Annotated in this window: 44 protein-coding genes, 3 tRNA genes, 1 rRNA gene and 1 pseudogene (2 of these 49 cut by a window edge); 33 read left to right on the forward strand and 16 right to left on the reverse strand. The window is 26.8% G+C overall.

From position 1 onward, the window contains the following. Positions 1-43 (forward strand): 5S ribosomal RNA (gene rrf / locus DM780_RS01475) (it extends 69 nt beyond the left edge of the window). Positions 44-73: 30 nt separating this feature from the next. Here rrf and DM780_RS01480 read toward each other — a convergent pair. Continuing rightward, on the reverse strand, positions 74-1,759 hold the full coding sequence (locus tag DM780_RS01480) for a ribonucleoside-diphosphate reductase subunit alpha (RefSeq protein WP_110548700.1): 1,686 nt from the start codon (positions 1,757-1,759) through the stop codon (positions 74-76). A 25-nt stretch (positions 1,760-1,784) separates the two neighbouring features. Then, positions 1,785-3,602, reverse strand: a complete 1,818-nt coding sequence (rpsA, locus tag DM780_RS01485) for a 30S ribosomal protein S1 (protein ID WP_110548701.1) — start codon at positions 3,600-3,602, stop codon at positions 1,785-1,787. A 328-nt stretch (positions 3,603-3,930) separates the two neighbouring features. On the opposite strand from rpsA, the gene dnaE reads away from it, so the two are divergent. From dnaE to DM780_RS01540, 11 genes are all read left to right on the forward strand, one after another. Further along, the gene (dnaE, locus tag DM780_RS01490; protein WP_110548702.1) at positions 3,931-8,217 is read left to right on the forward strand and encodes a DNA polymerase III subunit alpha; all 4,287 of its coding nucleotides are present in this window, start codon (positions 3,931-3,933) and stop codon (positions 8,215-8,217) included. A gap of 121 nt (positions 8,218-8,338) precedes the next feature. Further along, positions 8,339-10,108: an argininosuccinate synthase domain-containing protein gene (locus DM780_RS01495; protein ID WP_110548703.1), complete on the forward strand. Its 1,770-nt coding sequence runs from the start codon at positions 8,339-8,341 to the stop codon at positions 10,106-10,108. Beyond that, complete coding sequence (gene argC, locus DM780_RS01500) at positions 10,108-11,082, forward strand: N-acetyl-gamma-glutamyl-phosphate reductase (protein ID WP_110548704.1); 975 nt, start codon at positions 10,108-10,110, stop codon at positions 11,080-11,082. Before DM780_RS01495 ends, argC begins: the two co-directional genes overlap by 1 nt. 11 nt (positions 11,083-11,093) lie before the next feature. Further along, the gene (locus DM780_RS01505; RefSeq protein ID WP_110548705.1) at positions 11,094-12,227 is read left to right on the forward strand and encodes an aspartate aminotransferase family protein; all 1,134 of its coding nucleotides are present in this window, start codon (positions 11,094-11,096) and stop codon (positions 12,225-12,227) included. Positions 12,228-12,230: 3 nt separating this feature from the next. Beyond that, positions 12,231-13,337 (forward strand): glutamine-hydrolyzing carbamoyl-phosphate synthase small subunit, encoded by a 1,107-nt coding sequence (gene carA / locus DM780_RS01510; protein ID WP_110548706.1) that lies wholly within the window; start codon positions 12,231-12,233, stop codon positions 13,335-13,337. Positions 13,338-13,347: 10 nt separating this feature from the next. Beyond that, positions 13,348-16,572 carry a carbamoyl-phosphate synthase (glutamine-hydrolyzing) large subunit gene (gene carB, locus DM780_RS01515; RefSeq protein WP_110548707.1) on the forward strand — a complete coding sequence of 1,075 codons (3,225 nt, stop codon included), beginning with the start codon at positions 13,348-13,350 and terminating at the stop codon, positions 16,570-16,572. A 4-nt stretch (positions 16,573-16,576) separates the two neighbouring features. Then, the gene (locus DM780_RS01520) at positions 16,577-17,536 is read left to right on the forward strand and encodes an N-acetylornithine carbamoyltransferase (protein ID WP_110548958.1); all 960 of its coding nucleotides are present in this window, start codon (positions 16,577-16,579) and stop codon (positions 17,534-17,536) included. After that, entirely contained in the window at positions 17,533-18,324 is a 792-nt protein-coding gene (gene argB, locus DM780_RS01525) for an acetylglutamate kinase (protein ID WP_110548708.1), read from the forward strand. Before DM780_RS01520 ends, argB begins: the two co-directional genes overlap by 4 nt. Next, a complete protein-coding gene (locus DM780_RS01530) occupies positions 18,315-19,394 on the forward strand; it encodes a M20 family metallo-hydrolase (RefSeq protein ID WP_110548709.1) in 1,080 nt (359 codons plus the stop codon). Before argB ends, DM780_RS01530 begins: the two co-directional genes overlap by 10 nt. A gap of 52 nt (positions 19,395-19,446) precedes the next feature. Continuing rightward, positions 19,447-19,776 carry a thioredoxin gene (trxA, locus tag DM780_RS01535; protein WP_110495842.1) on the forward strand — a complete coding sequence of 110 codons (330 nt, stop codon included), beginning with the start codon at positions 19,447-19,449 and terminating at the stop codon, positions 19,774-19,776. A gap of 5 nt (positions 19,777-19,781) precedes the next feature. Beyond that, positions 19,782-19,855 (forward strand) — tRNA-Asp (locus DM780_RS01540). 22 nt (positions 19,856-19,877) lie between these two features. Here DM780_RS01540 and ribB read toward each other — a convergent pair. The 3 genes from ribB to DM780_RS01555 are packed head-to-tail and all read right to left on the reverse strand — an operon-like array spanning position 19,878 to position 23,846. Then, positions 19,878-20,525: a 3,4-dihydroxy-2-butanone-4-phosphate synthase gene (gene ribB, locus DM780_RS01545; RefSeq protein ID WP_110548710.1), complete on the reverse strand. Its 648-nt coding sequence runs from the start codon at positions 20,523-20,525 to the stop codon at positions 19,878-19,880. Between the two features lie 33 nt (positions 20,526-20,558). Next, positions 20,559-21,866: an LptF/LptG family permease gene (locus DM780_RS01550; RefSeq protein WP_110548959.1), complete on the reverse strand. Its 1,308-nt coding sequence runs from the start codon at positions 21,864-21,866 to the stop codon at positions 20,559-20,561. A 57-nt stretch (positions 21,867-21,923) separates the two neighbouring features. Beyond that, positions 21,924-23,846 (reverse strand): DNA translocase FtsK 4TM domain-containing protein, encoded by a 1,923-nt coding sequence (locus DM780_RS01555; RefSeq protein ID WP_235611967.1) that lies wholly within the window; start codon positions 23,844-23,846, stop codon positions 21,924-21,926. A 58-nt stretch (positions 23,847-23,904) separates the two neighbouring features. Between DM780_RS01555 and DM780_RS01560 the strand changes: the two genes are divergently transcribed. Together DM780_RS01560 and nadD are read left to right on the forward strand one after the other, a co-directional pair. Beyond that, complete coding sequence (locus DM780_RS01560) at positions 23,905-25,032, forward strand: porin (protein WP_110548711.1); 1,128 nt, start codon at positions 23,905-23,907, stop codon at positions 25,030-25,032. 68 nt (positions 25,033-25,100) lie between these two features. Next, positions 25,101-25,693 (forward strand): annotated as a pseudogene (nadD, locus tag DM780_RS01565) (nicotinate (nicotinamide) nucleotide adenylyltransferase). A gap of 12 nt (positions 25,694-25,705) precedes the next feature. Here the strand turns inward: nadD and DM780_RS01570 are convergent. Then, a complete protein-coding gene (locus DM780_RS01570; RefSeq protein ID WP_110548712.1) occupies positions 25,706-26,605 on the reverse strand; it encodes a 5'-3' exonuclease in 900 nt (299 codons plus the stop codon). A 78-nt stretch (positions 26,606-26,683) separates the two neighbouring features. Here DM780_RS01570 and metG point away from each other — a divergent pair, with 78 nt between their 5' ends. Continuing rightward, complete coding sequence (metG, locus tag DM780_RS01575) at positions 26,684-28,369, forward strand: methionine--tRNA ligase (RefSeq protein WP_110548713.1); 1,686 nt, start codon at positions 26,684-26,686, stop codon at positions 28,367-28,369. A gap of 455 nt (positions 28,370-28,824) precedes the next feature. Here metG and DM780_RS01580 read toward each other — a convergent pair. Then, positions 28,825-28,910 (reverse strand) — tRNA-Ser (locus tag DM780_RS01580). Between the two features lie 820 nt (positions 28,911-29,730). On the opposite strand from DM780_RS01580, the gene DM780_RS03080 reads away from it, so the two are divergent. Beyond that, complete coding sequence (locus tag DM780_RS03080; RefSeq protein ID WP_394336182.1) at positions 29,731-29,940, forward strand: hypothetical protein; 210 nt, start codon at positions 29,731-29,733, stop codon at positions 29,938-29,940. Positions 29,941-30,194: 254 nt separating this feature from the next. Here DM780_RS03080 and lon read toward each other — a convergent pair whose 3' ends face one another. The 3 genes from lon to DM780_RS01600 all read right to left on the reverse strand — a co-directional run bounded on the left by lon (position 30,195) and on the right by DM780_RS01600 (position 35,700). Next, a complete protein-coding gene (lon, locus tag DM780_RS01590; RefSeq protein WP_110548714.1) occupies positions 30,195-32,597 on the reverse strand; it encodes an endopeptidase La in 2,403 nt (800 codons plus the stop codon). 162 nt (positions 32,598-32,759) lie between these two features. Beyond that, entirely contained in the window at positions 32,760-34,802 is a 2,043-nt protein-coding gene (ligA, locus tag DM780_RS01595) for an NAD-dependent DNA ligase LigA (RefSeq protein WP_110548961.1), read from the reverse strand. Positions 34,803-34,815: 13 nt separating this feature from the next. Next, positions 34,816-35,700 (reverse strand): N5-glutamine methyltransferase family protein, encoded by an 885-nt coding sequence (locus DM780_RS01600; RefSeq protein WP_110548715.1) that lies wholly within the window; start codon positions 35,698-35,700, stop codon positions 34,816-34,818. A gap of 72 nt (positions 35,701-35,772) precedes the next feature. Between DM780_RS01600 and mnmE the strand changes: the two genes are divergently transcribed. Genes mnmE through rplI form a run of 5 tightly spaced genes read left to right on the forward strand, consistent with a single transcriptional unit; the run spans position 35,773 to position 39,893 of the window. After that, positions 35,773-37,194, forward strand: a complete 1,422-nt coding sequence (mnmE, locus tag DM780_RS01605) for a tRNA uridine-5-carboxymethylaminomethyl(34) synthesis GTPase MnmE (protein WP_110548716.1) — start codon at positions 35,773-35,775, stop codon at positions 37,192-37,194. A 15-nt stretch (positions 37,195-37,209) separates the two neighbouring features. Further along, on the forward strand, positions 37,210-38,742 hold the full coding sequence (gene gltX, locus DM780_RS01610; RefSeq protein WP_110548717.1) for a glutamate--tRNA ligase: 1,533 nt from the start codon (positions 37,210-37,212) through the stop codon (positions 38,740-38,742). 39 nt (positions 38,743-38,781) lie between these two features. Continuing rightward, the gene (gene rpsF / locus DM780_RS01615; protein ID WP_110548718.1) at positions 38,782-39,129 is read left to right on the forward strand and encodes a 30S ribosomal protein S6; all 348 of its coding nucleotides are present in this window, start codon (positions 38,782-38,784) and stop codon (positions 39,127-39,129) included. Between the two features lie 4 nt (positions 39,130-39,133). Next, on the forward strand, positions 39,134-39,442 hold the full coding sequence (rpsR, locus tag DM780_RS01620) for a 30S ribosomal protein S18 (protein ID WP_110548719.1): 309 nt from the start codon (positions 39,134-39,136) through the stop codon (positions 39,440-39,442). Position 39,443: 1 nt separating this feature from the next. Next, positions 39,444-39,893, forward strand: a complete 450-nt coding sequence (rplI, locus tag DM780_RS01625) for a 50S ribosomal protein L9 (protein ID WP_110548720.1) — start codon at positions 39,444-39,446, stop codon at positions 39,891-39,893. Positions 39,894-39,910: 17 nt separating this feature from the next. On the opposite strand, the gene DM780_RS01630 is transcribed toward rplI, so the two are convergent. Further along, positions 39,911-41,245 carry an Nramp family divalent metal transporter gene (locus DM780_RS01630; protein WP_110548721.1) on the reverse strand — a complete coding sequence of 445 codons (1,335 nt, stop codon included), beginning with the start codon at positions 41,243-41,245 and terminating at the stop codon, positions 39,911-39,913. A gap of 273 nt (positions 41,246-41,518) precedes the next feature. Here DM780_RS01630 and DM780_RS01635 point away from each other — a divergent pair, with 273 nt between their 5' ends. From DM780_RS01635 to mtaB, 10 genes are all read left to right on the forward strand, one after another. Next, on the forward strand, positions 41,519-42,352 hold the full coding sequence (locus tag DM780_RS01635; protein ID WP_110548722.1) for a prephenate dehydratase: 834 nt from the start codon (positions 41,519-41,521) through the stop codon (positions 42,350-42,352). Beyond that, complete coding sequence (locus DM780_RS01640; protein ID WP_110548723.1) at positions 42,352-43,509, forward strand: pyridoxal phosphate-dependent aminotransferase; 1,158 nt, start codon at positions 42,352-42,354, stop codon at positions 43,507-43,509. Before DM780_RS01635 ends, DM780_RS01640 begins: the two co-directional genes overlap by 1 nt. Beyond that, complete coding sequence (locus tag DM780_RS01645) at positions 43,506-44,339, forward strand: prephenate dehydrogenase (RefSeq protein WP_110548724.1); 834 nt, start codon at positions 43,506-43,508, stop codon at positions 44,337-44,339. The genes DM780_RS01640 and DM780_RS01645 overlap by 4 nt, the downstream gene beginning before the upstream one ends. Positions 44,340-44,372: 33 nt before the next feature. Further along, positions 44,373-45,452, forward strand: a complete 1,080-nt coding sequence (locus tag DM780_RS01650) for a bifunctional 3-deoxy-7-phosphoheptulonate synthase/chorismate mutase type II (protein WP_110548725.1) — start codon at positions 44,373-44,375, stop codon at positions 45,450-45,452. 46 nt (positions 45,453-45,498) lie between these two features. Further along, positions 45,499-46,755: a methionine adenosyltransferase gene (gene metK / locus DM780_RS01655; protein WP_110548726.1), complete on the forward strand. Its 1,257-nt coding sequence runs from the start codon at positions 45,499-45,501 to the stop codon at positions 46,753-46,755. A 39-nt stretch (positions 46,756-46,794) separates the two neighbouring features. Beyond that, positions 46,795-47,595, forward strand: a complete 801-nt coding sequence (locus DM780_RS01660) for an enoyl-ACP reductase FabI (RefSeq protein WP_110548727.1) — start codon at positions 46,795-46,797, stop codon at positions 47,593-47,595. A 42-nt stretch (positions 47,596-47,637) separates the two neighbouring features. Continuing rightward, positions 47,638-48,294: a ribulose-phosphate 3-epimerase gene (rpe, locus tag DM780_RS01665; protein ID WP_110548728.1), complete on the forward strand. Its 657-nt coding sequence runs from the start codon at positions 47,638-47,640 to the stop codon at positions 48,292-48,294. A gap of 38 nt (positions 48,295-48,332) precedes the next feature. Then, positions 48,333-50,171 (forward strand): DNA primase, encoded by a 1,839-nt coding sequence (dnaG, locus tag DM780_RS01670; RefSeq protein ID WP_110548729.1) that lies wholly within the window; start codon positions 48,333-48,335, stop codon positions 50,169-50,171. Between the two features lie 109 nt (positions 50,172-50,280). Further along, positions 50,281-50,907 (forward strand): peroxiredoxin, encoded by a 627-nt coding sequence (locus DM780_RS01675; protein ID WP_110548730.1) that lies wholly within the window; start codon positions 50,281-50,283, stop codon positions 50,905-50,907. Positions 50,908-50,964: 57 nt separating this feature from the next. Beyond that, positions 50,965-52,284: a tRNA (N(6)-L-threonylcarbamoyladenosine(37)-C(2))-methylthiotransferase MtaB gene (gene mtaB / locus DM780_RS01680; RefSeq protein ID WP_110548731.1), complete on the forward strand. Its 1,320-nt coding sequence runs from the start codon at positions 50,965-50,967 to the stop codon at positions 52,282-52,284. On the opposite strand, the gene lipB is transcribed toward mtaB, so the two are convergent. Next, on the reverse strand, positions 52,277-53,002 hold the full coding sequence (gene lipB, locus DM780_RS01685) for a lipoyl(octanoyl) transferase LipB (RefSeq protein ID WP_110548732.1): 726 nt from the start codon (positions 53,000-53,002) through the stop codon (positions 52,277-52,279). The genes mtaB and lipB overlap by 8 nt on opposite strands. Before the next feature lie 97 nt (positions 53,003-53,099). On the opposite strand from lipB, the gene lysS reads away from it, so the two are divergent. Next, entirely contained in the window at positions 53,100-54,617 is a 1,518-nt protein-coding gene (lysS, locus tag DM780_RS01690; RefSeq protein WP_110548733.1) for a lysine--tRNA ligase, read from the forward strand. 11 nt (positions 54,618-54,628) lie between these two features. On the opposite strand, the gene DM780_RS01695 is transcribed toward lysS, so the two are convergent. Continuing rightward, positions 54,629-55,591, reverse strand: coding sequence for an amidohydrolase family protein (locus DM780_RS01695; protein WP_110548962.1), 963 nt, complete (start codon positions 55,589-55,591; stop codon positions 54,629-54,631). Positions 55,592-55,618: 27 nt separating this feature from the next. After that, complete coding sequence (gene rsmG, locus DM780_RS01700) at positions 55,619-56,239, reverse strand: 16S rRNA (guanine(527)-N(7))-methyltransferase RsmG (protein ID WP_110478108.1); 621 nt, start codon at positions 56,237-56,239, stop codon at positions 55,619-55,621. Between the two features lie 76 nt (positions 56,240-56,315). Between rsmG and DM780_RS01705 the strand changes: the two genes are divergently transcribed. Then, positions 56,316-57,518: a pyridoxal phosphate-dependent aminotransferase gene (locus DM780_RS01705; RefSeq protein WP_110548734.1), complete on the forward strand. Its 1,203-nt coding sequence runs from the start codon at positions 56,316-56,318 to the stop codon at positions 57,516-57,518. A gap of 4 nt (positions 57,519-57,522) precedes the next feature. Here DM780_RS01705 and DM780_RS01710 read toward each other — a convergent pair. Further along, positions 57,523-57,599: transfer RNA gene (locus DM780_RS01710), tRNA-His, on the reverse strand. A 53-nt stretch (positions 57,600-57,652) separates the two neighbouring features. Further along, positions 57,653-57,671: the 3' end of a diphosphomevalonate/mevalonate 3,5-bisphosphate decarboxylase family protein gene (locus DM780_RS01715; protein ID WP_110548735.1), read on the reverse strand. The gene runs 1,046 nt beyond the window's last position; the window shows 19 of its 1,065 coding nt (coding positions 1,047-1,065); the start codon falls outside the window, past its right edge; its stop codon occupies positions 57,653-57,655.

Raw genomic sequence — 57,671 nt, forward strand, 5'->3', positions numbered from 1 at the left:
TGATGGTACTGGTTTTTTCTGGGAGAGTAAGTCTCCGCCCTTTTTTTTTATATATATTTATTTTTTATTCGTATCACCTACAACATTCTGCACGTAGTATGCTTTCACTTCTATAATAATAGAGACTTTTTAATCCAATTTTCCACGCATCAATATGAACTTTATTAATAAATTTTGCTGGTGTTTTTTGATGAAAAGCAAGATTTATACTTTGACCTTGATCAAGATATTTTTGTCGTATACCTGCTTGTTTTATTAATTCCAATTGATTAATTTCTTTAAAACATAAAAATACATTTTTTTCTTTTTCACTAAGAGCCGTTAAATTAAGACAAGACCCCTTTTCATTAGCAATTTTTTCCCAAATTTCTGGAATATTATATCCATTTTTTTTAAGAATTTTTTCCAAATAAGGATTTTTACGAATATGCATACCTTTTGAATCATCATCTACATATATATTTGCAGCTAAAGGTTCTATCCCTTGAGATAATCCACCCGCTAATTTAGCAGAACTTCTATTGGGAGCTATTGCCATCAAAGTTAAATTTCTTCTTCCTGTTCCTATATTCCATTCGGATTCTCCGTATTCTTTTGCCAAATATTGAGTTGCTTTTTGAGATTCTACTTGTATTTTTCTAAATATTTTATGAGTTAATATTTCAGATTTTACGGAAATAAAAGGAATCATTCTAGATTGTAAATAAGAATGCCAACCTAAAGCCCCTAATCCTAAGGCTCTACTTTTTTCTGCAAAACGAACAGAATCTTCTATCCCCCGAATATTTTTTCCTTTATCAATAAATTCTTGTAAAACAGAATCAAGAAATAAAATTGCATAAAAAACGGTATTAGTGTTTTTCCATTCTACATATTTATATAAGTTTAATGAAGATAGACAACATACAAGAGTATGACTTTCATCTGTAGGTAACATAATTTCTGAACAAAGATTGCTATGATGGATTTTTAATCCATATTTTTTCCAATTATCCGGTATATTTTTATTAGCATTATCTTTAAAAAAAAGATATGGTTCTCCAGTTTTTACACGTTCTTTAAGAGTATTGATCCATAATGATCTTTCTTGTCCATTTTTTTTTAAAACTTTATCCATAAAAGAATTAGAAATAATCGCCCCCTGATGAAGATTATGACATTGTCGATTAATATCCCCTTTAGGTTCTCTTATTTTTAAAAATTCTGGATATTCTTTGTGTTCTATGTTTAAATAAATAGCTACAGCTCCTCTTCTTGTACTTCCTTGTTTACTAGCAATAATAGTACTATCATATGATTTAATAAAAGGAATAATCCCATCCGAATAACCTAATGCTCCATTTTTTATAGGACTTCCAATAGGTCTAACTATACTAAAATCATAAGAAGTTCCTCCTCCATGTTTACTTAAAATAGCCATTTCTAAATTTTTTCTATATATCTCATACATACTATCACCAATTCGTCCAGAAAAACAACTAATAGGCAATCCTTTTTTTGTTCCTAAATTAACCATAACTGGAGTGGAAGGAATGAGCCATCCTCTCCATAAAATTTTAAAAAATTTTTCTTCCATATTTGGTTTTTTAAGAATTTTTGCAGCATTGATAGACAATCTTTTATATCCTTCAAAAGGAGTTTCTCCATCTAATAAATATCCACCTTTAATTGTAGTTAAATACAGTTCATTATTCGCCCATACTGGTAAATCTTTTTCTACTTTCCATCCTTTTTTTTCTGCAATAGGGTGTGTTTCCATTTTTAATATTGAAATTTCCTTTTTTTTACTTTTTTTCTTTTTCTATTTTTTCTTTTAATTTAGCTAATCCGGCAATATCTCCAAGAGTAGATTTTTCTAATTTTCTATTTCTCATACGTTGTTCTTTTTTTTGATCTCTATCACGATAAATTGCTGTATGAGAAACTACAATTTTTTTAGTTTCTTTATTAAGATCGACAACTTTAAAATTAATTTTTTCTCCTTTTTTAAGAATACTTCCATCTTTTTTTTCTAATGAACGAAACGGTGCAAATGCTTCTATTTCTTGATCTCTAAATTGAATAGAGGCTCCTTTATCCAATAAATTTTCTATCATTCCATTATGAATACTCCCTACATAATAAATTTTTTCATATTTATCCCATGGATTTTCCGTTAATTGTTTATGGCCTAAATTTAATTTTCTGGTTTGAAAATCTAAAAAAAGAATAATTACTTCTAATTGATCATTAATATTGCAAAATTCAGAAGGATGTTTTATTTTTTTAATCCATGAAAGATCTTTTGTATAAATAATTCCAGATATTCCTTTTTCCAATTCTAAAAAAACTCCAAAATTAGTAAATTTTCGTATTAATCCCATATGTTTTGATCCTATAGGATATTTTTTATGAATATCGATCCAAGGATCTGAAGTAAGTTGTTTTATGCTCAAAGACATTTTTCTTTCTTGACGATCTATAGTCAATATAATAGCTTCTAATTCATCTCCTATTTGTACAAAATCTTGTGTAGAAGACAAATCGGAAGACCAAGACATTTCACTAATATGCAATAAAGCTTCTACACCTGGAATAATTTCTACAAAAGCACCATAATCAGCTAAAACACTAACTTTACCTTTTACTTTACTTCCTACTTTTAATTTTTCATCCAAAGAATTCCAAGGATGAGGGAGCAATTGTTTTAACCCTAGTTGTACACGATTTTTATCTTTATCTACACCTAAAACAACAAATTTTAATTCCTGTTCTAATTGAACTACTTCTGTAGGATGATTAATATGATGCCAGCTCATATCGGTAATATGCAATAAAGCATCGACTCCACCTAGATCTACAAAAGCACCATAAGGAAGAATATTTTTTATTTTTCCTTCTAAAACTTGACCTTTATCTAATTTAGAAATCATTTCTTTTCTTTGCTCTTCAATATCTCTTTCTATTAAAACTTTATGGGATACGACAACATTTTTTGTTTTTTGATTAATTTTAACTACTTTAACCTCCATTGTTTTCCCAACATAAGTATCATAATCTCGAACAGGTTTCACATTAATATGCGATCCTGGTAAAAAACATTCAATATCAAAAATTTCTACGATTAAGCCACCTTTAGTTCTAGCAGCTACATAACCTAAAATAACTTCTTCTTTTGTATATGCTTCATTAATTTTCTGCCAATTTCTTAACGTTTTTGCTTTTTGATAGGAAAGAATACATTGCCCTTTATAATCCATTTTAACAACCATAACTTCCATATTACTTCCTACTTCAAAATTCAAATTTTCTTTAAATTCTCTAATTGGAATCGAACCTTCCGCTTTAAATCCTATATCTACAATAACATTGTGATCCATAATATTTGTAACAATTCCCTTATATATTTCCAATTCGTGGATATCTGGCAAAGTTTCTTCGTATATTTTTTCCCACTTTTTTCTTTCTTTTTTTATCTCATTATTTAAATGAGTTTCGTATTTTGTCCAATCGAAACTTTTTTCTTTTTCTTGATATTTCAATTTTATGTTTCTATCACTACTATTGATCCTATCAGATGAATGAGTAGTTTCTTTTTTAGTTTCTTCTGTTTGATTAGACATATATTTTTATATTTTTTAGAAAAAACCTAACTAGTTGATTTTTAATTATTATACTAGAAATAATATACATTCCAAATATCCACTATGATTAGGCCTATTGTTTAGGTCGTTTAGGAATACAAAACTAATAATTTTTCAGAACATTTTTCAGAACATAAAATTTTTGATTTTTTCTTTTATTTTGATAGATTATAAAAAAACTTTTTACAAAAATTCATTGTGATAGTGTAATAGTGTAAATTGATTTATTTTATATATATAAACTAATAAACTAATAAACTAATAAACTAATAAACTAATAAACTAATAAATAGTAAAATAAAAAATAATGTATCTTATTGTTGATACCGAAACTACCGGTTTACCTAATTCCTATAATCTTCCTATTACCAATTCCGATAATTGGCCAAGAGTAGTACAAATAGCATGGCAATGTCATGCTATTTCAGGAAAAATAATAGAATTTAAAAATTTTATTATAAAACCGGATGGTTATGATATTCCTTATAATGCTTTTAAAATTCATGGAATTACTAATGAAAAAGCAGAAAAAGAAGGAAAACATTTAGATTTTGTGCTGAATAAATTTAAGAAATCATTTGAAAAATCTAAATGTTTAATTGGACATAATTTGGATTTTGATAGAAAAGTTATTGAATGTGAGTTTTTTAGAATGAAAAAAGAAATTTCTTTTCAAGAAAAGAAATTTTTAGATACTAAAGAAGTTTCTGTTAATTATTGCAAATTACCTGGTATTAGAAAAAAATTTAAATGGCCTACATTAACCGAATTATACTATAAATTATTTGGAATAGATTTATCTAATTTTCATCATCATGCTGAAAATGATGTAAAAGCAACCTCTCGTTGTTTTTTAGAACTTTTACGGATGGGAATTATATCCTATAATGATATTGGAATAGATGAATCAATCATCAAAAATTTTCGAGAATCTTTTCCAACTATTATCTCTTCCTCTATAGTTTCTTTCAATCCCCATAATCCAAAAAAGAATACAGAAAAAAAAATAGAAAATAAAATAATTAATAATAATAAGGAAAAATTAAAAAAAAAAAAATATTCTCATATTCATAATCATACTTCTTTTTCTATTCTTTTTTCAACTATGGATCTTTTTTCAATGATAAATAGAGCTATATCCTGTAATATGCCAGCTATTGGAATAACAGATTATGGAAATATGATGGGGAGTTTTCATTTTTTAAATACCATTCATTCTGTCAACAAAAAATATGCTTCATTGAAAAAATCCATAAAAGGAATTATTGGTTGTGAGGTGTTTATTTCCGAAAATTATTTACAGAAAAAGTTTACTAAAGAAACACCGGATAAACGTTATCATCAAGTTTTATTATCTAAAAATAAAACAGGATATCATAACTTATCCAAACTTTGTTCTTATGGATTTTTAGAAGGACTTTATGGTGGAATTCCTAGAATAGGAAAAAACTTGATTGAAAAATATAAAGAAAATTTAATCGCTCTTACTGGAGATCTCAATGCAGAGATTCCACAAGTTATTCTTAATCAAGGAGAAAGAAAAGCAGAAAAGGTTTTTCTATGGTGGAAAGAACTTTTCGAAGAAGATTTTTACATAGAATTATTACGTCATGGATTAAAAGAAGAAGACTATGTTAATAGGATACTACTGAAATTTTCAAAAAAATATCATGTCAAGTACATTATACAAAATAATACTTTTTATTTAGATCAAAAAGATGCTGATGTTCATGATATTTTGCTTTGCGTAAAAAATGGAGAAAAAAAATCAACTCCTATAGGTAGAGGAAGAGGGTATAGATTTGGATTTCCAAATCAAGAATTTTATTTCAAAAGTCCAGAAGAGATGAAAGAAATATTTTCGGATATTCCAGAATCTTTTGATTTCTTAGATGAATTAGTCAGTAAAATTGAATTTTACAGTCTATCACAAAAAATATTACTTCCAAAATTTCAGATACCAAAACATTTTGAAATTCCTTTAGATAAAAAAGATGGAGTGTATATAGGGGAAAATTCTTTTTTAAGAAGTATTACATATGAAGGGGCTAAAAAACGTTATAAAAATATAACTAAGGAAATAAAAGAAAGAATTCACTTCGAATTAAAAACAATTGAAAAAATTGGATATCCTGGTTATTTTCTGATTGTTCATAATTTAGTTTCTCAAGCTAGAAAAATGAATATTTCAGTAGGACCTGGAAGAGGTTCTGTTGCTGGATCTGTAGTTGCCTATTGTATAGGTATTACTGAAATAGATCCCCTAAAATATCATCTTCTGTTTGAACGATTTTTAAATCCGGACAGAATATCTTTACCAGATATTGATATCGATTTTGATGATCGAGGACGTGAAAATATTATTGAATGGGTAGTCCAAAAATATGGAAAAAATAAAGTTGCACAAATCATTACATATTCCAAAATGGGGGCAAAATCTTCTATTCGAGATACGGCTCGGGTATTAAATTTATCTTTAAAAGATACAGATCGTATTGCAAAAATGGTACCTAATTTACTATCATTAAAAGTTATTTTATCTTCGGAGGTATTAGAAAATAGAAATAAGGAAGAAATGGAAAATATCCAAAAATTGAGAAAAATTGCAGAGAATGAAGAAACTTTAGAGGGAAAAATTTTGCAAAAAGCAAAAAAATTAGAAGGATCTATAAGAAGTACTGGTATACATGCTTGTGGGATCATTATCAGTCCATACGATATAAAAGAATATATTCCAGTTTCTATTTCCAAAGAATCCGATTTATTGTTAACACAATTTGATAACAATGTAGTAGAACATGCTGGATTATTAAAAATGGATTTTTTAGGATTAAAAACTCTTACTATTATTAAAGATTCCTTGAATCTTATCAAAAAAAACATCAATGTTACAGAAATTTCATTTTCTATAGAAGATTTAAAGACTTATTCTCTTTTTCAAAAAGGAGAAACCGTAGCTATTTTTCAATATGAATCTACAGGAATGCAGAAATATTTACGCCAACTTAAACCTGATAAATTTGATGATTTAATTGCAATGAATGCATTATATCGACCTGGACCATTACAATACATTCCTAACTTTATTTCCAGAAAACAGGGAAAAGAAGAAATTACCTATGATTTACCAGAAATGGAAGAATTCTTAAAAGAAACTTATGGGATAACTATATATCAAGAACAGGTGATGTTAATATCCCAGAGAATAGCAGGTTTTAGCAAAGGAGAAGCCGATTTACTTAGAAAATCTATGGGTAAAAAACAAAAAGAGGAACTAAATAAATTGAAAAATAAGTTTCTTAATCAAGCTATAAAAAAAGGATATCCCAAAAATATATTAGAAAAAATATGGAAAGATTGGGAGTATTTTTCTTGCTATGCTTTTAACAAATCTCATGCTACCTGTTATGCTTATATAGCATTTCAGACTGCTTATCTTAAAACGCATTTTCCCTGTGAATATATGGCTTCTGTATTAAGTAATCACATGGACAATATTAAACAGATCACTTACTTTATAAAAGAATGTAAGCGTATGGATCTATCGATTGTAGGTCCCAATATTAATGAAAGTGATGATATTTTTAAAGTAAAAGATAAAAATTGTATTCAATTCGGTCTTAGAGGAATAAAAGGTGTAGGAGAAAATTCTGTAAAAATGATTGTTCAGGAAAGAAAAAAAAATGGACCATTCACTTCTATTTTTAATCTGGTAAAACGTATTAATTTACGTATAGTGAATAAGAAAACTTTAGAAAGTTTAGTTTTATCTGGAGGATTAGATAAATTCCATTTACGTAGAGAACAGTATTTCCACTTTGAAGAAAAAAGTAAGTTAAGTATTCTAGAAAAGATCATTCAATTTGGATCTAAATACAAAAAAATAAATAATATTTCCAAAAACAATATGGAAATAGAAAAACCCATGATTATTGAATGCCAACCATGGAGCAATCTATATAAATTATATAAAGAAAAAGAAGTATTGGGGATTTATGCTACTTCACATCCTTTAGATGATTATTTTTATGAAAGAAAATATTTTACAAATCTATCTTTAGACCAATTAAATAAAAATGAACAAAAACTTATAGGAAAAAAAATATATATATGTGGAATTCTATCTAAAATTGAAAAAAAAATATATATCAAAAGTGGAAAAAAATATGGAATTTTCTTATTAGAAGATGATTATTCTTCTAAATTATTTCGTATTTATGGACAACAATATTTAAAGTATGAACATTTACTATTTAGTAATAGCCTATTATATTTATATATTTTTATTGAACCCTCTAAAGAACGAAAAATACATATATTTCATATCGAAAGTCTACAAAATGTTTTAAAAAAATTTTCCCATAAACTGGTAATTAGGATAAATATAAAAGACTTAGATAGCCTAATTATTGATGATCTAGAAAAATTATTTTCTGAACAACCAATAGGATATAAAAAGCTGAATATTCTTCTTTATGATAAGGAAAATCATATTTCTTTAAATTTTGAATCAAAAAAGTATGGAGTTGACATTAATTCCAGTTTTTTAAAAAAATTGGAAAAAATAAAAGGGTTAGATTTTGTTTTGAATTAAAACTTAATTAATAAGACTTTCTTAAATTTACACTTAAAATAATAAAGTAAATATTATGAATTCACTTTTTTATAAATCAATAAATTACATTTTTTTTTAGTAGTTATTGGTTTTTTTTAAGATGAAAATAAAAGTTAGAGTATCTCATGAAGAGGATACAAAATATGCTTCCTTAATTTGCAAAAAAATCCAGGAATCCGCAAAAATTAGAGGAACTGGTATTGCTAAAAAAGATCCAGAATATATTAAATCAAAAATGATTAATGGAAATGCCGTAATGGCTTTCTATAATGGAAAAATTGCAGGTTTTATTTACCTTGAAGTTTATCAAAATAAAGAATTTGTTGTTAATTCTGGTTTAATTGTTTTTCCTGAATTTAGAAAAAAAGGATTAGCAAATATTATAAAAATTGAAATATTTAAACTTTCTAGAAAAAAATTTCCCAATTCTAAAATTTTTAGCATTACCACCAGCCATTCCGTGATTAAAATGAATACAAAATTGGGTTTTAATCCTGTTTCTTTTAGTGAATTAACTCAATCAGAAGAATTTTGGAAAGGATGTAAAAGTTGTGCTAACTTCGATATATTAACCAGAAATAAAAGAAATATGTGTCTTTGTACAGGTCTTTTATATAAACCATCTGAATCTTATGAAGATAAAACCGTTCAAAAAAAAAACATAGATAATTTAATTCGTGGGGATAAAATTATTTTAGCCTATAGTGGTGGTTTAGACACCTCTTATTGTTTAAAATATCTTATCCAAAAAGGATACGATGTGCATACGGTTATTATTAATACAGGAGGATTTAAAGAAGAAGAATTGAAAAAAATTGAAGAAAGAGCTTTAAATATTGGATCTAAATCCCACAAAACAATCGATGCTATAGAATATTATTATCAAAATTGCATAAAATATCTGATATTTGGAAACATTCTTAAAAACAATACCTATCCACTTTCAGTAAGCTCCGAAAGAATTTTTCATGCTATTAAAATTGCACAATATGCGACTTTTATTAAGGCAAAAGCAATTGCTCATGGAAGTACAGGAGCCGGAAATGATCAAATTAGATTTGATATAGCTTTTCAAATTATTTGTCCAGATAAAATTACTTTATCCCCAATAAGAGATTTAAGAATTTCCCGAACTGAAGAAATTGAATATTTACGAAATTGGGGGATATCCATTTGTTGGAATGAGGCAGAATATTCTATTAATAAAGGAATTTGGGGAACTAGTATAGGAGGAAAAGAAACTTTAACTTCTTATCAAGATTTTCCAGATGAGGCATATCCAACTAAATTAAGTAGAAAAAAAAGTGAAAATCTAGAATTAGAATTTGAAAAAGGAGAATTAGTAAGTGTTAATAAAGAAAAGGGAAAAGCAATAAAAAATATCCTAAAAATTGAAAAAATTGCCTCTCAATTTGCTATAGGAAGGGGAATACATATAGGAGATACTATTTTAGGTATTAAGGGAAGAGTAGCATTTGAAGCTTCTGCAGCTATCATTATTATTAAAGCACATCATTTATTGGAAAAGCATATTCTTACAAAATGGCAACTTCATTGGAAAGAACAATTATCCAATTGGTATGGAATATTACTTCATGAAGCTCAATATTTAGATCCTGTCATGCGGGATATAGAAATGTTTTTAACAAGTACCCAAAAAAGACTTACTGGAACCGTATATATAATTTTACATCCTTATAGATTTCACTTAGTTGGAATTAAATCTGAATTTGATTTAATGGAATCTAATATGGCTAAATACGGAGAAATGAATTATTCTTGGACTGCAGAGGATGTTAAAGGATTTACAAAAATATTGAGTAATCAAATGAAAATGTATCATAATTTAAATAAAAATAAAAAAAAATAATGATTGAAATAGGAATTATAGGAGGGACTGGATATACTTCGGGAGAATTAATTAGATTAATAATTAATCATTCAAAAGCAAGGATTCATAGTGTAGTTAGCAGAAGTAAACCAGGAAAGTTAATTCATTCAGTCCATCAAGATTTATTAGGAGAAATAGATGATTTGAAGTTTACTGATTCCTTAAGCAAAGAAATTGATGTAGTATTTATATGTTCCGGCCATGGAAAATCTAGAAAAGAATTAAAAAATATATCCGAAAGTATAAAAGTAATTGATCTTAATCAAGATTTTAGAATTATCAATTATTCAGTTTTCAGAGATAGAAATTTTATTTATGGATTACCAGAATTACAGAAAGATATCATTAAAAAATCTAGTAATATTTCTAATCCCGGATGTTTTTCTACAGCTATTCTTTTAGCTATTTTACCTTTAGCTAAAGAAAAATTATTAAAAAATGATATTCATATAAGTGCGATAACTGGTTCCACAGGATCTGGGAAAAGGAATCTCGATACGAATCATTTTAGCTGGAGAAATAATAATATTTCTTCTTATAAAATATTTAAACATCAGCATTTACAAGAAGTAAAACAAACTATTCTTCAAATGCAAAATAATTTCCATTCGGAAATTTATCTTATTCCTTATAGAGGAAATTTCTCTAGAGGAATTATAGTTACTTTATATACTTATTCTAGTTTTTCTTTAGAAAAGAATAAGGAAATATATAAGGAATATTATAAAAATCATCCTTTTGTAGAAATATCGAACATAAACGTTGATGTAAAACAAGTGGTAAATACCAATAAGTGTATTTTGCATCTTATTAAAGAAAAAGATCAACTGATTGTTATAAGTGTTATAGATAATCTTATAAAAGGAGCTTCTGGACAAGCTATACAGAATATGAACCTTTTATTTAATTTAGATGAAACTTGTGGTTTGAAATTAAAATCCATTCGTTTTTAATATAAAAAAAAATGGACCTATTTGACGTTTATCCAGTTTTAGATATAGAATTAACCAAGAGTAAAGGAATCTATGTTTTTGATAAAAAAGGACATATGTATTTAGATTTTTATGGAGGACATGCAGTCATTTCCATTGGTCATTCTCATCCATATTATGTAAGATCCTTAACAGAACAAATTCATAAGATATCCTATTATTCAAATAGTGTTTTTATTTCTCAAAAAAAAGAATTGGCCTATTTACTTGGCGGTATTTCAGGATATGAAAACTATTCGTTATTTCTTTGCAATTCCGGTTCTGAATCTAATGAAAATGCATTAAAAATAGCTTCTTTTCATACAGGAAAGAAAAAAATTATTGCTTTTAAAGGGGCATTTCATGGAAGAACGAGCGGTAGTTTATCCGTAACGGATAATCATAAAATTATATCTCCTTTTAATACGCAACATAAAACTATATTTGTAGATTATAAAGATCTTAATTCCTTAGAAAGGGAATTAAAAAATGGTGATATTTGTGCCTTAATAACGGAAGGAATACAAGGGTTATCTGGAATTATAGATCCTGGTTTAAATTATTTTCGTAAATATTGGGAACTTTGTATAAAATATGACACAATTTTTATTATTGATGAGATTCAAAGTGGATATGGAAGAACTGGATCTTTTTTTTCTCACCAATTATATTCTATAAAACCAGATTTAATTACGATTGCTAAAGGTATGGGAAACGGATTCCCCATAGGAGGGGTTCTTATCCATCCTAAATTTAAACCATATTACGGAATGTTAGGAACTACATTTGGTGGAAATCATTTAGCTTGTGTAGCTGGTATTGCTGTATTAAAAATTATTCTCAAAGAAAATTTAATTGAAAATGCAAAAAAAATGGGAGAAATACTATTAAACGAATTGCGTAGGATTCCTAAAATAAAAAAAATTAGTGGTCGAGGACTTATGTTAGGGTTAGAATTTGATTTTCCTATTGATGATTTAAAAAATATTTTAATTTACAATGAAAAAGTATTTGTAGGAACATCCAATAACTCATATATATTACGATTGCTACCTCCACTGAGTATCAACCTCAGTCATATAAAATTATTTATTAAAAAACTAAAGAAGGCCTTATCATATATATAAAAAATGAAAAAAAATAATAGGAGTAAAAAGGCTATGCTTATACTGGAAGATGGAACTAAGTATGAAGCTTATCATTTTGGAGCCCCCGTTTCCTCTTCCGGAGAAGTAGTATTTAATACTGCTATGACCGGATATACGGAAAGTATGACGGATCCATCTTACAAAGGTCAAATTTTGACTTATACTTATCCTGTAATAGGAAATTATGGAATTCCTTCTCCATCTTCTAAAGAATCTATCCATGAATTTTACGAATCTGATAAGGTTCAAGTATCCGGCCTAATTATTTCATATTATTCCAACCGTCCGTATCATTGGAATATGTATACGACTTTATCTGATTGGTTAAAAGAAAATAAAATTCCGGGATTATATGGGATAGATACTAGATTTATTGCAAAAAAACTTATAAATAAAGGAGGATCCATGTTAGGTAAAATTTTAATAATGGAACAAGAAAATATTCCCTTTTACGATCCTAATAAAGAGAATCTTTCTAAAAAAGTTTCTACCTCTAAAAAAATCATATATGGAAATGGAACATATAAAATATTACTTGTAGATTTTGGATTAAAAAATAATATTTTACGTTGTTTATTGCGAAGAAATTGTACCATAATAAGGGTCCCATGGGATTATGATTTTACGAAGGAAGAATATGATGGACTGGTCCTTTCTAATGGACCTGGAAATCCCCATATTTATGAAAAACCTATATCCTATATTCGGATTGCTATGAAAAAAGAACGACCTATATTTGGGATATGTTTAGGAAATCAACTTTTGGGTATTGCTGCAGGAGGATATACTTATAAACTTAAGTATGCACATAGAGGACATAATCAACCGGTTGTATTTATAGAAACAGGACAAAATTTTATTACATCCCAAAATCATGGATATGTTTTAGACACTACCAATATTTCTAGAGAATGGAAGATATTCTTTAAAAATTTAAATGATAACACTTGCGAAGGAATCATTCATGATTTTAAACCTTTTTTTTCGGTTCAATTTCATCCAGAAGCATCCAGTGGACCGACAGATACCGAATTTTTATTCGATTTTTTTATTAATTTGATTGGATCTTCAAGAAGATTACAAAAATAGATAGTATGAAATGAAAATAGATAAAATACTTATACTTGGATCAGGGGCATTAAAAATAGGAGAAGCTGGTGAATTTGATTATTCTGGAACACAAGCTTTAAAAGCTCTTAAAGAGGAGGGAATTTATACTATATTGATTAATCCAAATATCGCAACTGTTCAAACTTCGAAAGAAGTTGCTGACAAAGTTTATTTTCTCCCTCTCACCTTTTTTTTTATAAAAAACGTCATTGAAAAGGAAAAACCGAAAGGAATTTTTCTTTCTTTTGGAGGACAAACTGCATTAAATTGTGGAATAAAACTTTTTAAAGAAGGAATTATAGAAAAATATAAAATTCAAGTTTTAGGAACATCTATTGAATCTATAATGAACAGTGAAGATAGAAATCTATTTCGAAATCGGTTAAGTCGTATTAATATAAAAACGGCCAAAAGCTTTGTAGTCCATTCCATGGATCATGCCATATCCTATTCTTTAAAGATTGGTTTTCCTATTATAATTAGGTCTTCTTATACACTTGGAGGTTTAGGTAGTGGGTTTGCCAAAGATATTCATGATTTAAAGAAAATCGTCCGTAAAGCTTTCTATTACTCTTCTCAAGTTGTTGTAGAAGAATATTTAGAAGGATGGAAAGAAATTGAATATGAAATAGTTAGAGATAAATATAATAATTGTATTGCAGTATGCAATATGGAAAACTTTGATCCTATAGGAATTCATACTGGGGAAAGTATTGTGGTATCTCCTTCGCAGACTTTAACAAATTCAGAATATTATGGTTTAAGAAATTTAGCTATCCATATAGCTAGGGATTTAGAGATAGTTGGAGAATGTAATGTTCAATTTGCATTAGATCCTAGATCGGAAGATTATCGTGTTATTGAAGTGAATGCACGTCTTTCTCGTTCTAGTGCTCTTGCTTCTAAAGCAACTGGTTATCCATTAGCTTTTGTTTCTGCAAAATTATCTATAGGATATGGATTGCATGAATTAAAGAATTCGAATAAAAAAAATTATGCGTTTTTTGAACCCGCATTGGATTATGTAGTCTGTAAAATCCCCAGGTGGGATCTAAATAAATTTTATGGTATTTCCAATAGAATTGGAAGTAGTATGAAAAGTATAGGAGAAGTTATGGCTATTGGAGGTTCGTTTGAAGAAGCCTTACAAAAAGGAATTAGAATGTTAGATATTGGAATGCTAGGATTCATAAATTCTAAAAAAAAAATTGGATCTACTCTTTTACTTAAGGAATTTTTGAAAAAACCAACGGATCAAAGAATTCTATTTTTAGAAGAAGCTTTCGAAAAAGGAATTTCTATAAAAGAAATACATGATCTTACAAAGATAGATCTATGGTTTTTATACCAGTTGGATAACATATTTCAAACAAAAAAAGAGATTTCTTCTTATAACGATTGGAGGGATATCCCAGATGAATTATTACGTAAAGCTAAGAAAGAAGGATTTTCTGATATGCAAATTGCTAACCTTTTTATTATTGATAAGGATCAAGATAATATGGATGCGATGGAAGAAAAAATAAGAAAATATAGAAAAGAAAAAGGAATTATTCCATATGTTCGAAAAATTGATACTTTGGGTTATGAATATCCATCAGATACAAATTATTTGTATTTAACCTACCATTCAATTCAACATGACGTTATTTATGAAAAAGATTATAAATCTGTAATTACTTTAGGATCTGGTGTTTATAGAATTGGAAGTAGTGTAGAATTTGATTGGTGTTGTGTAAATACATTAAATACTATTAATAAAGAATCTTATAGATCAATAATGATTAATTACAATCCAGAAACAGTTAGCACAGATTTTGATGTTTGTGATCGTTTATATTTTGAAGAAATTACTTTAGAACGTGTATTAGATATTATTGATTTAGAAAACCCAAAAGGAACAATAGTATCTATGGGAGGACAAATACCCAATAACTTAGTTTTAAAACTTTATAAAAAAGGAGTAAAAATTCTAGGTACCTCTCCTATTTCTATAGATAAAGTGGAAAATAGATATAAATTTTCTAACGCTATGGATGTTTTAGGTATTGGACAACCTAGATGGAAAGAATTATCAGATTTTGATAGTATTTATCAGTTTGTAGAAGAAGTAGATTATCCTATCTTAGTTAGACCCTCTTATGTTCTTTCAGGTTCGTATATGAATGTAATTTCCAATTATGAAGAACTACAGCACTATCTTATTCGTAATAAAGAATCGGTTTCTATGGATCATCCATTGGTGATCACAGAGTTTATTAGAAATGCCAAAGAAATGGAATTAGATGCTGTTGCTCAAAATGGAGAGATATTGTATTATGCTATATCAGAACATGTAGAATTTGCTGGAGTTCATTCAGGAGATGCTACTTTGGTATATCCTCCACATAATTTATATTTATCTACATTAAAGGAAATCATACGTATATCTAATCAAATCGCAAAATATTTTAATATATCTGGACCTTTTAATATTCAATTTTTATCTAAAGAAAATGAAGTAAAAGTAATTGAATGTAATTTGAGAGCTTCTAGGAGTTTTCCTTTTGTATCAAAAATATCTAAGTTCAATATGATAGAACTAGCGACTCAAGTACTTCTTGGAAAGAAAAAAAAGAAAAAGGATCCTAATTTTTTTACTACTAATTTTTTAGGGATAAAAGCCTCTCAATTTTCTTTTTCCAGGTTACAAGATGCAGATCCTATATTAGGTGTAGATATGACTTCAACGGGAGAAGTAGGATGTTTAGGATATTCATTTGATGAAGCTCTTCTAAAATCCATGCTTTCTGTTGGTTATACTATTCCAAAAAAGAATATTCTTATATCTAGTGGTCCGATGGATTCTAAATTAGATTTGTTAAATATGGTTAAACTTTTGCATAAAAAAAGATATATATTATTTGCTACAGAAGGAACAAATAATTTTTTATCCGATTGTGGAGTCCCATCAATAAGAGTTCATTGGCCAAATGAAAGAAAATATCCTAATGTAATTGACTTGATCAAAGATAGAAAATTCGATCTTATTATCAATATTCCTAAAAATTTAAGTAAATTCGAGTTAGATAATGATTATGCAATAAGACGTTTTTCCGTAGATTTTAATATTCCTCTACTAACTAATACGCGCTTGGCAAAAGCTTTTATACAAGCTTTTTGTAATTTATCTATGGATAAACTATCCATAAATTCTTGGGATGAATATCAATAAATTTATGAAAAGATTTTTTAGCGTTGAAGATGTTATAAACGTATATGATATCATTAAAGAAGCCATAAATTTGAAGAAAAATCCATATTGTTTTCAACATATTGGGAAGAATAAAACAATTGGATTGGTATTTTTTAATCCTAGTTTACGTACAAGAATTAGTTGTCAAAAAGCTGCTTTTAACTTAGGAAGTAATACTTGGGTGTTAAATATTCATCGGGATTCCTGGAATATCGAAATGAAAGATGGAAATGTGATGAAAGATACTCAAGAACATCTAAAGGAGGCTATTTCTGTAATGAGTTTATATTGTGACATTCTTGCAGTAAGAACTTTTCCTTATCTTAGAGACAGAGATTATGATTATAATGAAGTTCTTTTTAATAAAATATTGAGCTATTCTAAAGTCCCCGTAGTTAACATGGAAAGTGCGACTTTGCATCCTTTGCAGTCTTTAGCGGATGTAATGACCATTGCAGAATTTATACCTTTTTTTTCTAAAAAAAAATGTAAAGTGGTGTTAAGTTGGGCTCCTCATGTAAAGCCATTGCCACATTCTGTGGCAAATTCCTTTTCCCAATGGATATCCAAAATAGAAGAAATAGATTTAACCATTACTTGTCCAGAACAGTATGATTTATATGAAGAATTTTCTAATGGAGTTTATACTACATATAACCAAAATGAAGCATTTTTAAATGCAGATTTTATTTATGCTAAAAATTGGAGTAGTTATATAAATTATGGAAAAATACTCTGTAATAATAATGATTGGATGATTACCGAAAGAAAAATGAAAATAACCAATAAAGCAAAATTTATGCACTGTTTACCTGTAAGGAGAAATATGGTAGTGGAAGATTCAGTTTTGGATAGTCCAAATTCCATTGTTTTGCAACAAGCAGAAAATAGAATTTATGCTTCGCAAATAATTTTCTTGAAAATTTTACAATCTTTATCATGAAAATACATATAGTAAAAATTGGAGGAAATTTAATTAGTGATCAAAAATGGCTTAATTTTTCTTTAAAAGAATTTGTAAAACTACAAGGAAATAAGATATTAATTCATGGTGGAGGAAAAAAGGCTACCCTTATTTCTGATCAAATGGGGATTACTCCAAAATTTATACAAGGAAGAAGGATTACGGATAAAGAAACGATTGACCTAGTTGTCATGACCTATGCTGGTCTTATAAATAAAAATATTGTCGCAATATTACAATCTTATTACTGTAATGCTTTGGGATTATGTGGTGCAGATGGAAATTGTCTTAAGTCATGCTACCGTTTTAAAAAAAAAAATACCGATATTGATTATGGATATGTAGGGGATATCACCAATAAAAGTGTTAATACTTATTTTATAAAATTTCTTTTGAAAAATAATATTGTTCCTGTATTATGTTCTATCACTCATAATGGTAAAGGGAATCTTCTAAATACGAATGCAGATACTATAGCTGCATGGATTGCCATATCATTGAAAAAGGATTTTAAGGATGAAATAGAGTTACATTTTTGTTTCGAAAAAAAGGGGGTATTACGAGATTTACATGATGAAGAATCCTATTTAAAAAGAATAGATTTTACTTTATTTCAAATAATAAGAAAAAATCATACTATTAAAAATGGGATGATCCCAAAATTAGAAAATGCCTTTCTTGCATTAAAAAATGGAGTATCTAAGGTAAGTATTGGTCACCCATATTATTTAAATGATCTTAATAATAAGACCATTATATGTCTGTAGTGAAATTGAAAGTTTTAAAGGAAGAAGCTATAAAACTTCTTATACGAATAATTAATACTCCATCTCTATCTAAAAAAGAAAAAAAGGTCTCTTATCTGATAGAAAACTATATTTCTAAATATGGATTTTACATCAAAAGAAAATTTAACAATATATGGACAGAAAATACTAATTATAATAAAAAAAAAAATATTCGTACTATCCTATTGAATTCTCATCATGATACAGTAAAACCAGGAAAAAATTGGGAAACTGATCCTTTTACTGCAATAAAAAAAGAGGATAAGTTAATAGGATTAGGAAGTAACGATGCTGGAGCTTCCGTGGTTTCCTTAATTTCTACCTTTATCTATTTAAGTAATTTATGTGTATTACCTTACAAATTGGTACTTTCTATTACTGCAGAAGAAGAAATTTCGGGATCATTAGGCGTAAGATCCATTTTACCTGAATTAGGATATATTGACTTAGGAATAATAGGAGAACCAACAAAAATGAAAGTGGCAATAGCTGAAAAAGGATTGATCATATTAGATGGAATTTCAGAAGGAAAAACTGGACATTCTGCAAGAAATCAAGGGGTTAATGCCATCTATATTGCTACAAAAGACATAGAATGTTTAAGAAATTTTCAATTTGATCGAAAATCTAAATTACTAGGATTTCCAATATTAACGGTTACTCAAATAAAAGGGGGGATACAGCATAATGTTATTCCTGATTTATGCTCTTTTGTCATTGACATTAGAAATAATGAATTATATTCCAATGAGGAATTAATGGAAATAATACAAAAAAAAATTCGTTCTAAAATAAAACCACGTTCTTTACATTTCCATTCTTCTTTCATAAATCCAATACATCCCATTGTATTAAAAGCAAAATTAATAGGTCTAAAAACTTATGGATCTCCTACCCTATCTGACCAAAGTATTATGCCATTTTCAACCATTAAAATTGGTGTAGGAGACAGCATCCGTTCTCATACTCCTAATGAGTATGTTCTTATTTCAGAAATTCTAGATGGAATAGATATTTACATACGTTTGTTAAAAGACTTTCAATTTTAAAACAAAAAAGGTAAATTTGTCTTGTTCTTATTTTATTTAAATGGAAAAAAGTATGATACAAGAAATAAACGATGATAACTTTGAAAAAGTTGTTCTTGAATCGGATAAACCTATTTTAGTAGATTTTTGGGCTCCATGGTGTGCTCCATGTAGAACTTTATCTGCTATATTAAAAGATCTATACATAGAGTATAAAGAAAAAGCTATTGTTTTCCAGTTAAATGTAGATAAAAATCCAAAAACTTCTTCTAAATATGGAATCCGAAGTATTCCTACCATGTTTTTTTTTAAAAACGGAGAAAAAAAAGATATGCATATTGGAGTTGCCTCTAAAGAGGAGATAAGAAAAAAATTAGATTCTTTAATAATAAGAATTCAATAAATTTTGGTCTGGTAGTTCAGTTGGTTAGAATACATGCCTGTCACGCATGGGGTCGCGGGTTCAAATCCCGTCCAGACCGCATTTAAAAAAAATAAACTACTCTATGATGCTTTTTTATGATATTGGATGAGATTTTCTATGGAAATAATTTTCATATGAAATTTTTTAGCCATTTGAATTAATTGTGGAAGACGTGCCATAGATCCGTTTTTATTAAGAATTTCCACTAAAACACCTCCTGGAATACATCCTGATAATCTAGTTATATCAATAGCAGCTTCTGTATGTCCGGGTCTTTCTAGGACCCCACCTTTTTTTGCTCGAAGAGGAAAAATATGACCTGGTTTATTAAAAGATTCTGGGGTTTCTTCATGTACTAGTGCTAGGATTGTCTTTGCTCTATCGAAAACAGATATTCCTGTTCGAACTCCATAACCTCGTACATCTACAGATACCGTAAAAGCCGTTTTTCTAGGATCTGTGTTCTTTTTTACCATCATTGTAAGTTCTAATTGATCACATTTTTCCTCGGTTAAAGAAACACAAACTAATCCTCTTCCATGAGTGATCAAAAAATTAACAATTTTAGGAGTTATTTTTTCTGCTGAAACAATAAAATCCCCTTCATTTTCACGATTTTCATCATCAACCACAATAATTATTTTTCCATTTTGGATATCCTGTAATGATTCTTCAATACCATTTAGATTAAACAATTTTTTGTTTTTATCAGAAAAATAAAAAGCCATCTAAATCCTCTATTTTTATTTTCTTAGTATGATTTAAAAATCATCCATTACAGTTTTATAAGTAATCCATATACTGATAGGAAAAAAAGTAAAATTTGGGATCCAAGCACTTATCCATGGATAAATATCAGCTTTCTCTCCTTGATTTTGTGTAATGGTAAGTAAAGTATGATAAATGATGAATATAGTTATTGCCATAATAGTTGGAAAACCAATTCCCCCTTTTCGTATAAGAGCTCCTATTGGAGCACCCGTAAGAAACATTATAATGCATGTTACTGGAAATATAAATTTTTTTTGCAATTCTAATTGATACTTTGCTAAATTTATTTTTCTTTTTTTTAGAATTTTTTTTTGATATTTAAGTTTTTCTATCAAAAAGGATAAACGATCTATCATTTTCTTATATAGGATAATAGATCTATTATTTGAAATTTTTTCCAATTTTTTTTTTAAAAAAAGAAAATCGTAATTTTTTTTCTTAAATTCAGAATCAAATTGATTTTTTTCTTTTTTTAAAAAATTTATTTTTTCGATCAATTTGATTGTATCAAAAGTTTGATAAGAATCATAATCCTCTAAGTTTTTTATTTTATCTTCTATCAAAGGTATTTTAAAATATTGAATTAAAGTATCAAATTGAACGATTTGATAAGATGGTATTTTTTTTTCATCATGGTGGTCACTATAAAAAAAACCATTAATGAGTTTGATCCGAAAGGACCCATCTTCTCTATTTGGTATCAAAATTCCTTCTTTAGCAAGAATAGTATTGATAAATAAATTTTTTTCATAAAAAAAAATGAATATCCCATTCATATGATTTTTATCTTTTCCTGATTGTTTATCTATCTTTATGAAAAAATCGGGAAAAATGTTAACAAACATTCCTTCCTTTAACTTTAAAGATGGATGGGCTACTGAAATTTGATAACCTAATTCTTTCGCTTTTTTTTTTGCTTTTGGAATGGCATAATCAGAGAAAAAATATAAACCTAAGGAAAGGAGGAATGTTAAACCTAAAATAGGTTTCATAATCCTAAAAAGGGAAATTCCAGAAGATTTAATTGATATCAGTTCTTGGGTTTCTGATATTTCTCCATAAGTCATGATAGAAGTTAACAATATAGAAATTGGAGTTACTAAAGGAACTATCGTAATACCAAAATAAAATATAAATTTTAGGATGATGAAAATATTAATATCTTTTCCTGTTAATTCATCAATTTTACTCCAAAAAAATTGAACGATAAATACAAAAATTACCGAAAAAAAAATAACTAAAAAAGGAACTATAAATAAACGAATCATATATAGATCCAGTTTTTTTAGTTTTAACATTATGTTATTTTTATTAATTGATTGATTATTAAGATAATAAAAAGTATTTTTTATCAATTATTCATCCGGATACGGTAAAAAAAAGTATTCGTTTTTTTTTAAGTTTTTTTTTCCATAAAAAGAAATAATCTTTTGAATATCTGATAGATCTATGAAAGGACATTGTAACCGGATTAATTCATTTTTATTGGAAAATAACAGGTCTCCTCTTCCAATGAGTTGTTCCGCTCCTGTGCAATCTAGTATAGTTCTAGAATCTATTTTAGAACTAACTCTAAAGGCAATTCTTGCAGTAAAATTAGATTTAATTAATCCAGTAATCACATCTACCGATGGACGTTGTGTAGAAATAATTAAATGAATACCTACTGCACGGGATAACTGTGCTAAACGAGTAATATATATTTCTATTTTTTTTTGTTGAAAAGAAAAACTTAAATCTGCAAATTCATCAATAATTAGGATAATATAAGGAAAATGATATTTTTTTTCATATTTTATATTGTATTCTTTGATATTTCTTACCATAGATTTTTCCAAAATATCATATCGTTTATCCATTTCTTTGCATAAAGAATTTAATATATTTTTTACTTCATATATGTTTGTAATGATAGGTTCTTTGGAATTAGGCAACATAGCAAAATAAGATTTTGAAATTTTTTTGTAAATAGATAATTCTACTTTTTTTGGATCAATCAAAATAAATTTAATATCTTCTGTATTTTTTTGACATAATAAGAATACAATTATAGAATTTAATCCTACTGATTTTCCTTGTCCAGTGGATCCTGCTATCAGCAAATGAGGCATTTTTGTTAGATCTACAATAAAAGTTTCATTAAATACTGTTTTTCCTAAGGCAATGGGAAGTTCCATATTGGTACTTTTCTTGAAAATTTCTTCTGAATAAAGGATGTTTTTCATATATACGGTAGTAGTTGGATTATTTGGAACTTCTATTCCAATAGAACCTTTTCCAGGTATTGGAGCTATAATTCTTATACTTAAAGAAGATAAATTTAAAGCTATCTCATTTTCTAAGTTTTTTATTTTTGAAATTCGTACACCTACCTTAGGAAATATTTCGTACAAAGTGATATTAGGTCCTATAGTGCACTTTATTTGATCGATTCCTATTTTATAATAGTTAAGTATTTGTAGTATTTTTTTTTTATTATCTTTTTCTAGATATTTTTCTTTTTTCTCTTCATGAATAGAAATAGAAGAAGATAAAATAGGGATATCTATCCTACTTTTTTTTTCTTTAAAATTAATAAAAAATGGATGATTATCAATAGCATATTCCTTTTTTTCATATTTTTTATAATTGAAAAAATTTTTTTTAAAATTATGGAATAGTTTGAGTAATAGACCCTTATTGTCTTTGCAATTTTTTTCCTTTTCTTTTTTTAATTTTTTAGTATTTTTTATATGACGAAATATGATTACGTAATAAAGTAAAAAGCTAGTCAATACTAGAATTCCTAATCCTACTTTTCCCAATAAACTTATCAAAAAATTTCCGATTTCAAACCCAAAAACACCACTTAATATTCCATAATTAGGAAAAATAAGATAAAATGTGATTGGGATCCATATACTAAAAAATAAAAATTTATATGTTATGAATTTATAAATATTCAATATAAGGATTCCTCTAAAAAGTATTTTTAACCCTATTAAAAAAAAGAATATTGGAAAAAAAAAGGAACTAATTCCTATTCCACAGTGTATAAAATAGTGAGATAGAGTTGCTCCTATTTTTCCAAGTAAATTTTCTGCTACTATATCTTTATCAAATAGTTGGTTAATTTGACTTTGATCATTTTTCCAATGAAAAATAAAAGAAAAAAAGCTTAAAAATAAGAATAGGCTATTCCCTAATAAAAAAACACCAAGAATAGTTTCCATAATATTTTTTTCTTTTTTTTTCGTAAAATTTTTGTACATTCTTTTATTCTGAATTTTATTATCCATAATTAATTATGTATAAAGGAATTTAATTATTATATTATATAAAAAAATATTGAAAAAAATGAAAAAAATAAAAACTATCTTTTTTCTTCTTCTTTTAGTTTTTTTCTATCCTTTTTATGGTATACATAGCAAAACAAAAAAAGAAGAAATATTAAAAAAAAACATAGAAAAACATGAAGATAGGAATTTGAACATGTATATAGATTTTATTAGTAGTATTTCTTCTAAAGTTGAAAAAGATGTTTTTGATGGAGGAATTTTTTCGGAAGACTTTTTGAAATTAGACTTGATAGGAAAGGCCAATGAAAATATTGATTATCGTTTTGTACAAAAAATTAATCTGTATCCTGAATCTTATCATATTGATACAAAAATGGATATAGCTTATTTGAAATGCAAACTCAATGATCAACTATCTTTTTTGATAGGAAAACAACCAATTTCTTTTGGAAGTATGGAATATAATTCAAAATCTCTTCAGGTATATAAGTATCCAGATCTATACAAAAATGAGGAGAATCCTATTGGGATAAATTTTATTTATACTCCAAAAAAAAATCAGGAATTTCGATTTCAAATTGTAAATCATTTGAATAAGGGAAATAATTCAATTCAAAATGAAAGTAATCCTATGGGATATTCTTTGAATTGGAATTGGAATTTATTACATAAAAAAATACAAAATAGATGGTCATATTCTATTTTTCAAGAGATGGTAAAGGATCACTTTTGGAAAGTTTTAGCATTGGGAAGTAAATTAGATTTCAAACCTATTTCTCTGGAATCAGATTATATATTGAGTGATGAAGATATAGAAAAAAATAGACATTTTACACAAATTTTTCGTTTTCTTACCAAGGAGGTATCCTCTATAAAATATGGAACATATTTCCTTAAATTTAAATACAACTTTATTCCAAGATGGAACTTATTTGCGAAAGGAGTGTATGAACTAGGAAGATCTAAAAAAGAAATTAATAAAATTATTGGAAAAAATCAATTATTCAAAAAGGGATATACTTATTATGGTGGTATAGAATATCAACCTATTAAACATAATGAGGATCTAAATTTATATTTTGTATATCAAAGAAAAAATATAAAATATATGGATATAGTTAAACAAGAAAATAAAAATAATCATTTTATTTCTTTAGGATTGAGTTATCGTGTGAAGTTACTTTAAAAGATAACACAAAAAAATATCGAGTCTGCAATGCAGATCGGTATTTTTTTTTATTTTTTTTCGGTATTATGAAAATAGGACTTTATTTTGGATCCTTTAACCCTATTCATTTAGGACATATTATTCTTTCTAACCATATAGTAGAATTTTTAGATATAGATCATATTTGGTTCGTAGTATCTCCACAAAATCCCCTAAAAAAAAAACGAATCTTTTAGATTATGTTCATAGAGTTAAAATGCTTCGTATAGCCGTTTCCGGTTATAAAAAAATGAGTGTTCTAGATATAGAATCTGGATGTTACCCTTCTTATACTATTAATACACTTTATGTTATAGAAAAAAAATATCCTAAAGATAAATTTACTATCATTATAGGAATAGATACTTTATATTCTATCAAAAAATGGAAAAATTATAAAATAATTTTAAATAAATATGATATTTTAGTATACCCTCGTATTGGGCCTTTCTCTAACTATAATCATTTTTTTATCCCTATTCAACATAATAAAATATTTTTTTTGAAAGCGCCAATTATTGAAATATCTTCTTCTTTCATTCGAAATTCTATTCAAAAAGGAAAGAATATGAACCATTTACTTCAAACAGAAGTTTGGAAGTATATAAAAAAACATAAGTTTTATAGAACAAAAAATTAGATTTTATTTTTTTTATTTCATTCTAAAAAGAAAATATTGATAGGCCTTTTTTAATAATATTCGAAATTCTAATTCCAAAAATATTTTTTCTATGGAATTCCAATTTGGTTTTTTTATATAAAATTTTTCATCATGAAAATAAAAAAGAGGAATATTAGTAATAATTGTTGCTAATCTTTTAGATAAAAAACCTAATTCTTTATTTTCTTCAATATTTTTTTTAATTTTTCCACTAAGATCATGAGTGGAATTTAAAAAATTTTCAAGAGTTCCATACTTTTGAATAAATTTTCTAGCATTTTTTTCTCCTATTCCTGGTAGTCCTGGAATATTATCCGAATTATCCCCCATCATACTCCATAAATCTATAACTTGTTTTGGGTTTTTTACCCCAAATTTTTCTTTTATTTCTTCAATACCTAATATTTTTTTTGGATTTCCTTTAAAAGGCGGTCTAAAAATTTTTATATTGTTTGTAACAAGTTGGCAAAAATCTTTATCTAAAGTAATTATATAAATTATATATCCTTTTTTTTCTGCTTTTTTTGCTATAGTTCCGATAAGATCATCTGCTTCGTAGCCATATTTAGCATAAAAAAAGGAAATACTAAAAGATTTTAAAATATTTATCACATAAGGAATAGCAATAGAAATATCTTTTGGTGTTTTTTTTCTATGAGCTTTATATTTATGATATTCTTTTTTACGAATAGTTTTTTTACTGCTATCAAAAATTGCAGCCATATAGGAAGGTTTTTCTTCATTAAGGGTATTAATCAACAAATAAGTAAAATTAAAGATAGGAGAAGTATTTAGGCCTTTAGAAGTACAAAGAGGATTATTTATATAAGCATAATATCCTTGATAAAGGATTGTATATGTATCTATTAAAAATAATTTTTTATTATTCATATTTAATAATAATTTTTATGAAAAATTTCTTTTTCATAATAATGCTACTAATTTTGTAAGATTAGGTAGTTATAATTTATGAAAAAATCAAATAAATATATAGTAACAGCGGCCTTTCCATATGCAAATGGACCAATCCATATAGGGCATTTGGCGGGGGTTTATTTACCGGCAGATATTTTTGTTCGTTTTCTTAGACGAAAAAATAAAGAGGTTGTTTTTATATGTGGATCGGATGAACATGGAGTTCCTATTACTATACAAGCTAAAAAGGAAAATACTACTCCTAAAGAAATAGTAAACAAATATCATTTCATGATTCAAGAGAGTTTTACTAATTTTGGAATACATTTTGACAACTATTCCAGAACTTCTACAATGATTCATCACGAAATTTCGACTAATTTTTTTAAAAAACTTTATAAAGAAAAAAAAATTTTTGAAAAAGTATCTGAACAATATTATGATAACGAAGCTAAACAATTTTTAGCAGATAGATATATATCCGGAAAATGTCCTCATTGTAAAAAAAAGGATGCTTATGGAGATCAATGTGAAAATTGTGGTTATTCGTTAAGTTCTGATGAATTAATAGATCCACGATCTACTATCAGTGGTAGTTTACCCGTTTTAAAAAAAACTAAACATTGGTATTTACCTTTAAACGAATATCAAGAATTTTTAGAAAAATGGATTTTAACAGATCATAAAAAAGATTGGAAAGTCAATGTCTATGGACAATCAAAATCATGGTTAGATAAAGGATTACAACCTCGTGCTATAACAAGAGATCTGAATTGGGGGATCCCTATTCCTTTTCCGAAAGAAATAGGAAAAGTTCTATATGTATGGTTTGAGGCACCCATAGGATATATTTCCTCTACCATAGAATGGGCAAATCGTAAAAAAATAGACTGGAAGCCTTATTGGAAAAATAAGAATACTCGATTAATTCAATTTATAGGAAAAGATAATATTGTATTTCATTGCATTATTTTTCCAGTTATACTTAAAGCGTGTAATCTTGGATATATTTTACCGGATAAGATTATTGCTAATGAATTTCTTCATTTAGAAAATCATAAAATTTCTACTTCTAGAAATTGGGGCGTATGGCTACATGAATATTTGGAGGATTTCCCAAATCAACAGGATTCACTTCGTTACATTCTCATAGCCAATATGCCAGAAAAAAAAGATAATAATTTTAATTGGACAGATTTTCAAAGAAAAAATAATACGGAATTAGTAGCTATATTAGGAAATTTCGTGAATAGAAGTATAACTTTAATTCAAAAATATAACAATGGAATTATTCCTAATCCTGGAATTCTATCGATTAGGGATAAAGATATTTTAAAAAAAATAAAAAAATATCCAGAAAATATAGGTAATTTGATCGAATCTTTTCAATTTCGTGATGCTTTAGTATGCTTTATGGATTTGGCTAGACTTGGAAACAAGTATTTAACAAAAGAAGAACCTTGGAAAGGTTTATCTAATCAAAGATTTAAACCCATTATTTATGTTTCTTTCCAAATTGTTGGAATGTTAGCGCAATTATCCGATATTTTTCTTCCATATACAGCAAAAAAATTATTAAAAATGCTACGTTTAAAAGCGTTTTTTTGGAAAAAAATAGCAAACAAAGAAGAAATTTTATGTCCCGGACATGTATTGGGAAAATCTATATTGTTATTTAAAAAAATAACAAATGAAAAGGTTGAAAAACAACTAAAAAAATTAAAAAAAATAAATATATGAGTAATGAATGTATTTTCATTAGAAAATGATTCCAAAAAAGGAATCATTTTTTATTATTTGATATCGAAAATATACATAAATATCCATTTTTTACGAATATAGTGTAAGTAGTCTTATTAAAGTTTCTTTGGATGGATAATTTTTAATATTTTTTTTTGTATGAAATTGAGTAAAAACCTTAATTAAGGAAAAAAAATATAAAACTATCAGTTATGGTAAAGTTATATTTATCCATGATTACTTAGGAATATTATTATTTCAGATATTTTTTCCATATAAGTTAGACTTAAAAGGTAATTTTTAGTTCAAATTTACAGTAAAAAAAAATGATAAACTAGATTTAAAATATTCTATAAAAAAGGGGAATTCCATCATCTTATTTTTAGTAAAATTAAAAATTTTTAAGTATGGAATTGAATCATATAAAAATTTATTTCAATCCATATAAAAATTTGCGGAGAGAGAGGGATTCGAACCCCCGGAGGAATAAAACCTCAACGGTTTTCAAGACCGCCGCAATTAACCACTCTGCCATCTCTCCATTTTTTTTATATTTTTATTATATCCACGATATTTCTAATAAGATCTTGCATAGTTTCTCTTCTTATTATCAGAAAATATTTTCCTTTAATAATCATTACCTAAGAAGGTCTATAACGATAATTATAATTATTGGAGGACATAGAAAAATAGTAAGCCCCCACATTTTGAATCACACAAAATATCCCCTTCCATGATTTATGAAATCTTACGATTTAACCCAAAGGTATACGATTCACAAATATATCCTACTACTGGATAAAAACGAAAACGACCATACGGATTAGAAATATTTTCAATGTAGTGATAAGTCTCATAAAACATGGCTCTAATAAAATAATTAAAACCGAAATATACTCCAGAAAATACGGTATAATTGTTAGGTTTGATCACATTAACATTAACTAAAAAATATCCGTATATTCACTAACTATAAATTTTCATGGTTCCAATATCAAAGTACCATGGCTACTATAATATTTACAAAAAGATTGAAACTACTCTGTAAGAGAATTACTTAAAAAATAAAGATCCGTTTTTATATCATTTTTTTTATATGGAACGGAAAATATACTTCCAAAATCAATATAATCAAAATTGGGGAAATCGATAGCTATTTGAAATAATATTTTAGCTACTCGTAAAAAAAAAATTGATATCTAAAATATCAGATACTGTATGCATATATATGAATCCACCCTATTTTTAGGACTTTATTTTTTAATATTCTTTTCATATGAGTAATTTTTTTATGGTAAGATATTCCAAATTTATAATCTACATGTCCACTGAAATTTTATAATTTACTCCATCCATAATATGTGGATTTATTCTTAATCCTACAGGATAATCTTGATAATAATTTCCAAAAAAATTGTTCTAAAATAGATAGATTATCTTCTATGTTGATTCGAACTCCGAAATCAACCGCTTTTTTTATTTCTTGTATAGAAAAACAGTTAGGAGTAAATATAATATTTTTTGGATGGAATCCATATTTTAATCCTAGTTCGACTTTTCAATTTTTGTAAAAATTTTTAAATATTCAAATTGGTGTTTTCTTTACAAGCATAATGAATTCTTAAATTTTTTTACACTACTAAAATTTTTTTTCATCTTTATATAGAGATATTGGATCTCTATTTTTCCATAATCATATATTATATAAAGTGGAGTACCGAATTTTATTCCTATTTGTATTAACTGTTCTCTATGAACTGTATGATTCATATTTTTCAACAATATATATAAAAAAAATAGAATGTATTTTGGATTATAAAATCTATTATAATAGGGATAAATGAACTACATCATTCATGTCTCTAACATAATCAAAGGTTAATCCTTTTAAGTGGTCTTGTTTAATTTCTTCTACATCTTTTTTATTATCCTGTGAAAGAATAATTTCTTTGATATTAGCCCTTTTAGCAGCTAATATTTTTTCTTTAATTCCTCCTACAGGTAGGACTTTACCTCTTAAAGTTATTTCTCCAGTCATAGCTAAATGAGGTTTTAATTTCCTATTTTTATAACTGGATACAAGAGAAGTTAACATAGCAATTCCTGCAGATGGACCATCTTTAGGTACAGCACCTTCCGGTACATGAACATGTACATTTTGTTCTTCAAACATTTTAGGATCAATATGAAATTCTTCATAATGAGCTTTAATATATTGCAAAGCAATTGTTGCAGATTCTTTCATAACATCTCCTAAATTACCGGTAATACTTAAATTTCCTTTTCCTTTGGAAAGACTAGATTCAATATATAAAATATCTCCACCAAAATTAGTCCAAGCTAAACCTGTAACGACTCCTGTAATATTATTTCCTTCATAACGATCTGGATCATTTGGAATTCCAAGAATTTCCTCTATTTTTTCAATATTTAAACGTTTTACATATTTTTTATTCATAGCAATATGCTTTGCTGCATAACGGGCTAATTTAGCAATATGTTTTTCTAGAGTTCTTAAACCCGATTCTCGGGTATAACTTTCAATGACCTTTTCAATTTGTTTATTACCAAGTAATAAATCAGATTTTTTCAATCCATTTTCTTTCAATTGCTTAGGTAAAATATGTTTTTTTACAATTGGAGTTTTTTCTTCTACCGTATATCCATTCATTTCGATAACCTCCATCCGATCTATAAGAGCCGCTTGTATATTAGAAAGAGAATTTGCTGTAGCAATAAACAATACTTTTGATAGATCATAACCCATTTCTAAAAAATTATCGTAAAAAGAAGTATTTTGTTCCGGATCTAAAACTTCTAACATAGCCGAAGATGGATCTCCATTTGTTCCTAATCCCATTTTATCGATCTCGTCAATTACAAAAACTGGATTGGAAGTTCCTACTTTTCGTATAGATTGTAACAGCCGTCCTGGCATAGCTCCAATATAAGTTCTTCTATGACCACGTATTTCCGATTCATCGTGTAATCCTCCTAAAGAAACACGTACATATTTTCTTTTAAGAGCGGTAGCTATAGATCTACCCAAAGATGTTTTTCCTACTCCAGGTGGACCATAAAAGCATAGAATAGGAGAACGCATATCCCCTCTTAATTTTAATACAGCTAAATATTCTATAATCCGTTCTTTAACTTTTTCTAATCCGTAATGATCTCTATCCAATATTTTTTGTGCAAATTCTAAATTGAAATTATCTTTTGAATATCGACCCCATGGAAGATCAATCAGGAATTCTAGATAATTTCTTTGAACCGTATATTCTGGCATTTGGGGGTTCGTTCTTTGCATTTTAAGTAGTTCTCTATCAAACTGTTTTTTAGCCTCTTTAGGCCATTTTTTTTTGGAAGCTTTAGCACGCATTTCATCAATTTCTTTTTCATAAGAAATATCACCTAATTCTTCTTGTATAGCTTTAATTTGTTGATGTAAAAAATATTCTCTCTGTTGTTGATCCATATCACTACGAACACGGGACTGAATATCATTTTTTAATTTTATTTGTTGATGTTCTACGTTAAGGAAACGTAATGTTTCCATAGCTCTTTTTTTTAAATCATTGTATTCTAATAATTTTTGTTTATCTCTAGTAGCTAAATTCATATTAGCAGCTACAAAATTGATTAAAAAAGAAGGACTTTCTATATTACGAATAGCAATACTGGCTTCTGATGGAATATTGGGATTATCCTGAATAATTTTTATGGCAATTTCCTTGATCGATTCTACCAAAGCAAGGTATTCCTTATCTTTACAAGACGGTTTATTTTCTTTTAACGCTATAATTTCTGCTTTAAAATATGGATCGTTTTGAATAAAACGGTTCACTTTAAATCTCCTTTTTCCTTGTAAAATGACAGTAGTATTTCCATCAGGCATTTTTAACAATTTCAATATTTTAGCTACTGTTCCTATAGTATATAAATCTTTTTCACTAAGATTTTCTATTACAGAATTTTTTTGTGTTAATACCCCAACCGTTTTATCCAATCCATAAGCATCTTGTAATAATTGAATTGATCCACTTTTTCCGGCTATAATAGGAAAAACGATCCCAGAATACAAAACCATATTTCTCACTGTTAATATACATAATTGTTCTGGTATGTCATCTTTAAGAAGCTGATCTTCTTCATCTTGACTCATTAAAGGGATAAATTCTGCTTCAGACTCGAATCCAGATTCGGTAAATATATTTTTTAGTAACATAAAAAAATAGATTTCTTACTTAAATGATGCAAATGATGATTAATAAAATTATCATCACCTATATTTAAATATACTGTTTTCTATATGAAAAAAAAAACCTTAAATATAGACTTCATATCCCTTTTTTTTATACTATTCTTAATAATTCTGTTAAGATTTGATTTATTTTTCTTTATTTTCCTTTTTAAGGAGCTCAATAAAAATATCTTCAGTTAAAATTTTCACATTATTTTTTTTCATTCCTTTTTCTAATTTGGAACCAAAATTTTTTCCAACAACGATAAAATTAATTTGATTATTAACAGTACTAAATACTTTTCCACCTAAAATTTCTACCATATTTTTAGCTATATTCCGTGACATACAAGATAGTTTTCCTGTAAAAACAAAAGATTTTCCTTCAATTATAGATTTTCCTTCAATTATAGATTTTCCTTCAATTATAGAATATTTTTTTGAAAAATTTAATCCATATTTTATAAGTTGTTCTACCATCTTTTTATTTTCCATGATTGAAAAATAAGTACTTATACTTTTTGCTATTTTTTTACCTATACCTGAAATAGACGTTAAAATATTATAATCTGCATTGATCAAATGATTGATATCTGTAAAGGTTTCTGTTAACTTTTTAGAAATATATTCTCCTACATGAGGAATTCCTAATCCATATAAAACTCTATAATAAGAATTATATTTAGATTTTTCTATATTTTTTATTATATTATTTGTTAATTTTTCTTTAACTCCCTTAAGTTGAAGAAATTCTTCCTTTTTTAATCTATATAAATCGGAAATTCTGTATACAAAACCCTTTTTATATAGTTTTTTAATCATTTTATTTCCAATTCCTTGTATATTCATTGCTTGTATACTTACAAAATGTTGTATTTTTCCAATCCTTTGAGAAGGACAGTTATTATTGGAACAGTATAACAATTTATTTTTTTTTCTTAAAGAACTATCACATGATGGACATTTTTTTAAGAAAGATATAGGATTGGCATTGAGCAATCGTTTTTTTACATTTATTTTGGTCACTTTAGGAATGACATCCCCTCCTTTTTCCAAAAAAATAGAATCTCCATAATGGAGGTCCATTTTTTGTATAAAACGATCATTATAAAGAGAAACTTTTTTCACCATGGTTCCAGAAATATTGGTAGGACGTACATAAGCTACAGGGGTAATGATCCCAGTACGTCCTACTTGAAATTTTATGTTTAACAACTTTGTTTCTGATAATCTTTGTCTAAATTTATAAGCAATTGCCCATCTTGGATATTTATTCGTAAATCCTAAAATATATTGTTTTTGGTACTCATTCACCTTAATTACTATCCCGTCAATATGATAGGGTAGATGATTCTTCCATAGATTCCAATAGTCCATGAAATGAAATATATCCTTTGTTGTTTTACAAAGCATAGCCGTTTCTGGTACTTTGAATCCCCAATTTCGTAGGTATTTGAAAGATTGATATTGTGTATAAAAAGGAAGATTTTTTCCTATAACCGTGTATACAATACAAGATAGATTTCTTTTATATAATTCTTTGGAATCCTTAATTTTTAGGATACCACTAGCTGTATTTCTTGGATTAGAATAAGGAATTATTCCTTTTTTTTTTCGTTCTATATTGATTTCTATAAATTTTTTTTTAGGAATAAAAATTTCTCCACGTATTTCAAGATACCTAGGATAGGTTTCTCCAATTAATTTTATGGGAATTGATTTTATGGTTCGTACATTTTTTGTAACATTTTCTCCTTTTTTACCATCTCCACGAGTTACGGCATTGGTTAATAATCCATTTTGATAGATTAAATTAATGGATACTCCATCATATTTTAGTTCACACACGAAAGAATAAAAAGAAATAGATTTATCAATTCGATTTTTCCAAATCATTAATTCACTTTTAGAATAGGTATTTTGAAGGGAGTACATTTTATATTTATGATAAATGATTGTAGATCCATATTTTTTGGGATGAATACTTACACCGATTCTTATTGTAGGGGATTTAGGATCATAGAATTCTGGATTTTTTTTTTCTAATAAATATAATTCTCTCAATTTTTTATCAAATTCGTAATCCGATACATTATAAGTATCTAAGATATAATATTGATAATTGTATTCTGATAATTCTTTTCTTAGTTTGTATATTTTTTCTTTGATATATTTTTTTTTATTATTCATTTCATTCATTTAATTAATATTTTGCACGAATCATTCGGAAAACCCCTTGAAAATCTTTTCTAATTTCTATATCCGTAAACCCGTATTTTTTCATAAAATGAATAAAATCTAAATGAATAAATTGGTTGATCTCAAAATAAACATAGACTACTACACCAGTAAACCTTTTTTTTATCCAATAAATAATTTTTTTATAAAAAATGAATGGATCCTCATCTGGAACAAATAAAGCTTGAAAAGGTTCATATTGAAAAATATTGGGATGTATAAATTTTTTTTCAGATACTCTTATATATGGAGGATTACTCACGATAATATTAACGGGATATTTTTTTATTTTTTTTAAAAAAATTAAATTATGAAGAATATCAACTTTTCTTAAAAAAATTTTTACGTTATGTAATTTTGAATTTATTCTTGCTATAGAAAGGACTTCATGAGAAAGATCGATTGCATGAATAGAACGTATTTTAGGAAGTTTTTTTTTTAAAGTAATACTAATACATCCACATCCTGTGCCAATATCAAATATTTGAATATTTTTACTATTCTTTATTTTGTAATCATTTATTATCCAAGATACTAATTCTTCTGTTTCTGGTCTTGGGATAAAAACTTTTTCATTAACAAGGAAATCCATTCCAAAAAATTCGGTCTTTCCAATTACATATTGAATGGGTCTATTTTTTTTCAATTCCCATAATTTTCTTATCAATTTTTTGTATATGAAATTATCTATTTTTTCCTTTATACTTAATTTTAAGATTATTTTTATTTTATCACATTTAAAAACATGAGTTGTTAGAATAAAAAATAGATGATTTAATTCCTGTATTTCTGGATATACTTTTTTAAGAGTATCATAAAATAAATGGTAAAATTCATATAAATACATCATAAAATAAAAAATAAATTCAAAAAAATACTTATTTTTTGTGGAATTTTATTTGATTAATAAATATTTTTTTTTATGTTTGATGATGATACCATTGTGGCTTTAGCTACTCCTACTGGTTCCAGTGCAATTTCGGTTATTCGTATTTCTGGAAAAAAATCTATATCCACCGTTGAAACTATTTTTAGTTCCGTTCATTATGGAAAAAAATTGGAAAATCAATCCACTCATACTATTCATTTAGGATATATTGTTGTAGATAATATAGATGATAGAAGTGATAGTAGTAGAAGAAATTATTTGGATCAAGTTTTAGTATCTATATTTAGATCTCCTTTTTCTTATACAGGAGAAAATATGATAGAAATATCTTGTCATGGATCTTATTATATTCAACAACAGATTTTACAATTGTTAATCAGAAAAGGAATACGTTTAGCTCGTCCTGGAGAATTTACATTTCGTGCATTTTTAAATAAAAAAATGGATTTATCTCAAGCAGAAGCTATAGCAGATCTTATATTATCGGATAATCAAGCCTCTCATGAATTATCTTTGCAACAAATAAAGGGAGCCTTAACTAGTACTATTAAAAATTTACGGAAAAAATTATTGGATTTTTATTCCTTATTAGAATTAGAACTGGACTTTTCTGAAGAAAATGTGATCTTTGCAAAAAGATCCGATCTTTTTTCTTTCTTAAAGGATTTAGAAGAAACTTTAAAAGATTTAATTGAATCTTTTTCTCTAGGAAATTCTATAAAAAAAGGAATTTATGTAGTCATTATTGGAGAACCAAATGTAGGTAAATCTACGTTATTCAATTACGTAATTAAGGAAAGCCGTTCGATTATATCTAACATAGAAGGTACAACTAGAGATAGTATAGAAGGAGAATTGATTTTGAATGGTATACATTTTCATTTTGTGGATACAGCAGGAATTAGAGATCCAAAAGATACAATTGAAAAAATGGGGGTTAGAAAGACTATGGAAAAAATACAAGAAGCTCAAGTCCTATTATACCTTTTGGATGCCTCTAAAAATGATAGAAAAAAACAGAAAAAAATTCTCAAAAAAATTCAAATTATACACGAAAAAAATCCACTTAAAAAAATTTTATTGATTGCTAATAAATCGGATTTATCCTCTTTTAAAGACTTCTATAACTTAAAATCAAAGTTTTCTTATTTTTTTGAAATTTCTGCAAAAAATCATCACGGTATAAAAAAAATTCTCTATACTTTAAGTCAGTTATTCATTGAAAAATTAAAAGAAAAAAATATTATTGTAACACAAAACCGACATTATGAAGCATTGAAAAAATCCTTAAAGGAAGTATTACTTGCTCATGATGCATTAAGTAAAAAAGTACCAGAAGATTTAGTTTCTATACATATCAAAGAGGCTTTACATCATTTAGGAAAAATTACCGGTGAAATCACTAATGAAGAGGTACTAAAAAACATATTCTCCAAATTTTGTATTGGAAAATAAAGAAAAAAGAAAAGTATGTCATGTATCAGAGTTCGTTTTGCCCCTAGTCCTACAGGCCCACTACATTTAGGTGGAATAAGGACTGCTTTATATAACTATCTTTTTGCTAAAAAAAATCGAGGAACATTTATTCTTAGAATAGAAGATACGGATAGAAAAAGATTTGTTCCAAATTCTGAATCCTATATTTTGGAAACATTAAAATGGTGCCAGATTGAACCTGATGAAGGAGTTGGTTATGGTGGTAAATATTTTCCTTATTATCAATCTCAACGTGGATATATTTATCGTATTTATTTAAATAAACTGTTAGAGAAAGGGGATGCTTATTATGCTTTTGATACAGATCAGGAACTTAATAAAAAAAGAAAGGAATATTCCGATCGTGGATTAACTTTTTCTTATAATGCAAGAGTACGAATGTACCTTAATAATTCCTTAACCATGACAAAAAAACAATTATCTTACAAATTAAATGATGGGACTTCCTATGTCATTAGATTTAAAATTAAACCTGGAGAAAAATTGAAAATACAGGATATAATACGTGGAACTATTATGGTAAATACAGATACTTTAGACGATAAAGTATTATTAAAATCTAATGGAGTTGCTACTTATCATTTAGCTAATACTATAGACGATTATTTAATGAAAATTACTCATGTAATAAGAGGAGAAGAATGGATCCCCTCCATGCCATTGCACCTATTGTTGTATCGTTCATTTGGTTGGATACCTCCTCTTTTTGCACATTTACCTTTAATATTAAGAGATGATGGAAAAGGAAAAATAAGCAAACGAAATGCAGAAAGTTTAGATTTTCCTATATTTCCTTTGCGATGGAAAGTTCCCGGTCACAAAACCATTATTCAAGGATACAGAGAGCTAGGTTATTTTCCAGAAGCTTTTGTTAATATGCTAGCTTTTTTAGGATGGAATCCTGGAGGAAAAAAAGAAATTTTTTCTTTACAAGAATTAAAAAATTCTTTTTCTTTAGAAAAAATCAATAAATCTGGAGTTACTTTTAATCTAAATAAGGCAAATTGGTACAATAAACAATATTTAAATAAAAAAAAAGAAGAAATATTTTCATTTCTTTGTACAGAACTCCAAAATCGTTCTCTTTTCTATGAAAAAGATTATTTATGGAAAGTGATCCATCTAACAATAAATAGGATTAATTTTATTCATGAAATTTGGGAACATTCTTCTTACTTTTTTGTTTATCCTAGTTATTATGATCCCAGTTTTTTTGATAAAATTTGTCATCAAAATACTATTGATCAATTAAAACTTTGTAAAGAATCATTATCCAAGGTTCAGAAATTTACATCCGTAAATTTAAGATTTTTGTTAAAAAAAAGAATCTACGATAAAAATATACGTGAAATAATGCAACTATTTCGTTTATCTTTAGTAGGATCTTTAAAAGGATCGGACATTTTCATGATATTGGAAATATTAGGTAAAGAAGAAAGTATACGACGTATAGAAAATATGATGAAAAAAATTAAAGAAAAAATTGATAATGATTCTTTTTGTTGAAAAAAGATATAGATTTACATTTTTGAAAAAAAAATTCAAATGCTTAAACATTATGAAAATATAATGATAATTACACCAGTTTTGTCTGATGATCAAGCAAAAAAAACGGCAAAGGAATATGAAAATTATCTAATAAAAAAAAATGGAAAAATAGTTTATCAAGAACATTGGGGGTTAAAAAAATTAGCTTATCCAATTCAAAAAAAACAAAGTGGTTGTTATCATTTATTTGAATTTTTATTAAATTCTAACTTAGTATCTGATTTAGAATTGAAATTAAGACAAGATGAACGAATTTTACGTTTTATTACTGTAAAATTAAATAAATATGGAATAGAATATGCAGAAAGGAGAAAAAATAAATTTTTTAAACAGGACAAAGAATAGAATTATGATTTTAGAAGATATAGATCAAAAAAATATAAAAAAAAAAGGAGGTGATAGCGATTTAAGATACTTATCGCCTCTTAAAATAGAAACAAAATTAGAAAAAAAATATTGTTTTTTTGAAAAAAGTAATATAAAGTATATAGATTATAAGGATCCTACATTTTTAATAAAATTTTTGAATGCACAAGGTAAAATTTTACCACGTCGTATTACAGGTACTCGACAAAAAAATCAAAACAAATTAAATTCTGCTATAAAAAGATGTAGACAAATTGGTCTTTTACCTTTTGTGACAGATGATTTAAGATAATATGAAAATTATTCTCAAAAAAGACGTGGAAAATTTAGGGTTTCAATACGATGAATTAGATGTTAAACCCGGTTATGCTAGAAACTATTTAATTCCTAATGATTATGCAGTTTTAGCACTTCCTGGAACAATAAAAAATATTCATGAAATATTGAAACAACGCTATAAAAAGGAAAGTTTTTTAATCGAAAAATCCAAAGAAATAGAAAAAAAATTAAAAAAATTAACTATAAAAATAAAAGCTAAAGTAGGAAAAGGAGGAAAACTATTCGGTTCCATTAACAATCAAGAACTAATGAAAGTTTTAAATAAAAAAGGAATTTCTATAGAAAAAAAATCTATAAGAATTCCTGGTAATAAAGTCATTAAGACAATTGGAAAACATCAGGTAAGTATACGTTTACATCGTAAAAAAGAGTTCACTCTAAATTTTGAAGTATTGTCTTCCTGATACGACTTAATTTAAAATTATTGAAAGGTATTATATAATAAGACTAAATTTAATAGAACAATGATAATAGTGATAAACCAAGATAATATTTTTAAAAAAGGTCCATTGACAAATAATCCCATTTTATTATAATCTCCTGTAAAATTAACTAAAGGAATAATTGCAAAACTTAATTGGATTGATAAAATTATTTGACTAATTATTAGTAATTCTGCAGTTCCTTTTTCTCCATAAATAATTGAGGCTATCATAGCAGGAACGATAGCAATTAACCTAGTTATTAGTCTTCTAACCCAAGGTTTTAATCGTATATGTAGGAATCCTTCCATCACAATTTGTCCAGATAAAGTTCCAGTAAGTGTAGAATTTTGTCCTGAGGCTAGTAAAGCTAGTGCAAAAAAAACTCCAGAAAGACTAGATCCTAGTATAGGCGATAAAAGTTTATGTGCATCCAGAATATCTGCTACTTCTGTATGCCCATATTTATGAAAAGTTGCTGCAGATATGATTAATATTGCTGCATTGATAAAAAAAGCTAAAGATAAAGATAATGTACTATCTATAGTCGCATATTTTATGGCCATTTTTTTACCTTCAATAGTCCGTTGGTAGTTCCTTGTTTGTATGATACTTGAATGTAGGTAAAGATTGTGAGGCATTACAGTTGCTCCTAGTATTCCAATAGAAATGTAGAAAGAATGTGAATTTTTAATGATTTCAGGATTTGGAATAATTCCTTTTAAAATGGGTAAAATTTCTGGTTTAGAACTAATAATTTCAAAACTAAAACAAATCAAAATTGTAAAAATTAATACAGCTACCACACTTTCAATGTATCTGAATCCTTTATATTGAAAAAATAAAATGAGTAAAACATCTATAGTCGTAATTAATACCCCCCACGTAATGGGAATTCCAAAAAGTAATTTTAAGGCTAATACGGAACCAATGATTTCTGCTAAGTCACATGAAGCAATAGCAATTTCGCATAAAATCCATAATATAAAACTAATAAAGGTAGGATAATGATCCCTACAGGCTTGTGCTAAATCTCGTTCACAAACAATTCCTAATTTTAAAGACAAATGTTGCAAAATGATAGCAAAAATATTGGATATAAAAATAACGGATAAAAGCATGTATCCGAATTTAGACCCTCCAGCAATATCTGTTGCCCAATTTCCTGGATCCATATACCCTACAGCAATTAATAGTCCTGGTCCAGTAAAAGCAAAAAATTTTCTCCATATTCCTTTTTTTTTAGGAACAGAAACAGTAGAAAAAACCTCAGAAAGGGAAGGGGATTTATTCTCTTTTCTCCATCCTTTTATTGGATCTTTATTTTTTAGCATAAAAATAGAATTAGTAGAGTATGAAAATATAAAGTTAACCGTTTTACTATTTTTATTTTTTTTTACGATTATCTTCTTAGGATAAAATTTTTTAAAAAAAATTGTATAAAATAAAATTATTTTTTACCTTTATTCTTTATTTTGATTCCGCGAAGTAAGTAAGAAATAAAAATAAAATGAATAGGACTCCTTATTAATTATTTTTTTATCGAATCGGTGAATCGGTTTATGGAGGAGTAGAGTATGAGGTAAATTATAAATATTTCTTACAATATGAAAAAAATTGCTATACAAGGGATAAAGGGGTGTTTTCATCATGCTGCAGTTTCTAGATACTTTGAAGGATGTCATTACCAATTAATGGAATGTTCATCCTTTAGAGAACTTGCCGTTTCTGTTGCTAAATCTAATGTAGATATTGGTGTAATGGCTATAGAAAATACTATAGCAGGTACTATATTGACTAATTATAGTCTTTTATATGAATATAACTTAAGAATAGTTGGAGAAATTTATATGCCTATAAGACATCATTTGATGGCTTTTCCTGGACAAAATATGAAAGAAATAAAGGAAATTTACTCTCATCCAATGGCCATTTTGCAATGTGAGTTATTTATAGATTCACATCCTGATGTAAAAATATCCAAGTATTCTGATACGGCTTCTGCCGCTAAATACATTTCTATATGCAAAAAAAAAGGATTAGCTGCGATTGCATCAGAATATGCAGCTAAGGAATATGGATTAGAAATCATTTCTAGAAATATACAAACCATTAGAAGAAATTTTACCAGATTTTTTATTATTAAAAATTTTTCCAATAAAGAAGATAATTTTAATAAAGCTTCACTAAGATTCAAAATTTTCCATACTACTGGTAGTTTATCTCAAATATTGAGTCTTATATCAAATCTTGGAATAAATATGACTAAAATACAATCTATTCCTATAATAAAAAAACCTTGGGAATATTTTTTTTATGTGGATATTATATTCAATAATATAAAAGATTATGAGAGAATGAAAATATGTATACAAAGAATCCCCTATCTTCATAAACTTTCTATTATGGGGGAATATAAAAATGGAAGAATTAGATCTTAATGATTGTTGTAGCAAAAAGAATACATCAAATATCGGAATATTTTTTTTCCGAAAAAATGAAAGAGATTCAGACTCTTAAAAATAAGGGGATAGATATCATTAATTTAGGAATTGGGAATCCGGATATTCTTCCTCCATACGGAGTTATTCCTAAAATGAAAGAAGCATCAGAAATAAAAAATGCGAACACTTATCAAAGTTATATTGGTATAGAAAGTTTACGTAAATCTATTGCAGATTGGTATGGAAATACGTATAAAGTGGATGTAGATTATCAAAATGAAGTGTTACCTTTGATGGGTTCAAAGGAAGGAATTATGGATATAAGCCTTTCTTATTTGAACAAAGGGAATCAAGTTCTAATTCCAAATCCTGGATATCCTATTTATTCTTCTATATCCAAACTTTTAGAATCGGAAGTAATTTATTATGATCTTTATGATAGGGAGGATTGGTGTCCTAATATAAAACTATTGGAAAATAAGAATCTATCTAAGGTGAAGATTATGTGGATCAATTATCCTCATATGCCAACAGGTGCAACTATAACTTTTGAAAAGTTGGAAGAAATAGTCGTTTTTGCTAAAAAAAATCGTATTTTACTAGTGCACGATAATCCTTATAGTTTAATATTAAATAATAATCAACGTCCTTTGAGTATATTTAATATTAAAGGTTCTAAAGATATTGCTTTAGAATTAAATTCTTTAAGTAAAAGTTATAATATGGCTGGATGGCGAATTGGAATGATAATAGGAAAACACGAATATATTAAAAATATTTTAAAAGTAAAAAGTCTCATCAATTCTGGAATGTATTATCCAATACAAATTGGGGCTATAGAAGCAATGAATCAAAATTCAGAATGGTTTAAAAAACTCAATCTAGAATATTTAAAACGTAAAAAAATTATATTGGAAATATGTGATCGTCTATATTTAAAATATAGAAGAAAAAGTTCTGGAATATTTGTTTGGGCTAAAATTTTAGATTTAGAACAAAATGATCGGAAATGGTCCGATAAAATTCTCAAAAATTATCACATATTTATTACACCTGGAAGCATTTTTGGAAATAATGGAAAAGGGTATGTAAGATTATCTATGTGTTGTCCTGTAAAAACTTTGGAAAAAGCAAAAAATAGAATTTTTTCATGAATATTGGAATTATAGGATTAGGTTTAATCGGTGGATCTATTAGTTTAGGATTAAGAAAATCCAATTTTGGAGATAAATTTTTAGGAATAGACTCTAATAAAGAAAATGCTATTCATGCTGTAAAACTGGGAATTGTAGATAAAATAATTTCTTTTCAGGATCTTATTCTACAATCTTCCGTTATTATTTTATCCATTCCTGTAGATGGAATAGAAAAAATACTTCCAATTATTCTTAATAAAATAAGTAATGATACAGTTATTTTAGATACTGGATCTACTAAGTATGAAATTTGTAATAGTGTCTATTCTCATCCAAAAAGAAGTCGTTTTGTGGCTACACACCCTATTGCAGGATTAGAAAATTCTGGACCAGAATATGCTCATTCAGATCTTTTCCATAAAAAAAATTGTATTCTTTGTGATTCTGAACTTAGTGATCCAGATGCGATATTTATCGTAAAGAAAATTTATTCTATAATGGATATGCGGATGATTTATATCACATCTAAAGAACATGATTTTTATATTTCTTACGTATCTCATTTACCTCATGTGGTTTCCTTTTCTTTAGCTAGTACTATTTTAGAAAAATTTAAAAATGAAAAAAAAATTTTTAATAATATGAGGGGGAGTGGATTGGATTCTACTACACGTTTAGCGAAAAGCAAACCTGAAACGTGGTTACCTATTTTTATTTCTAATAAAAATAATCTGATTCAAGCTATGGATGTTTATATAGATCACTTAAAGATATTTCGTAAATATTTAAGAAAAAAAGAATTTCATCAAATTGATCGGTATATAAAAAAAGCAAATGAGATAAAATAAAAAAAATATGTTTAATGTATAAATTGTATTATAATGGAAAAAAATATTCTAAATAATAGTATAGACAGATCTTGGATTGAAAAGTTTGATAATCCCCTAGTCATATCTGGTCCTTGTAGTGCAGAAAGCGAAAAACAAATCAAAGAAACAGCTATAAGGATGAACACATCCTATATACAAGTGTTTAGAGCAGGTATATGGAAGCCTAGAACTAAACCGAATAATTTTGAAGGAATTGGTAAAGTGGGACTTCAATGGCTAAAAAATGTAAAAAAAAATACAGGATTAATGGTTGCTACGGAAGTAGCTAATGCAGAACATGTAAAGTTGGCGTTATCTTTTGATATAGATATTCTTTGGATAGGAGCAAGAAGTACAGCAAGTCCATTTACTGTCCAAGAAATTGCAGATTCTTTAAAAGGAAAAGAGGATAAAATTATCTTAGTAAAAAATCCTATACATCCTGATCTAGAATTATGGATAGGAGCTTTAGAACGTTTATTTGCCAAAGGAGTTAAAAAATTAGGAGTTATACATCGTGGTTTTTATACCTATAAAACATCTAAATATCGTAATCAACCTAACTGGAATATATTATTGAATTTTAGGAGTATTCTTCCTAGAATTCCTATTATTTGTGATCCTTCACATATTTGTGGAAATAAAAAAGGAATTTTAGAAATTTCCAAAATAGCTTTTCATTTTTTTAGATGTGATGGATTGATGATAGAAAGTCATTGTGATCCTGATCATGCTTGGAGTGATGCTAAACAACAAATCACTCCTGAAAAACTTTTGGAAATGTTAAAAAAATTGATATATTCTAATAATTATGATGATGAAAAATATCAAAATCAGTTAGATTCTTTAAGAATACTCATTGATGAAATAGATGAAAATATTATTACTCTTTTAGCAGAAAGAATGAAAATTTCCAAAAAATTAGGAATTCTGAAAAAAAAATATAATATAGCTTTATTACAGAAAAATAGATGGGAGTATATTTTAAATAAATCTATAAAATTAGGAAAAGAATTAGGTGTTTCGGAAGAAATTGTTGAAGAAATTTTCAAAATTTTGCATAAAAAATCTATTCAGATTCAAAAATATTAAAAATATAATTTAGAAGAATAGAAAGCTAAGTCATCAAATAAAAAAAATGCCTTATTTATTCACTAGTGAATCTGTTTCAGAAGGACATCCTGATAAAATATCGGATCAAATATCGGATGCTATATTAGATCATTTTCTGGCCTATGATTCAGAAGCAAAAGTAGCTATAGAAACTTTAGTTACTACGGGGCAAATTGTATTAGCAGGAGAAGTAAATTCTAAAACTTGGGTTAATGTTCAAAAAGTAGCTCGTGATACCCTTCGGAAGATTGGATATACTAAAAATGAATATAGATTTAATGCAGATTCTTGTGGGGTAATTTCTTCTATTCAAGAACAATCTAGAGATTTATTCCAAGGAATAATACAAAATAATAAAAAAGAAAATCAAGGTGCAGGAGACCAAGGTATGGTATTTGGGTATGCTATTAAGGAAACAGAAAATTATATGCCTTTATCATTAGAAATATCTCATTATTTATTAAGGGAACTTTCATCCATCCGAAATGAAGGAGAAAAAATGCTTTATTTACGTCCAGATGCAAAATCACAAGTAACTCTGGAATATTCTGATAAAAATATCCCTATACATATTCACACCATTGTAATTTCAACTCAACATGATGAATTTGATACAAAAGAAAAAATGCATAAACGTATAGTTCAAGATATTAAAAATATTTTAATTCCAAGGGTCAAGAATATCCTATCGAAGGATATAAAAAAATTATTTACCGATCGAACGAAATATTACATAAATTCTACAGGTAAATTTGTTACTGGAGGACCTCACGGAGATACTGGAATTACCGGAAGAAAAATCATCGTGGATACTTATGGAGGAAGAGGTTCTCATGGAGGAGGATCTTTTTCTGGAAAAGACCCTTCTAAAGTGGATAGATCTGCTGCTTATGCTGCTAGGCATATTGCAAAAAATCTTGTTGCAGCAGGAGTTGCAGATGAATTATCGATACAAATATCTTATGCAGTTGGTATTGCAAAACCGATAGGAATTTTTGTGAATACTTATGGTTCCTCTAAAAAAGAACTTCTTGATGAAGAGATTGTACTAAAAATTAAAAAAAATTTTGATTTTCGTCCTTACGCTATAACAAAAAGATTAAAATTGTGTAACCCAATATATGAGGAAACAGCTGTTTATGGACATATGGGAAAAATTCCAAAAAAAGTATGGAAATATTTTTCGGATATAGAAGGAAATAAAAAAAAACAAGAAGTAGAACTTTTTACATGGGAAAAATTGGACTATTTGCCTATAATTAAAGAAGTTTTTGATATTTAATTCAATAAAAAATAGGTATTTTTGGTTAAATTTTTAACTATGTCTTACAATTTATTGAAAGGAAAAAAAGGGATTATATTTGGAGCTTTAGATGAAAATTCTATTGCTTGGAAGGTAGCAGAACGTGCTTATAAAGAAAAAGCGTCTTTTATTTTAACAAATACCCCTGCGGCTTTAAGAATGGGAAAAATTTATGAATTATCTCATAAAACAGAATCCATGGTAGTTCCAGCAGATGCTACTTCTATTATAGATCTTAATATTTTATTTGATAAAGCTTTAGATCATTTTGGAGGAAAAATAGATTTTCTATTGCATTCCATCGCTATGTCCATAAATATTCGAAAAGGAATTCCTTATACCTCTATTAATTATGAATTTTTAAGAAAAGGATGGGAAATATCTGCCGTATCCTATCATAAAATCATGCAAACGGCTTGGAGTAAAAATGCCATGAATAAATGGGGATCTATTGTAGCTCTAACTTATGTTGCTTCTAAAAGAAGCTTTTCATATTATGGAGATATGTCGGATTATAAGTCATATCTAGAGAGTATTACACGTAATTTTGGTTATCATTGGGGAATAAAAAAAAAAGTTAGGGTTAATACGGTTTCACAATCTCCTAGTGTTACAAAGGCCGCAAAATCTATTAAAGGATTCAATCAATTTTTTATTTTATCTGAAAAAATATCTCCTTTAGGAAATGCTTCGGCACAAGATTGCGCAAACTATATAATTACACTATTTTCAGATTTTACAAGAAAAGTAACAATGCAAAATTTGTATCATGATGGAGGGTTTTCTAAAACAGGGATTAGTGAAACGATGATTTCATAATCTTTCTTTATTTATTTCAATTTTTTTAGAAAAATATAAAATATGAAAAAAATTATTTCTCCATCTTTACTTTCAGCAGACCTGGCTTTCTTATATCGTGATATAGAAATGCTGAATAAAAGTGAAGCAGATTGGTTCCATATTGATATTATGGATTCCTCTTTTGTTTCTAATATTTCTTTTGGTACTTTATTTATCAAACATGTAAAAAAATATACTCATAAACCTATAGATGTGCATTTAATGATTATGCACCCAGAACACTATATAGAAGAATTTAAATTTTGTGGGGCAGATAACTTACATGTTCATTATGAAGCTTGTATACATTTAAATAAAACTATTTCTTCCATTAAAGAATATGGAATGAAAGTAGGTGTAGCAGTAAATCCTCATACTCCAGTTTTTATTTTACAAGATGTTATTAAAGATATAGATTTTGTTTTATTAATGAGCGTAAATCCTGGTTTTAGCGGACAAAAATTTATTCATCAAACTTATCAAAAACTAGAAGATACTAAAGATTTGATTTTAAAAAAACATTCTTCTGCACTTATCGAAGTAGATGGAGGGATTAATTTAGAAATTGCTTCTTTATTATTCAAAAATGGAGCAGATATATTGGTAGCAGGAACTACTATTTTTTCGAATTCTAACCCAAAAAAAATTATTCATAGAATGAAATTAGAAAGCATTTAAAATCAGATTTTTGTATTATTATTTTTTTTTTAAGAATCATGATTTCTAAAGAAACTATAAAACGAATATTTTCTACTTCTTGTATAGAAGAAGTTATCGGAGATTTTGTTTTTTTAAAAAAAAGTGGTCTAAACTATAGAGGTCTTAGTCCATTTTCTAATGAAAAAACACCTTCTCTGATCGTTTCTCCTACAAAAAAAATATGGAAAGATTTCAGTTCTGGAAAAGGTGGAAATATTATTACTTTTCTTATGGAATACGAAAAATTTTCTTATGTAGAATCCTTATATTATCTAGCTAAAAAGTATAATATAAAGATTCATGAATCTGAAAAAAATACAGATTTTAGGAAAATTTATCATGAAAAATATGGAATTTTATACTTAATACAGAATTATGCAAAATTTTTTTTCATTAAACAATTGCATTCCACAAAAGAAGGTCAAGCAAAGGGATTGAATTATTTAATAAAAAAAAGAGGATTTGATATGAAAACGATTCATCAATTTGAATTAGGTTATGCCCATTCCTCTTGGATATTATTTACGGAAACAGCTTTAAAAAAAGGATTTAAAATACGTGATTTAAAAAAATCTGGTCTTACTAGATTCAAAAAATTCAATAATTTTGACTGTTTTCGTGAACGTGTTATTTTTCCTATACATGATTTATCAGGTTGGGTAATAGGATTTGGTGGTAGGACTATTAATAGTTATTCCCGTACAACGAAATATTTAAATTCATCCGAAAACGATATTTTTCAAAAAAGTAAAATTTTGTATGGTTTATTTCAAGCTAAAAAAACTATTTTAAGAGAGAATCTTTGTTATTTAGTAGAGGGATATGCAGATGTGCTTTCTTTGCATCAATCTGGAATAAAAAATGTGGTATCCTCTTCTGGTACTTCCTTGACCATTGATCAAATATTGTTAATTAAGAAATTTACAAGAAATATTGTTCTTTTTTATGATGGAGATCGTTCTGGAATTCAAGCTTCTTTAAGAGGAATAAATATGTTATTAGAACAAAAAATGAACTTACGTATATTATTGACTCATAATGGAGAAGATCCAGATACTATTTCTAAAAAATATTCTTATTCTCAATTGAAATATTTTTTAGAAAAAAAAAGTTATAATTTTGTTTCTTTTAAACAAAAAATGTTTGAAAAATTCTGTCAAGATGATCCAATTAAAAAATCGTTTTTAGTTTTGAATATTTTGAAAAGCATTTCAAAAGTATCCAATCTTATCCAAAGAGAATTATATATAGAAGTCGCTTCCAAAAATCTAAAAATTCGTAAAGAAATTTTAATTTCTGAATTGGAAAGAATAAGTAATAAAAAAATTTATAAGAAAAATTCTACTATTAGTATTAGTTCAGAAAAAACTCAAAAAAATATTCTTCTTATAATTGAAGAAAAGTTGATTCAGTTAATTGTAAATTATGGAGATAAGGAGATAAAAATAGAAGGATCTAAGACTACAGTTTCCGAAAAAATATTCCAGACTTTTCAATTCCATAACTTTCGTTTTTCTTTAGATTCTCATCAGAAAATATTTGACCAAATTTGTTTACAAAAAAATTCCATAAAAAAATGGAAATTTTTGTATCATACAAATACGAAATCCTATTCCTTATCCAAATGGGATAAAAAAGGAATTGAAGTATCTTCCAAAGAGGAAAACATAGATCGATATCTTATCGACCTTTTATTAAGATATAAGTCCCAATATTTTTTGAAATTAATTCAAAATGAAATCAGTAATTTTCGAAAAAATATTAAAATTGAGGATAAGAAAGATCTTTTGAAAAAAATAATGAATTTAACAAGTTTAAAAAATGAACTGAATAAAAAATTACATAGATATGTATAAAAATGAAAAAATATTCATTATAGAATGGATGTAAAAGGAAAAAATTACTTGTTTTATTTTTGATTCTTATAATAATTTTGGTAAATTCGTGCATATAAAATATAGAAAAATGAATACATTAATTGCAAAAAAAGCGCCTAATTTTACAGCTAATGCAGTATTGAATGGAAAAGATATTGTTCCCAATTTTACTTTGGAACAATTTAAGGGAAGTAAATATGTATTGCTTTTTTTCTATCCTAAAGATTTTACTTTTGTATGTCCAACAGAAATATATGCATTTCAAGAAAAAATAAAGGATTTTGAATCTAGAAATGTACAAATAATAGCTTTATCTACAGATACAGAACAATCGCACTGGGCTTGGTTGCAAATTCCAAAAGAAAAAGGGGGGATATATGGTGTTACATATCCTATTGTTTCCGATATCAATAAAACTATATCCCATAATTATGGAGTTTTATCTGCAAATTGGATTTGCAATAATGAAGAATTGAAAGCAACAGGAGAAATTATTGCTTATAGAGGATTGTTTTTAATAGATAAAAATGGGATTATCAGACATCTTTTAATTAATGATTTTCCTTTGGGTAGAAATGTAAATGAAGCAATTAGGATGATCGATGCTCTTCAGTATTATGAAAAAAGTGGAGAAGTTTGTCCAGCAAATTGGAAAAAAGGTGAAAAATCTATGGAAGCTAGTCATAGTGGACTTTTAGATTATTTTTCTTCTTAAAAAAAAATTCTGTAAAAAAAGGTTCATTTCCGTTAATGAATATTATTTTTTATCGAAATGAGGAAAAAAAGAATTGCATTTTATACAATGGGGTGTAAGCTAAATTATGCTGAAACTTCCACAATAGCGAGAAAATTTTCTAATTTAAATTATGAACATGTTTCTTTCAAGGGGGTTGCAGATATTTATGTTATAAATAGTTGTTCTGTAACCAAAAATGCAGATTTGGAATTTAAGTACATGGTACGTTTTTTTATGAAGAAAAATGCAAAATCTTTTATTATTGCAGTAGGATGTTATGCACAACTTAATCCTAAAGAGATTTCTTATATTCGTGGTGTAGATATGGTATTGGGTTCTGAAGAAAAATTTAAAATAATCGATTATATCCATCCGATCCATTTATTTAAAAGATATCCTGCAAAAATTATTTCAAAAAAAACATCTTCTTATTTTTCATCGTATTCTATTGGAGATAGAACTCGTTCTTTTTTAAAAATACAAGATGGATGTGATTATCAATGTAGTTATTGTATTATTCCTATGGCAAGAGGTGGATCTAGATCGGATAGTATAGAAAATATCTTAAAAAAGATCCGGTTTCTTTTTAATAAAGGAATAAAAGAAATAGTATTAACGGGTATAAATATTGGAGACTATGGAAAGAAAATAGATGGGATCCATCAACATCGTTTCTATACATTTTTTGATTTAATCCAGGCTATAGATAAAATAAAAGAAAAGGGAAGAATACGTTTATCTTCAATAGAACCTAATTTATTGAAAAACGAATGTATTGAATTTTTATCAAAAAGTAAACATTTTGTTCCTCACTTTCATATTCCTTTACAATCTGGAAGTAACGATATATTGGGAAAAATGCAAAGACGTTATAGAAGAGAACTTTATCAAGAAAAAGTGAAAAGTATACGGAAATTACTTCCAGATGCTTATATAGGTTCAGATATTATTGTTGGATTTCCTGGCGAAACACATAAACATTTTTTAGAAACTTTTCATTTTTTGAAAAAATTAGAAATTTCTTCTTTACATATATTTTCTTATTCTCAAAGACCCAATACTAAATCTATAACTATACAGGAAAAAATTTCTAAAAAAATACAATGGAAAAGGAACAAAATATTAAGAGACCTTTCAAAAAAAAAATATCTTTCTTTTTGTGAAAGACAAATTTATACGAAAAAAACTGTTTTGTTTGAAAATAATTCTACGAATAATGAATATTTATATGGATATACAGAAAATTATATTCGAACAAAAATATCTTCAAATCCAATATTAAAAAATACATTACAAAATGTACTTTTAACGGAAGTAGATCAAGATGGAATCATGATTGTTAAATCTATTAGATAAATTTTATTTTTTTATTTATAAAAAATTTTATATTAAAAATTTCTTGAAAAGATTTTTTTACTAGATATTTTGTATCGGAAAAGGAAATCTTATTTTTTAATTCTTTTTCTAACGAAGTAACTTTTTTATTGAAAAGCCCACAAGGAATGATATAATCGAAATACCGTAAATCTGTATTGACATTTATAGCAAAACCATGCATGGTAACCCAACGACTCATTCTAATTCCTATCGAACATATTTTTTTATATTTACCGTTTTTTTTCTTTAACCAAACTCCTGTTTTTCCTTTTTCTCGTTCCCCTTTTATTCCATAATTTTTTAGAAAATGAATAATGACTTCTTCTAATAAACGTAGATATTTGTGAATATCAGTAAAAAAATAGTCCATATTTAAAATTGGGTATACCACTAATTGTCCTGGCCCATGATAAGTTATATCACCTCCTCTATCTGTTTGATAAAATGTAGCATCTATTTTTTTTAAAAAATCCGATGATACTAATAAATGTTTATTTTTTCCATTTTTTCCTATCGTATATACATGGGGATGCTCTACAAAGAGTAAATATCCTGCTATTTCGTTTTTATTATTATAAAAAAATATGTTTTTTACTTTTTTTTGGATAATATCATCAAATAATATTTTTTGATATTTCCAAGTTTCTTTATAATCTTTTTTTCCTAAATCTTCGAAAAAGAGTATTTTTTTTTTCATAATTTTTTAATTTTGAAAAATTAATAATACAATAAAAAAACAAATGTACCTTCGTATTGTTTTTACAATCGTACAATTATCTGCATGAAATATTTTTATGCCTAATTTATCAGAACAACAAATTATACGTATAAAAAAATTAAATCAACTAAGAAAATTAGGGATAAATCCTTATCCTCCAGAGGAGTATTTCATTACAAACACTATTTTTGATATAAAAAAAAATTTTAGAGAAAAAGATCCCATCAGCATAGCTGGACGTTTAATACGTTTGCGAATTTTAGGAAAAGCTTCTTTTGGAGAAATTAAAGATCACACGGGATGTATACAAATATACTTTAATAAAAATCATTTTTACTCAGAAAAAATGGAAAAAGAGGAATCCTACAATATTTTTTTAAAAAAACTTATAGATATAGGAGATATTATTGGAGTTAAAGGTAATTTATTTAAGACAAAAATGAATGAAATTACTATACATGTCCATAGATTAACTATCCTATCTAAATCTTTACGACCATTGCCACAAGTAAAAATAGATAAAAAAAATAAAAAAATATATGATTCTTTTTCTAATACTGAACAACGTTATCGTATGCGGTATGTAGATCTTATTGTGAATGATCATGTTAGAAATATTTTTTTAAAACGTACTCATATAATACGAGAAATTAGAAATTTTTTAGACCATAAAGGTTATTTAGAAGTGGATACTCCTATTCTACAATCTATTCCTGGAGGAGCTGTAGCTCGTCCTTTTATTACCTATCATAATTCACTTGGAATTCCATTATATTTACGTATTGCTAATGAACTTTATTTAAAAAGACTAATCATTGGTGGATTTCACGGAGTATATGAATTTTCTAAAAATTTTAGAAATGAAGGAATGGATAGGAATCATAATCCAGAATTTACGGTATTAGAACTTTATGTTGCTTATAAAGATTATTATTGGATGATGAAATTTACAGAAGAACTTTTGAAGTGTATTTACAAAAAAGTTCAAAAGGAGGATAAGGATATTTTAATAGAAAAAAATCGTATTAATTTTAAAACTCCATTTCCAAGAATTCCTATATTGGATTCTATTCAAAAAAATACGGGGTTTAATCTTATAGATATGGAAGAGGAAGAATTAAGAAAAGTTTGTAAAAAATTGCATATAGAGATAGAGGAAAATATAAAAATGAGCAAAGCTAAAATGATTGAAAAAATTTTTGAAGAAAAATGCGAAAAAAATTACATCAATCCTACTTTTATTATCGATTTTCCTATAGAAATGAGCCCATTAACGAAAAGACATCGTCATAATAAAAATTTGTCAGAACGTTTTGAATTACTTATCAATGGACAAGAAATTGCTAATTCTTATTCAGAACTTAATGATCCTATAGATCAACTCGATCGTTTTAGAGAACAAATCAAATTATCTGAAAAAAATACAGATGAATCTATGCTGCTTGATAAAGATTTTATACGATCTTTAGAATTTGGGATGCCTCCTACTGCAGGTATTGGAATTGGAATAGATCGATTGGTCATGTTATTTACGCAGAAAAGTTCTATTCAAGAAGTCTTATTTTTTCCGCAAATGCGACCAGAAAAAAAATAAAATAAATAGGTCTATTCTTCTAACCCTAATACTTTTAATCCGTTTTTTGTAGAAATTTCCACCAAATGGTCTATGTCATAATAATGACAAGCTTCTAACATAACTCGTAATTCTATCCAAAGATTTCCATCAGAAAAAGGTTTGTATATATCGCATATATTATCTGTTCCAAAAGCAACTATAATTCCTTCAGGAATCATTTCATCTACTGGAGTAATCGAATTATGGCTCGTAGTTAAACGTTCACTTCTAGTATGGTCAATCCAAGCTATAGGACAAGATATTACCATTAAATTAGCTTTTTTCATTAATCTATATATTTCATAACGATATTTTTTATCATGTGCTGCTAAAGAAATACTATGTATGGCTACTACCTTTCCTTGCATCCCATGTTCAATAGTTTTTTTTGCTAATTTTTCAGTTTCTTTTTCTTTACTTGTATTAAATTGATCTACATGGACATGTACTAATTTACCCTTTTTTTTAGCTATTTGTAATAATACATCTAAATGTTCATTTTCTTTTCCATAATCTTTAGCAGGTAATCCACCAATAATATCTACAAATTCCACTGATTTATCGAACCAATATTTCGATTTTTTATTCAAAACCCCTTTAAGTACTTGATTTGCAAAACGAATATGAATTAAATTTCCATAATTATTTCTCAATTTTTTAGCGGCTTTTAATGCCCTATCTTCAATAATTTCATCCACATCAATAAAAGTACATAAAGCTTGTGTCCCTTGTTTTAGAAAATATTCCAAAGCTTTTTCCATTCGGATATAAATGTCTTCTTCTGAAGATAAACGTTTCATTTCATCAACTAAATACCATTTTTTATTCAGGGAATAATAAGAATATTTAAAATTTTTTTTTGTCAGAGTAAAAGCTCTATCCAAGTGAGAATGGGCATTTACCCACCCGCCTTTCTTTTTTACTTTTTCAATAATTTTTTTTTTTGGATTCATTTTTATTTTTTTTATAATAAACAAATATTAAATATTGGAAATCCAAATCACTTTTTTGGAAATGAAAAAGGGTTCTCTAAAATAATTAATGAGAGGATATTCTACTGCATGAGGAAATTTTTCTAATTCTTTAGAAAGGTCACCACCTTTTAGATATAAGGATCCATTCTGGATTATATAGTTAGATTTATATCTAAATTTATTTTTTATCCATTTTTGAGTTTTGGATATTTTTGTTACAAATCTACTAACAACAAAATCAAATCTATATTCTAATTTTTCTGCACGTATACAAATAGCATGTGCATTTTTTAAGTGTAGATCATAGATTATTTTCTCTACAATTTTAATTTTTTTTTTAATGGAATCAACCAATATAAATTGTGTATTAGGAAAAATTATAGATAAAGGAATTCCTGGAAATCCACCTCCTGTACCTAAATCCATAACAAATGATCCAGGAAAAAAAGGAAAAACTTTAGCAATTCCTAAACAAAAAAGAACATGTTGTTGATAAAAATTATAGAATGTTTTTCTAGAAATAATATTTACATAAGTATTCCAATATTCATATAAATTTTTTAAAGAAGATAATTGATGTATTTGATAATCCAATAGATTTGGAAAATACTTTTTAATTAATTCCATTCCATATTATTGATAAATGAATCCAAATTTATAATCAAATTTATTTAGATTTGCAATCATTTCAAATTATCTATCCATGAAAAATAGATTATTATCCAAACGATTACAAAATATATCTTATTCGCAAACTTTAGCTATGTCTAATAAAGCTAGAAAATTAAAAAATAAAGGGTATGACATTATTAACTTAAGTTTGGGAGAACCTAATTTTTCTCCACCAAATTTTATTTTAAACGATGCAAAAAAAGCTATTGATGAAGGTAGCTATCATTACTATACTCCAGTATCTGGATATTTAGAACTTAGAGAAGTAATATGCAAGAAATTTTATCGTGATAATGGATTGAAATATATTCCATCTCAAATTGTGGTTTCTACTGGGGGAAAACAATCTATTATGAATGTTCTTTTATCTTTACTTAATCCAAAAGATGAAGTGATTATCCCCGCACCCTATTGGGTAAGTTATTATCAAATGGTAAAATTATGTGAAGCTATTCCTATTATTATTCCAACGATTATGGAAAAAAATTTTAAAATTAATCCAAAAAAATTAGAAGAATCTATTACAAAAAAAACAAAATTATTTATTTTAAATACACCATGCAATCCTACAGGGAGTGTTTACTCTTATAAAGAATTAAAAAATTTAGTAGAAATTTTTAAGAGATATCCAAAAATAATTATTCTTTCTGATGAGATTTATGAACATATTTGTTACTCAGTAAAACATACTAGTATTGCCATTTTTCCTGATATCTATAATAGAGTCATAACACTAAACGGATTATCTAAAGCTTTCTCTATGACTGGATGGAGAATTGGGTATATTGGAGCTCCTGAATGGATTGCTAAGTCTTGTGAAAAAATCCAAGGACAAATAACTTCTTGTGCTAATTCTATCGCACAACGTGCAGCTATTTCTGCATTAAACGCTTCACCAATTGAAATAGAATATATGATCAAAGAATTTAAAAAAAGAAGAAATTTAGTTTTGGATATGATGAAGGAAATTCCTGAATTTCAAATAATCAATAAACCAAATGGAGCTTTTTACGTATTTCCAAAAGTTTCAGATCTTTTTGGAAAAAAGTTCTATGGAAAAATAATTCAAAATTCAGAAGATTTATCTTCTTTTTTTCTTGAAAAAGCTCAAGTTTCCACTGTTAGTGGAAGTGCTTTTGGAGATAATGAATATTTACGTATTTCTTATGCTACTACAGAAGATCAAATTGTAGAAGCTCTTACAAGGATAAAAAAAAGTATTAAAATAATTTAATTTTGGGTGGAAGACCGGATTTGAACCGGCGCCCCTCAGAACCACAATCTGATGCTCTAAACCAACTGAGCTACATCCACCATCTCTTATTAGATCGTAATAATAAATAACAAATATAGACAATCAATTATAATTTATTGACAAAAACTTTCA

This window comes from Blattabacterium punctulatus, assembly GCF_003226695.1.
Taxonomy (GTDB): Bacteria; Bacteroidota; Bacteroidia; order Flavobacteriales; family Blattabacteriaceae; genus Blattabacterium; species Blattabacterium punctulatus.

Coding starts and splice junctions, on each gene's coding strand:
- DM780_RS01480 (WP_110548700.1), bottom strand. CDS start 1,759: ATGGAAACACACCCTATTGCAGAAAAAAAAGGATGGAAAGTAGAAAAA.
- rpsA (WP_110548701.1), bottom strand. CDS start 3,602: ATGTCTAATCAAACAGAAGAAACTAAAAAAGAAACTACTCATTCATCT.
- dnaE (WP_110548702.1), top strand. CDS start 3,931: ATGTATCTTATTGTTGATACCGAAACTACCGGTTTACCTAATTCCTAT.
- DM780_RS01495 (WP_110548703.1), top strand. CDS start 8,339: ATGAAAATAAAAGTTAGAGTATCTCATGAAGAGGATACAAAATATGCT.
- argC (WP_110548704.1), top strand. CDS start 10,108: ATGATTGAAATAGGAATTATAGGAGGGACTGGATATACTTCGGGAGAA.
- DM780_RS01505 (WP_110548705.1), top strand. CDS start 11,094: ATGGACCTATTTGACGTTTATCCAGTTTTAGATATAGAATTAACCAAG.
- carA (WP_110548706.1), top strand. CDS start 12,231: ATGAAAAAAAATAATAGGAGTAAAAAGGCTATGCTTATACTGGAAGAT.
- carB (WP_110548707.1), top strand. CDS start 13,348: ATGAAAATAGATAAAATACTTATACTTGGATCAGGGGCATTAAAAATA.
- DM780_RS01520 (WP_110548958.1), top strand. CDS start 16,577: ATGAAAAGATTTTTTAGCGTTGAAGATGTTATAAACGTATATGATATC.
- argB (WP_110548708.1), top strand. CDS start 17,533: ATGAAAATACATATAGTAAAAATTGGAGGAAATTTAATTAGTGATCAA.
- DM780_RS01530 (WP_110548709.1), top strand. CDS start 18,315: ATGTCTGTAGTGAAATTGAAAGTTTTAAAGGAAGAAGCTATAAAACTT.
- trxA (WP_110495842.1), top strand. CDS start 19,447: ATGATACAAGAAATAAACGATGATAACTTTGAAAAAGTTGTTCTTGAA.
- ribB (WP_110548710.1), bottom strand. CDS start 20,525: ATGGCTTTTTATTTTTCTGATAAAAACAAAAAATTGTTTAATCTAAAT.
- DM780_RS01550 (WP_110548959.1), bottom strand. CDS start 21,866: ATGTTAAAACTAAAAAAACTGGATCTATATATGATTCGTTTATTTATA.
- DM780_RS01555 (WP_235611967.1), bottom strand. CDS start 23,846: ATGGATAATAAAATTCAGAATAAAAGAATGTACAAAAATTTTACGAAA.
- DM780_RS01560 (WP_110548711.1), top strand. CDS start 23,905: ATGAAAAAAATAAAAACTATCTTTTTTCTTCTTCTTTTAGTTTTTTTC.
- DM780_RS01570 (WP_110548712.1), bottom strand. CDS start 26,605: ATGAATAATAAAAAATTATTTTTAATAGATACATATACAATCCTTTAT.
- metG (WP_110548713.1), top strand. CDS start 26,684: ATGAAAAAATCAAATAAATATATAGTAACAGCGGCCTTTCCATATGCA.
- lon (WP_110548714.1), bottom strand. CDS start 32,597: ATGTTACTAAAAAATATATTTACCGAATCTGGATTCGAGTCTGAAGCA.
- ligA (WP_110548961.1), bottom strand. CDS start 34,802: ATGAATAATAAAAAAAAATATATCAAAGAAAAAATATACAAACTAAGA.
- DM780_RS01600 (WP_110548715.1), bottom strand. CDS start 35,700: ATGATGTATTTATATGAATTTTACCATTTATTTTATGATACTCTTAAA.
- mnmE (WP_110548716.1), top strand. CDS start 35,773: ATGTTTGATGATGATACCATTGTGGCTTTAGCTACTCCTACTGGTTCC.
- gltX (WP_110548717.1), top strand. CDS start 37,210: ATGTCATGTATCAGAGTTCGTTTTGCCCCTAGTCCTACAGGCCCACTA.
- rpsF (WP_110548718.1), top strand. CDS start 38,782: ATGCTTAAACATTATGAAAATATAATGATAATTACACCAGTTTTGTCT.
- rpsR (WP_110548719.1), top strand. CDS start 39,134: ATGATTTTAGAAGATATAGATCAAAAAAATATAAAAAAAAAAGGAGGT.
- rplI (WP_110548720.1), top strand. CDS start 39,444: ATGAAAATTATTCTCAAAAAAGACGTGGAAAATTTAGGGTTTCAATAC.
- DM780_RS01630 (WP_110548721.1), bottom strand. CDS start 41,245: ATGCTAAAAAATAAAGATCCAATAAAAGGATGGAGAAAAGAGAATAAA.
- DM780_RS01635 (WP_110548722.1), top strand. CDS start 41,519: ATGAAAAAAATTGCTATACAAGGGATAAAGGGGTGTTTTCATCATGCT.
- DM780_RS01640 (WP_110548723.1), top strand. CDS start 42,352: ATGATTGTTGTAGCAAAAAGAATACATCAAATATCGGAATATTTTTTT.
- DM780_RS01645 (WP_110548724.1), top strand. CDS start 43,506: ATGAATATTGGAATTATAGGATTAGGTTTAATCGGTGGATCTATTAGT.
- DM780_RS01650 (WP_110548725.1), top strand. CDS start 44,373: ATGGAAAAAAATATTCTAAATAATAGTATAGACAGATCTTGGATTGAA.
- metK (WP_110548726.1), top strand. CDS start 45,499: ATGCCTTATTTATTCACTAGTGAATCTGTTTCAGAAGGACATCCTGAT.
- DM780_RS01660 (WP_110548727.1), top strand. CDS start 46,795: ATGTCTTACAATTTATTGAAAGGAAAAAAAGGGATTATATTTGGAGCT.
- rpe (WP_110548728.1), top strand. CDS start 47,638: ATGAAAAAAATTATTTCTCCATCTTTACTTTCAGCAGACCTGGCTTTC.
- dnaG (WP_110548729.1), top strand. CDS start 48,333: ATGATTTCTAAAGAAACTATAAAACGAATATTTTCTACTTCTTGTATA.
- DM780_RS01675 (WP_110548730.1), top strand. CDS start 50,281: ATGAATACATTAATTGCAAAAAAAGCGCCTAATTTTACAGCTAATGCA.
- mtaB (WP_110548731.1), top strand. CDS start 50,965: ATGAGGAAAAAAAGAATTGCATTTTATACAATGGGGTGTAAGCTAAAT.
- lipB (WP_110548732.1), bottom strand. CDS start 53,002: ATGAAAAAAAAAATACTCTTTTTCGAAGATTTAGGAAAAAAAGATTAT.
- lysS (WP_110548733.1), top strand. CDS start 53,100: ATGCCTAATTTATCAGAACAACAAATTATACGTATAAAAAAATTAAAT.
- DM780_RS01695 (WP_110548962.1), bottom strand. CDS start 55,591: ATGAATCCAAAAAAAAAAATTATTGAAAAAGTAAAAAAGAAAGGCGGG.
- rsmG (WP_110478108.1), bottom strand. CDS start 56,239: ATGGAATTAATTAAAAAGTATTTTCCAAATCTATTGGATTATCAAATA.
- DM780_RS01705 (WP_110548734.1), top strand. CDS start 56,316: ATGAAAAATAGATTATTATCCAAACGATTACAAAATATATCTTATTCG.